The organism is Streptomyces sp. NPDC044719, from assembly GCF_056433405.1.
In genome coordinates this window covers 280,372-338,042 of record NZ_JBWKHE010000006.1, presented here as the reverse complement: position 1 = coordinate 338,042, position 57,671 = coordinate 280,372, and the positions used below count along the sequence as shown (strand labels likewise).

Below are 57,671 nucleotides of genomic sequence, written 5' to 3'. Positions count from 1 at the left end.
TGCGGGAGCACGCCGTCCCGCAGTTCACGGTGGACAGCCACCGGCCGGTCAAGGCTTTCGACGTGTTCGGCCTGTCCTTCTCCACGGAGCTGGGCTACACGAACATGCTGGCCGCCCTGGACCTGTCCGGCATCCCGCTGGAGTCCAAGGACCGCGGCCTGGACGACCCGATCGTCATGGCCGGCGGGCACGCCGCGTTCAACCCCGAGCCGATCGCGGACTTCATCGACTGCGCGGTGATCGGCGACGGCGAGCAGGCCGTCCTCGAGGTCACCGCGATCATCCGCGCCTGGAAGGCGGAGGGCCGCCCCGGCGGCCGCGAGGAGCTCCTCTTCCGCCTCGCCCGGACGGGCGGGGTGTACGTCCCCGGCTTCTACGACGTCGAGTACCTCCCGGACGGCCGGATCGCCCGTGTCGTACCCAAGCGCAGCGGTGTCCCGTGGCGGGTCTCCAAGCACACCGTCATGGACCTCGACGAGTGGCCGTACCCCAAGCAGCCCCTGGTCCCGCTGGCCGAGACGGTCCATGAGCGCATGTCGGTGGAGATCTTCCGCGGCTGCACCCGCGGCTGCCGCTTCTGCCAGGCCGGCATGATCACCCGCCCGGTCCGCGAGCGCTCCATCACGGGCATCGGCGACATGGTCGACAAGGGCCTGAAGGCGACGGGCTTCGAGGAGGTGGGCCTGCTGTCCCTGTCCTCGGCGGACCACACGGAGATCGCCGACGTCGCCAAGGGCCTGGCGGACCGCTACGAGGAGGACAAGATCGGTCTGTCCCTCCCCTCCACCCGCGTGGACGCCTTCAACATCGACCTGGCGAACGAACTGACGAGGAACGGCCGCCGCTCCGGCCTCACCTTCGCCCCCGAGGGCGGCTCGGAACGCATCCGCAAGGTCATCAACAAGATGGTCTCCGAGGACGACCTGATCCGCACGGTCTCCACCGCGTACGGCAACGGCTGGCGCCAGGTGAAGCTGTACTTCATGTGCGGCCTGCCCACGGAGACCGACGACGACGTCCTCCAGATCGCCGACATGGCGACCAAGGTCATCGCCAAGGGCCGCGAGGTCTCCCGCTCCAACGACATCCGCTGCACGGTCTCGATCGGCGGCTTCGTCCCCAAGCCGCACACGCCCTTCCAGTGGGCCCCGCAGCTCTCCGCCGAGGAGACGGACGCCCGGCTGCAGAAGCTGCGGGACAAGATCCGCGGCGACAAGAAGTACGGCCGCTCCATCGGCTTCCGCTACCACGACGGCAAGCCCGGCATCGTCGAAGGCCTCCTCTCCCGCGGCGACCGCCGCATCGGCGCGGTCATCCGCGCGGTCTATGACGACGGCGGCCGCTTCGACGGCTGGCGCGAGCACTTCTCGTACGACCGCTGGATGGCGTGCGCCGACAAGGCCCTGGAGCCGTTCGGCGTCGACGTCGACTGGTACACCACCCGCGAGCGCACCTACGAGGAGGTCCTCCCCTGGGACCACCTCGACTCCGGCCTGGACAAGGACTGGCTCTGGGAGGACTGGCAGGACTCCCTCGACGAGACGGAGGTCGAGGACTGCCGGTGGACGCCGTGCTTCGACTGCGGGGTGTGTCCGCAGATGGACACGGAGATCCAGATCGGCCCGACCGGGAAGAAGCTGCTGCCGTTGACGGTCAAGAACGCCGGTCCGGCGCCTGCGTCGAGCGGGCACGCGCACTGAGTGTGTCGTCGGCGGCTGCCTCCGCGAGGAGGAGGTAGCCGGCGGCGGTCCAGGTGTAGGCGCGGTCCCGTAGGCCCGTGCCGGTCAAGGCGTCGAAGTTCTCGGCGAAGCCGTGGGTTTCGCACAGGGTGCGGAAGCGGGTGCTGATGTCGGCTGCCAGCCGGTGGTGGCCGGCGCGGCGCAGGCCGTCTTCGATGAGGACCGTGGCGGGGGCCCAGATCGGGCCGCGCCAGTAGCCGTCGGCGAGGTAGTGCGGTGAGGTCGGCAGCTCCGTGGCCAGGCCGTGCGGGGTCAGGTGGGCCGCGATGCGGTCGGCCAGGACGGTGCTGATCTCGGCGGGGAGGTGCTCGCCGAGCACGATGGGCATCAGGTCGAGGAGGCCGGCGCCGGTCCAGGTGTTCCCGCTGTGGACGCCCCGGGTCGTGAAGCGGTCGCCGGTCCAGAGTTCGTCCAGGAGGGCCGCCTGGGTCGCCTCGGCGGTCCGTGTCCAGCGGTGGGCGTCGTCGGGTCTGTCCAAGTGGTTCGCCAGGGCGGCCAGTTCGTGCAGCTGGAGGACGAGGAAGGCGGCCAGGTCCGCGGTGACGACCACGCGTTCGGGGTCGAACGTGGTGGCGTTGTCCCAGCCGCTGTCGTTGCCGTGGTGGTAGTGGGGGAGTGCCGCGCCGGGGGTGCGCCGGGCGGTGAGCCAGAAGGTCGTCCAGCGCTCCAGCCGGTCGTAGGTGCCTGCCAGTTCCGTGCGGTCGGGGGGTGTGGGCAGGCGGCGGCGCAGGTGGCCGAGGGTCCAGCCGTGGATGGGCGGTTTGACGAAGTTGCGCAGGACCTCGGAGTGGGTGACCGAATCGGGGAGCGCCCCGGTCTCGTCCTGGTGGTCGAAGGGAAGCTGGTACTGGTCCCAGGCGAGTTCGGGGCAGCCGGGGGCCAGGGCCAGGGCGTTGAAGCAGTGGTCCCAGCTCCAGACCTTGTCCATCCAGTGCTTGGACATGAGGACGGCGGGCCGGGGGACCAGTCCGGCCGGGCGTACGGTCGCGGACCACAGGACGTAGGCGGCGAGTTCGGCGGCCGGGGCGGCCGGGGTACGCCAGGGGGCCACCGCGTCGACGAAGTCCGCGAAGGCGTTCCGAGCGGCTTCGAGGATCTTGCCGAAGGGTGATGCCGGTACGTACGGCGGGCGGGCCGTGTCGAGTTCCTCGACCGCGATCTCCCAGGAGCCGTCCGGGCCGGCGGTGACCGTGAGGCCGCGGTCGGCGGTGCCCAGGGTCTGGTCGCCGTGGGTGTGGGTCACCGTGCCGGACAGGACGGTGACGCGGTAGCGGCGGCCGGTCTCGTACGACGTGAAGACGTAGGCCTCGGTGGCCGCGTCGCGGAAGAAGTACGTGCCGCTGAAGGGGGTCAGGGTGCGGGCCGAGGCGGAGACGCGCAGCGGCAGTGCCGTGCCGCGCAGGCGGACGGTGTCCGGCGACTCGTAGGTGAGGTCGATGCGACCGGCCCTGCTGACGCCGATCCAGCTCAGCAGGGCCGGGCTGGCCTCCACCCGGGTCTCGGCCCGCTCGCCCGTCACCCGGTCGAGGGGCGTCAGGCTCAGGACGGCGTGCATGCCGTTCTGGTGCGAGACGAGGTGGAGGTCGTCGGCGTACGTCTTCTCCGCCACCACGGGGGAGATGTCGAACCAGGACCCGTACGTGCTGAACGGGATGTCCTGGACGGAGAAGGCCGGGCCGGAGCGGTCGGCGGTCATGAAGGGGCACTCGTTTCTCGAGCAGGGATCGTGCGGGAGGCCGGTCCTCGACCGCACCGGGTCAGTCCTTGACCGCGCCGGCCGTCACACCGGCAGCGACATAGCGCTGGGCCAGGACGAGGATGACGGCGGCCGGCAGCGAGGCCACGACGGCGGTGGCCATGATGGCGTTCCACTCCTGGTTGTTGTTGCCGATGTAGTGGTAGATGCCGAGGGTGATCGGCTCGCGCGCGCCGCCGTTGACGAGGGTGCTCGCGAAGACGAAGTCGGACCAGGACCACAGGAACGCGAACAGCGACACGGTGACGACGGCGTTGCGGCTCATCGGCAGGACGATCGACCGGAAGGTGCGCCAGGGACCGGCGCCGTCCGTCAGCGCCGCCTGGAGCAGTTCGTCGGGGATGCCGGACATGAAGGCGGTGAAGATGAGTACCGCGAAGGGGACGGCCAGGGTGGAGTCGGCGACGATCAGGCCGGGGACGGACTGGAGCAGGCCGAGCTGGAGGTAGATGGCGTAGAAGCCCATCGCCATGATGATGCCGGGGATCATCTGGGCGGTCAGGAGGAGGAAACTCAGTGCTCCGCCGCCGCGTGGGCGCAGTTTGGCCAGCGCGTAGCCGGCGGGGGCGGACAGGGCCACGGTCAGGGCGACGGTGCCCAGGCCGATGACGAGGCTCGTGCCGAGGTAGGGCAACTGCTCGTCGAGGACGGCGCGGTAGCCGGCCAGGGTGCCGTGGGCGGGGAACAGGTCCGGCGGACTCTTGCGCAGGTCCTGGTCGCGGGTGAGGGACACGTTCAGCATCCAGTAGACCGGGAAGAGCATGATCGCGGTCAGCAGGACGCCGATGGCCGTCCTTGCCCAGGTGCGCGCCCAGGCGCGTGTGCCGTTCCGGCTCATGACAGCGCCTGCTTTCTCTGCACCCGGACGTAGACCAGGCCGAACACCAGGGCGGCCACCACCAGCAGGTTGCCCACGGCCGCGCCCGGTCCGAAGGCGGGCAGCAGGTTGCCGAAGCCGAGTTGGTAGGACCAGGTGGCGAAGGTCGTGGAGGCTCCCGCCGGGCCGCCCCTGGTCATGATCCAGATGATGTCGAAGACCTTGAGCGTGTAGACCAGCCCGAGCAGCAGGGTGATCGCGGACACCGGCCGCAGCAGCGGGAAGGTGATGCTCCAGAACCGCCGCCAGGGACCTGCCCCGTCGAGGGCGGCGGCCTCGTACAGCCCGGCCGGGATGGACTGCAGGCCGCTGTGGAGCACGACCAGGTTGAACGGGATGCCGATCCAGATGTTGGCGATGATCACGGAGGTGAGTGACCAGGACGGCGAGGTCAGCCAGTTCACCGGGCCGATGCCGACGGTGCTCAGCAGGGCGTTGACCAGCCCGGAGTCGCTGTTGAGCAGCCATGACCAGGTGGAGGCCGACACGATCAGCGGCAGCAGCCAGGGCACCAGGAACAGCGCCCGCAGGGTGGCGGAGAGCCGGAAGTGCTGGTTGAAGAAGACGGCGAGCGCCAGGCCGATGACGTACTGGAAGACCAGGCACACGGCGGTGAACACGATGGTGTGGAGCAGAGCCGGGGCGAAGGTCGGGTCGTCGAGGACGGTCCGGTAGTTCGCGATGCCGGTGAAGGGCGCGTCGCCCTGGACGAAGGAGCGGACGGTGTAGTCGCGCAGGCTCAGGTCGAGGTTGCGGTAGAGCGGATAGGCGTAGAAGAGGACGAGGTACAGCGTCACCGGGGTGAGGAAGGCCCAGGCGGCCCACTGTCTCGTGTGGATCGTCGGAAGGCCCCGGCCCATGGTCACTTGGCCGCGGACTGGGCGGTGGTGAGCGCGTCCTTCGGCGACTTGGAGCCGCTGAGGGCGGACTGCACGGCCTTCCACAACTGCTCGGAGATCTTCGGGTACTTCGTGCCGAGGTCGTCACTGGTGCGGCCCTTGGCCGACTTGACCGCGTCCACCCATGGCTCGAGGTCGGGGTCGGTCGCCACCTGCTTCTTCTGGACCTCGGCGGTGGGTGCGACGTAGGAGAGGGTGGTGTCGGTGTCGTACAGGTTCTTGGTGCTGGTCAGGCAGGTCGCGAGCTTGCGTGTGGTGGCGTAGCGGCCGGTGTCGCCCTGCACCGGGACGGTGACGAACTCGCCGCCGGTCGGGGCCGCGGCGCTGCCTCCCCGGGCGGCGGGGATGGGCAGGACACCGAAGTCGAAGCCGGCCTTCTTGGCGGCCGCGAGCTGCCAGGTGCCGTTCTCCGCGAAGGCGTAGTCGCCGGTCGCGAACTCCTGCCAGCTGGTGGTCTGGGTGTTGTTGAGCACCGAGTTGGGGGCGTAGCCCTTGTCCAGCCAGTCCTTCCAGAGGGAGAGCGCGGAGACGGCCGCGGGCGAGTCGATGTCGGTCAGCTCCGCGCCGGAGCCCCAGAACCACGGCAGGAACTGGAAGCTGCCCTCCTCGGTGCCGATCGCGGAGAAGGTGATGCCCTTCTTGCCGGCCTCCTTGACCTTCCGCAGCGCCGCCGTCAGCGACGGCCAGTCCTTGACGGTGGCCATGTCCACCCCGGCTGCCTTCAGGACCTTCTTGTTGTAGTAGAGGGCGAGGGTGTTGGCGCCGATCGGGGTGCCGTAGGTCTTGCCGCCCGACTGGCCGGCCGCGAGCAGGTTGGGGTCCACGCCCGAGGTGTCGAGCTGGCTGTCGTCGGTGGTGGTGAGCACGCCCGCCTCGGCGAGGGTCGAAACCACCGGGTTGTCGACGATGAGGACGTCGGGGGAGTTGCCCTGCTGGGCGGCGAGCAGCGTCTTGTTGGCCAGGTCGCTGGTGTCGAAGCCGGTCCGTTTGACCTTCACTCCGGCCTCGCTGCCGCAGGCGTCCAGCAGCTTCACCCACGCGGAGCCCTTGGCGAACTGCGGGTACGGGTCCCAGATCGTGTACGTGCCGTCGTTCGCCGCCTTCGACCCGGTGCCTGCCGAGCCGGAGCCGCAGGCGGTGGCGCTCGTGGCGACGGCCAGGGCGGTCAGGGCCGCGGCGGTCAGGCGGCGCCGTCTGGAGAAGCTGTTCATCGCGGGGTCCTTTGTGTCGGGCATGCGGGTGCCGAGGCGGGGGCGCTGCTGGAAGTGGGCACGCCGAACAGCACTGATGAGCGTCCGGGCGTGTGACGGGGTGAAGGAGGAGGCCAGGGGGCCTTGGTCAGGGCGTCGTATCGGCCCCGGTGCCCGCGGCGGGCGTGGCTCCCGCGGGTCCGGTGCTGGCCCGCAGGGAGATGGGCGGGGTGAGGAGGTGGTGCCGGGGCGGGGCGTCGGGGTGGTCGAGCCGCTCCACCAGCAGGTCTACGGCGAGCCGGCCCAGGTCGGCCGCGGGCACGTCCGCCGCGGTGAGCCGCGGGGTCACCGTCTCCGCCCAGCGGGCGGCCACGACCCCGGTGACGGAGAAGTCGCGCGGGACATGGCGGCCGGCCTGGGCCAGCCCCCGGTACAGGCCGCCCAGCGCGGCCTCGTTCAGTGTGACCAGGCCGGTGGTGGCCGGGTCGTCGTGCAGGATGCGTTCCACACAGGCCTGGCCGGAGGCGGCGTCGTCACCGCAGCAGTAGGTCCGGACGGTCAGTCCGCGCTCGGCCGCGGCCTTGGTGAAGCCGTCCAGGCCGCGGTGCGCGGACTCGTACCCGGCCCGCAGCAGCTGCTCCGGACGGTTGACGAAGGCGATCCGGCGGTGGCCGAGATCGGCCAGGTGATGGACGCAGGCCTCCACGAGCGCGACATGGTCCAGGCCCACCCACCAGCTGCCCTCGGGATGAGCGGTGCGGCCGATGGCGACGGAGGGGAAGTCCAGGGCGGCCAGATGGTCGGCCCGGTCGTCCTCCAGCCTGATCTCCATCAGGATCGCGCCGTCGACCCGCCGCTCACCCAGCAGCCGCTGGAAGGAGCGGTCGCTGTCCACGCCGCTGGGGGACAGCAGCACGTCGTAGTCGTAGACCGCGGCGGCCTCGACGACGCTGCCGATGAAGTCCAGCTGCATTCCCGTGTAGTGGTTCCCGGCCGGCGGGAAGACCAGGCCGAGGGTGCTGGTCCGTCCGTTGGCCAGGGCGCGGGCACTGGCGCTGGGCCGGTACCCGAGTTCGTCGACGACCTGCTGGATCTTCCGGCGGGTGTCGTCCGACACCGGGCGCTTGCCGCTCAGCGCGTAGGACACGGTGCTCCGCGAGACACCGGCCCGGCGGGCGATCTCACCGATGTTCACGGCAACTCCTTGCTCGAAGACCGAACCGGTTCGACATCGATCCGGCCGTTGTCGAACCGGTTCGCATGGAGGGAACGTAGGAACTGCCCGGACGCCTGTCAACACCCCGACCGAACTTCGCAGGCCGGGTGTCGCAGCCGACAAGATCCCGGTGTCGAAGGGATTGCTGGCCCGAGGCGCCGGTGCTAGCTTCCCGAACCGGTTCGACACAGCGATCCCGTTCCCCCGACCTGCCTTCCGCTCTCCGAGCCCGCCACCGTCACCACATCGCGTCTCTGCGCGCAGCCCCAATCGAACCGGTTCGACGACCCCCGACGTTTTGACGACCCCGAACGTTTTGACGACCCCGACGATGAGGACGCCCTCCATGCCATCCGCTGACAGATCCACGCGGCGCCGCGCCCCGGCCGCCGTGGCGCTGACCCTCGGTGCGGGCCTGCTGGCCGCACCGGCAGCCCCCGCGCACGCGGCGGAGCCACCCCGGCCCGCCGCCCGGTACACCTTCGACCAGGACGACATGGCGTCTGGGAAGATCACCGACAGTTCCGGCAACGGCCTGACGGCAGACCTGGTGAACGCCTCCACCGCCCGGTCCGTCGAGGGCACGGCCGGGGGCAGGGCCCTCGCCCTGCCCGGCGGCGCGGCCGGTTCCAGCGGTGCCTACGTCCGCCTGCCCCGCGAAGTGGTCGGGGACACGGCCGACCTGACGGTCTCCGCACGCGTGAAGTGGAGCGGCGACAAGTCGCCCTGGCAGCGGATCTTCGACCTGGGCACCAACACCACCAAGTACCTCTTCAGCACCCCGTACAACGGCAGCGGACTGCTCCAGACCTCCGTGACCACCGGCGGAGGGGGCGCGGAGGCACAGGTGCGCGGCTACGCGCCGCTCCCCGCGGACGAGTGGCGGACCGTCACCGTCACCCTCGACACCTCCGCGGGCCGGCTCACCACCTACCTCGACGGCGTGGCGGTCTCCTCCGCCGAGACCGGCATCAAGGCCAAGGACCTGCTGGAGAGTTCGGCCACCGCCGCCGGCTACATCGGCAAGTCCCTCTACCCGGACCCGCTGCTCAAGGGCGCGATCGACGACTTCACCGTGTGGCACGCGGCGCTGAGCGCCGAGCAGGTGGCCGGTACGGTCGGTGCCGTGCCGACCGTCCAGGAGCTCTCGAAGACGTCCTTCGAGGTCCGTACCACCACCGGAACCGCCCCGTCCCTCCCGGCCGCCGCCCGCGCCTCCTTCTCCGACGGCTACGACCGTGACGTACCGGTCACCTGGGACGCCGTACCGTCCGGGAAGTACGCGAAGCCGGGCACCTTCACCGTGGCCGGAACCGCGGCCGGACGCGCGGTGAAGGCCACCGTCACCGTGGTCCGCGAGGGGCAGCTCACCGTCGACCTCGGCTCGGACACCGGCGCGTTCCACGGGGGCGCCTCCGGCACCCTCTACGGCGTGTACGGACCGGACGTCCCCACCAACAACCTCATGGAGGGCATGGGCCTGCGCACGGTCTCCACCAAGGCCCAGGACGGCCCGCAGCACCCCGGTGCCGACGCGCTGGAGGTGGTCAGGCCGCTGGCCGACTCCACCGACGGCGATGTGTACATCTACATGACCGACATCCACCGCGGCTTCCCGTACCAGTGGCCGGGCGACACCCCGGCGGAGAAGCTCGAGCTCTACCGGGAGAAGGTCGCCCAGCAGGTCGACCAGGTCCTGAAGCTGCCGAAGCAGTACCAGGACAACATCGTCTTCGTGCCGTTCAACGAGCCCGAGGGCAACATGTTCGGCACCGGCGAGTGGAGCTACGACAAGGTCAGCTGGCTCGACAAGCCCGAGCACTACTTCGCCGCCTGGGACGACTTCTACAAGCTCATCAAGGGCAAGATGCCCGACGCCCGTATCGCCGGCCCCAACACCAGCGTCCTGTACGACCAGGTGAAGGGCTTCCTCACCCACACACTGGCCGCCGGCACCCTCCCGGACGTCATCACCTGGCACGAGCTGAGCCACCCGGAGGCGGTGCGCGCGAGCGTCGCCAAGTACCGGGCGTGGGAGAAGGACCTGTTCAAGGGCACCGACAAGGCCGGCACCGAACTCCCCGTCAACATCAACGAGTACGCCTTCAACTACCACACCTCGGTGCCCGGCCAGATGATCCAGTGGGTGTCGGCGATCGAGGAGTCCAAGGTCGACGCCGACATCGCGTACTGGAACATCGACGGCAACCTCTCCGACTCCGCGGTGCAGTCGAACCGCGGCAACGGCCAGTGGTGGCTGCTGAACTCCTACGCGTCGATGAGCGGTCACACCGTCGAGGTGACGCCGCCCTTCCCGGGCGAGAACTACACCATGCAGGGCGTCGCCACGCTCGACGAGCGGCGGAAGCAGGCCCGGCTGCTCTTCGGCGGCTCCACGGGCAAGGGCCACATCACCTTCGCGGGCGTCCCGAGGAAGCTGTTCGGCGACCGTGTGCACGCCTGGGTGAGGGAGATCGAGTGGAGCGGCCAGGTCGGCGACAACTCCGGCCCGAAGCTGCTCACCGAGCGGAACCTGAAGGTCGGTGACGACGGCACGGTGGTCGTCGACTTCGGCGACGGCGGCGCCCTGCCGAAGCTGAAGGAGTCCTCGGCGTACGAGATCGTCCTCAGCCCGGCCGGGAAGGCGAAGAGCACCCAGTCCCCGCCCGTGCGCTGGCAGGGTTCGTACGAGGCGGAGGACGCCGCCCACACCGGGTCCGGCTGGTCGAAGAACGGCCCGGAGGGCTCGCCCAAGGACGTGTCGAAGTTCTACACCTCCGGCGGCTACGACGTGGGCGGTCTGCGCACCGGCTCGGACGTCACGCTGGACTTCACCGTGGACGTGCCCGAGGACGGCGTCTACGACCTGAGCGTCTTCGCCAACTCCCTCAACACCTTCGACAAGGTGAAGGAGCAGGGCCCGGCCAATGTCTTCCTGCGCGTGGACGGCAAGGCGGACAGCGAGCGTGAGCTGCACCTGCCGCTCGGCTACAAGTGGGTGGTCTGGGACCACACCGACACCGAGGTGAAGCTCACCAAGGGCAGGCACACCCTGACGCTCGCCGCCAAGAGCCTCGACGGCAAGCGCGCCACCAAGGGTGACGCCATCGTCGACCGACTCACCCTGTCCCTGCCGGACGCCTCGGCGGGCACCCGGGTGTACGAGGGCGAGCTGGCCTGGCCGGCCGGCGGGGCCCGGCCCGTCTACGACCTGCCGACGCGCTCGGGTGCGGGCGCGGTCCGGCTCGCCAAGGGCCAGACGGCCACGTTCTGGGTCTACTCACCCGCCGACCGCGAGGCCACCCTCAGGGTCGACACCCTCGGCGGCACCGGCGCCCGGCTCTCCGTCAACGGGCACGACGTTCTGCGCCTGGCCAAGAACCGGAACAGCGTGGCCGTGTCCCTCTCGGGCGGCGTCAACAAGGTGACCGTGAACGGCGGCCCGGCCACGACCCTCGTCGACCGTCTGACGGTCACACCTACCGAGGGCAGACTGCCGACGCGTACCTACGAGGCAGGCCAGGCCGACCTCGCGGGCTCGGCGACGCTCGCCCCGCTCTCGCTGGCCACCGACGGCACGGCGATCACGGGCATCGGTGGCGCCCCCGGCAACGGCAACACCGCGACGTTCACCGTCACGGCCGACAGGCCCGGCCTGTACGCGCTGCGCGTCCGTTACTCCAACCCGGAGCAGTCCGAGGCCACGCACTACAACCCGGACCCGCTCGCCCGCCACGCCGACATCAGCGTCAACGGCGGCGAGCCGCGGCGCGTCGGCTTTCCGCACAGCTTCCACCAGAACAACTTCTGGGAGCTGACCGTCCCGGTCCAGCTCGGGAAGGGAAAGAACACGATCGGCTTCCGCTCCGAGGAACTGCCGAACTACGACGGCACCACCTACGCCTCGGACACCTTCCCCGGGGTGCTGCTCCGCTCCCGCTACGCGCCGCTGATCGACCGGATCACCGTCGTGCCGTACGCGCGGGAAGACTGAGAAGACCGAGGGGTGAGGTCGGTCCTCAGGGGGACCCGCTGAGGAGGGCGGGGTCGGTGGCGCTCCCCCGGGGGACCGGCCCGGCCCAGGTTCCCCCGGTTCAGCCACGAGCTGGGGGAGCCGTCAGCTCAGGCGGCCCTGTTCGCAGACGCGCCGGGCGACCTCGCGGAGCTTGATGTTCCGCTCCTGGGAGAAGCGGCGCAGCACGTCGAAGGCCTCCTTCTCGGTGAGGCGGTGGCTGCCCATGAGGATGCCCATGGCCTCGCCGATGAGATGACGAGTGGCGACGGCCTGCTCCATCTGGGCATGGCTGCGGGCACTGGCGAAGGCGATGGCCGCGTGCGAGGCCAGCAGCCAGCCGGCGGTCTCGCTGTCCTCCGTGAAGGCTCCCGGGTGGCCGGAGTAGAGATTGAGCGCGCCGAGCTCCTCGTCCTCGGTGTACAGCAGGAAGCCCATCATGCTGCCCACCCCCAGGTCGCGGGCCTGCTCGGCGTACGCGGGCCAGCGCGGCTGATCGTCGGTGAAGTCGGTGATGCGGAACACCCGCTCCCCTGTGCCGCTGCGGGCCGCGTCGAAGCAGGGGCCCTCCGCCAGGCGCTCCTGCAGCTGGTCGCTCTTGACGACCAGGTCGGACGTCGGAGCGAGCGACTCCGCCCGTTTGCCGTGCAGCAGGAGGATGCCGGCCGCGTCACATCCCGCCACGAGCCTCGTGGCCGAGTCGGTGATGTGCTCGAGGGTGGCCTCGACCGACTCCTGGGCGAGCAGGTCCCGTGCCATGGAGGCCATCTGCTGCGCGAACACGCGCCATTCCACTGTGATTCTCCCTAGGTCGTCGCCTCGGCATCCTCTCCACCCACGTTGTCACGTTTACCCAGAGCGGGCCCACCACTGCGTCATCTATCGAGTTTCGATAGATTTCCATCCGGGCTCGATCGAAGGAGCTGGTCTTCTCCCTCGCGGTCGTTCTCGCGCCCGGCGAGGCCGTCGCACGCGACGTCGAGGCGGCCCGGATGCGGGCCGAGTGGGAAGAGGTCATCTGATGGCGATCGCCGTCGACATCGACGTGATGCTGGCCAGGCGGAAGATGTCCGTGGGCGAGCTCGCGGAACGCGTCGGCATCACCCCCGCCAACCTGGCGGTCCTCAAGAACGGCCGCGCCAAGGCGGTCCGCTTCTCGACACTCGCCGCACTCTGCGAGGTACTGGAGTGCCAGCCGGGGGACCTGCTGCGCTGGGAATCCGACGGTGTGGAGGGCTGAGGCCGTGGGTTCGGGGAGACGCGGGATGGTGCCGGTCCGCATCCGGAGGGCGCGTTGAGGCGTCTTCGACGGTATGGATCTGGAGAAGGCGGCCCACGAGGGCTCCGAGGCGCGGGTCGAGCCGCGCGAGACAGCGGCTGAAGCGTACGCGCCGCCCGTGCGTGAGGGCGCCGCGCCCGAAGGGTGTCTCGCCGTCGCGATCCGGATTCCCGTGCGGATCGTCGTGCTCGTGCTGGTCGTCCCCGTGCGGCTGGTGTGGGACGCCCTCGTCGTGGCCGGGCGGTTCCTGAACGACACGGTGTTCCGGCCGGTGGGGCGGGCGCTGCTGTGGCTCGGGCGGGCGGTGTTCGTCTGGCCGTTCGTGGGGCTGTGGCGCTATGTCGTCGTGCCGGTGGGCAGGGCCCTCGGGTGGCTCGGGCACGTACTCGTGATCGTGCCCCTGGTGTGGCTGTACCGGCACGTGCTGACGCCGGCCGGGCACGCGATCGCGTGGGCCGCCAAGGGGGCCGGGGCCGCGCTCGGCTGGGTGTACAGGCACCTGCTCACGCCCGTCGGGCATGCCGTGACCTGGCTGGTCAGAGGACTCGTCGTCGTACCCGCCCGGTGGCTGTACACCTGGGTTCTCGCCCCAGTCGGGAGGGCGATCGCCTGGTGCGCCAAGGGGCTGGTGTGGCTGGTGAGCACGATCGTCACCGGCATCGGAACCGCCCTCCACTGGATCACCCGGATCCTGCTCGTCCTGCCCGCACTCGCCCTCTGGCGCTGGGTTCTCGCCCCCGTCGGACGGGTCCTCGCCGTCATCGGACGGGAAACATGGGATGCCCTCGGGCACGCGTGGCGCGTCGCCGGGCACATCTCGCTCGCCGTCGGGCGATTCCTCGGCACCCTCTTCCGGTGGATCTTCGTCGAGCCGGCGCGGTGGGTGTACCGCAGCGTGCTGACACCGGTCGGACACGTCGTGCGGGACGCCGTCCTGCGGCCCGTCGCCGAGGCCGCCCGCAGCGTGGGGCGTGCCACCCGGCAGGCCCTGGCCTCCGCCCGGGATTCCGTACGGCAGGCGCGCGCCGACTTCCGGCGGATGCTCTTCGGCGAGCCGCGGCGGCCGCTGCGGGTCGACCGCGGGGAACCTTCGGCGCGCGAGACACGTACTCTTGGTAGCAGTACGACCGCTCTCACGAAGGACTGAACGACACTGGGCAAGCGACAGCCCGAAGGCCCGCCGCCCGCACCCGCGGTGCAGCGCATCCGACTGCGCTACACCAAGCGCGGCCGCCTCCGGTTCACCAGCCACCGTGACTTCCAGCGCGCCTTCGAGCGTGCGTTGCGCCGTGCCGAGGTGCCGATGGCCTACTCGGCGGGCTTCACACCGCACCCGAAGGTGTCGTACGCCAATGCCGCACCCACCGGCACGGGCAGTGAGGCGGAATACCTGGAGATCGCGCTCACCGCACCGCGCGATCCGGAGCGGCTCAGGGCCCTTCTCGACGCGTCGATGCCCACCGGGCTCGACATCGTCGAGGCGGTCGAGGCCCGCACCTCGGGACTCGCCGACCGGCTCACGGCTTCCGTGTGGGAGCTGCGGCTGGACGGTGTGCCGCAGGAGGAGGCCCGCCGCGCGGCGGACACCTTCACCGCGGCCGAGGCCGTCGAGGTCCAGCGCCAAGCCAAGAACGGCGTCCGCACCTTCGACGCCCGCGCCGCCGTAGTGAGCCTGGAGATCCCAGACCTCGCTGAAACGCACAGTTCGCAGGCTGATAGGCCGACCGACCAGCCCTGTGCGATACTGCGGCTGGTTGTTCGGCACGTGACGCCTGCCGTACGACCCGACGACGTCCTGTCCGGTCTCCGCGCCGTGGCCGACCTGGCGCCGCCGGTCCCCGCAGCGGTGACCAGGCTGGCGCAGGGGCTGTTCGATGAAGAGACCGGCACGGTGACCGACCCGCTCGCGCCCGACCGCGAGGCAGCGGAGGCCCACTCAACGGCCGAACCGACTGCCGCCGCGACGGCGCCGGCGTAAGGAAGGTTCCGCGAAGGGACGGACGTCGTAGCGCCGCCCTCGGACTCGGGAGCCACCTGGGTCGGGCAGCGTACCGACCAGCAGACTTTCGCCAGGCCGTACGCATTGGGCATACGGAACCGGCGAGACAGGACACGGAGAGCTCCCGTGCGGCGCCCGCGCCCCGGACGGCGGCGAACGCGCAGAGCGCGCGCCGCGGACGTCACCGGCATCGCCGGACCAGGCGCGGCGCCCGGGAGCCTGACGGGAGAAAAGCCCGCATGCTCGAACCGACCGAACCCACAGAGTCCTCAACGGGCTCCGAACAGAACACCCCCAGCGACACGCTGCCGCCTCGCCGGCGGCGCCGTGCCGCGTCCCGCCCGGCGGGTCCCCCCGTCGGCGGCTCCTCCGACGTCCCGGTGGAGACCGTCGCGCCGGCCATACCGGCCGCCGAACCCGACGAACTCGCGACCGAGGTCGTAGAGGCCGGCGAGGAAGCCGCCGCCGAGGCGGACGAGACCTCCGAGGCCGCGCAGACCGCTGAGGCGGCCGAAGCCGCCGAGAGCGCCGTGGAGGCAGCGCCCGCCGCTCCTCGCAAGCGGCGCCGCGCCGTCCGCCGTGCGTCCGCACCTGCCGGGACCCCGGCGGCCACGGAGGCCGCCGAGACCGTCGTCCCGGTGACCGCCGCCGCTCCGGCCGACTCCGAGGCGTCGGAGCAGGCCGAGGTCTCCGCCGCCGTCGAGTCCGCCGCGGTGTCCGAGGACGCCGCTCCCCGGCGTACCCGGCGTCGTGCGACGCGCACGGTGACCTCGCCTGCTGCGGCTCCGGCGGAGACGCCCGAGACGGCGCAGGCCGCGTCCGGTGCCCCGGAGCCGGCGGCCGCGACCGGTGGGCCTGCCGAGGAGACCGAGGCCGTCGCGTCCACCGAGGCCGTCGCGTCCGCCCCCGCCGCGGAACCCACCGAGGTCGCCGAGGACGCCGCTCCCCGGCGTACCCGTCGCCGTGCCTCGCGGCGGGTGTCCGCGCCTGCCGGAGCGCCGGAAGGCAACGCCGAGGAGGCGAAGGCACCTGTGACCGAGAACCCCGCCGCCGAGGCCGCCCGCGACTCCGAGGCTCCCGCCTCCGAGGCCGCGCCCGCGCCCGAGGCCCCCGTCGCCGAAGCCGCCCCTGCCGCGGAACCCGCCGAGACCGCCGAGGCCGCCGAGGACGTCGCTCCGCGGCGTCGTCGTCGGGTCGCCCGCAAGGCCGCCGGCGGTTTCGCCGAGCCCGCCCAGTCCGCGAGGGCGTCGAAGTCCTCGAAGTCCGCCGCCGCGGCCACCGACACCGCTGCCGGTGACGGCGAACCGGCCGTGCGCCCCGCGCGTCCGGCCGTCGCCGTGTTCCAGGCGCCCGTGTTCACCGAGCCCCAGTTCCAGACGCCGGAGCGGGCCGCCGCCGCTGCCGCCGCCGAGGCGGCCGTGGCCGAGGAGCCCGAGGAGACCGAAGAGCCGGCGTCCGCCGAGGCTCCCCGCGAGGAGCAGTCCGCCGGGTCGCGCCGCAGGCGTCGCCGCCGGGGTGCCGGCGACGAGTCCGAGGCCCCGGCCGCCGAGGCCGCCGCCGCTCAGAGCGCCGACGAGGAACCGGAGGACGCCGAGGACTCCGCCGACGGCGAGGAGCAGGAGGAGTCCGAGGGGAGCGGCTCGCGCCGCCGCCGTCGCCGGGGCGGTCGCCGCCGTCGGCGTGGCGACTCCGCCGACTCCGACGAGAGCGCGGACGACGAGTCCGAGCAGGGCGCGGCCCAGGACGCCGAGGACACGGCCGAGGAGGACGAGGAGTCCGACGAGGCCGCCGACCGTGACGAGTCGTCCGGCGGGAGCTCCAGCAGCCGCCGTCGCCGTCGCCGCCGTCGCCGTGCCGGTGACAGCGGCACCGAGTCCGAGCCCTCCGAGGACGACCCGGAGCGCACGGTCGTCAAGGTCCGCGAGCCCCGACCCGCGCGGGAAAAGGGTGGCGAACCGTCCGACGAGGTGCAGTCCATCAAGGGCTCGACCCGTCTGGAGGCCAAGAAGCAGCGCCGCCGCGAAGGCCGTGAGCAGGGCCGCCGGCGCGTCCCGATCATCACCGAGGCCGAGTTCCTGGCCCGGCGCGAGGCCGTCGAGCGCGTGATGGTCGTCCGCCAGCACGGCGACCGCACGCAGATCGGCGTCCTCGAGGACAACGTGCTCGTCGAGCACTACGTCAACAAGGAGCAGTCGACCTCGTACGTCGGCAACGTGTACCTGGGCAAGGTCCAGAACGTGCTGCCGTCGATGGAGGCCGCCTTCATCGACATCGGCAAGGGCCGCAACGCGGTGCTGTACGCCGGTGAGGTCAACTTCGAGGCCCTGGGCATGGCCAACGGGCCGCGGCGCATCGAGTCCGCCCTGAAGTCCGGGCAGTCCGTGCTCGTCCAGGTGACGAAGGACCCCATCGGGCACAAGGGCGCGCGGCTGACCAGCCAGGTCTCCCTCCCGGGCCGCTACCTCGTGTACGTCCCCGAGGGCTCCATGACCGGCATCAGCCGCAAGCTGCCCGACACCGAGCGGTCGCGGCTGAAGACCATCCTCAAGAAGATCGTCCCCGAGGACGCGGGCGTCATCGTGCGCACCGCCGCCGAGGGCGCGAGCGAGGACGAGCTGCGCCGGGACGTCGAGCGGCTGCAGGCGCAGTGGGAGGACATCCAGAAGAAGGCGAAGAGCGGCAACGCGCCGACGCTGCTGTACGGCGAGCCGGACATGACCGTCCGGGTCGTGCGCGACATCTTCAACGAGGACTTCTCCAAGGTCGTCGTCAGCGGTGACGACGCCTGGTCGACCATCCACGGGTACGTCTCGCACGTCGCCCCCGACCTGGCCGAGCGGCTGTCGAAGTGGACCTCCGAGGTCGACGTCTTCGCCACGTACCGGATCGACGAGCAGCTCGCCAAGGCCCTCGACCGCAAGGTCTGGCTGCCCAGCGGCGGCTCGCTGGTGATCGACCGGACCGAGGCGATGGTCGTCGTCGACGTCAACACCGGCAAGTTCACCGGTCAGGGCGGCAACCTCGAGGAGACCGTCACCAGGAACAACCTGGAGGCGGCCGAGGAGATCGTGCGCCAGCTGCGGCTGCGCGACCTCGGCGGCATCATCGTCATCGACTTCATCGACATGGTGCTGGAGTCCAACCGGGACCTGGTGCTCCGGCGCCTGCTGGAGTGCCTGGGCCGGGACCGGACCAAGCACCAGGTGGCGGAGGTGACCTCGCTCGGCCTCGTCCAGATGACCCGTAAGCGGGTCGGGCAGGGGCTGCTGGAGTCCTTCTCCGAGACCTGCGTCCACTGCAACGGCCGCGGTGTCATCGTGCACATGGAGCAGCCGGCCGGCACGGGCGGCGGAGGCGGTAAGCGCAAGAAGCGCGCGCGTGCCGGTGCCGCCGAGCAGCCGCACGTCCACGAGGAGGCCGCCGTCGAGACGGCCGAGGAAGAGGCGGAGACCGAGGCGGAGGTCGGTGCGGAGATCGCCGAGCCGATCGCCCTGCCCGAGCCGTCCTTCGTGCCCGACGAGGAGCTGTACAGCAGCGCCGCCGAGGCGGAGGCCGCGGCCTCGCGCGGGCGTACCCGGCGCCGGGCGAGCCGGCGGGCGTCCGCTCCGGCGGGTTCGCCGCGCGGTGAGACGGCAGAGCCGAAGGCCAGGAGGGGCAGGGGCAGGGCCGAGCAGGCCGAGGCCGAGGTGCCGACGGCTCAGGACGTGACCGCCGCCGAGGAGGTCGCCCGTCCGGTGCAGCCGGAGCCGGCCGCCGAGGCGCAGGCCGAGCCGATGGCCGTCGAGGACCCGGTCGTCGAGGTTCCGGCCGCCGAGGTCCCGGCCGCCGAGGAGGCCGCGCCCAAGGGCCGTGGCCGTCGGCGGGCGACGCGCAAGGTGTCGGCCCCGGCCGGTTCTCCGGCGGGGGCGGAGGCGACCGTGGTGACGGTCTCCGAGGCCGCTCCCGCGGCGTCCGAGGTCGCTGAGGCGCCCGACCAGGCCGAACAGCCCGAGCCGGCCGCCGAGGCGCCCGCCGAGAGCGCCGCCCCGGCCCGTCCGCGGCGCCGTGCCGTGCGCAAGCCCACCGCGTCCACCGCGTCGGAGGAGGCGGCCGTCGTGGTCGTGTCGTCGGCCGCGGAGGAGACGGCTCAGGAGGCACCGGCCGACGGGGCCCCGTCGGCCGAGGGCGCCACCGAGGCGACCGCGGAGGCCGCCGGGACCGCCGAGGAGGCGGCTCCGGCCAAGAAGACGGCCCGCAAGACGGCCAAGAAGGCCACGGCGAAGAAGGCCGCCACCAAGAAGACCGCGGCGAAGAAGACCGCGGCCAAGAAGACGACGGCCAAGAAGGCGGCGACCACCAAGACCGCCGCGAAGAAGACCGCGTCGAAGAAGACCGTGGCGGCGGAGCAGACGGTGTCCTCCGCGGCCTCCGTCTCCGCCTCCACCGACGAGGGCTGACATCCCGCCCCTGTGCGACCGGCGTGACCGGTCGCACAGGCGGCGGACCGGCCTCGGTTTGACCCCCTCGGCCGGGGCCCCGTAACCTTGACCGTCGGCGTGTCGACTGACACGTCACATCCCCGTAAACCTCACCCTCCGGGCGCCGGGCGCCCAGGAGAGGCTGCTCGCTGAGTCGGGCGGCTGGCCTGCGGGGGTGCCGTTTCCCGAGCGAGAGAGAGTTCCGCGTGTACGCCATCGTGCGCAGCGGTGGTCGCCAGCACAAGGTTGCTGTCGGCGACATCGTTGAGGTTGACAAGATTTCCACTGCCAAGGTTGGCGACACGGTCGAGCTCTCGACCCTGCTCGTGGTCGACGGCGACTCCGTGACCAGCGACCCGTGGGTGCTGGCCGGTATCAAGGTCCAGGCCGAGATCGTGGACCACCACAAGGGCCAGAAGATCGACATTCTGCGCTACAAGAACAAGACCGGTTACCGCCGTCGCCAGGGCCACCGCCAGCAGTACACGGCGATCAAGGTCACTGAGATCCCCGCGGCTGCGAAGTAAGGGACTGAGGAGAAATGGCACACAAGAAGGGCGCATCGTCCACTCGGAACGGTCGCGACTCCAATGCCCAGCGGCTCGGCGTGAAGCGCTTCGGCGGTCAGGTCGTCAACGCTGGTGAGATCCTGGTCCGTCAGCGTGGCACCCACTTCCACCCGGGCTCCGGCGTCGGCCGTGGCGGCGACGACACGCTGTTCGCCCTGGCCGCCGGTTCGGTGCAGTTCGGCACCCACCGTGGCCGCAAGGTCGTGAACATCGTTCCGGTCGCCTGACCGGAAGCTTTCGCGAGGCGGACCTCACTTCCCTCACGGGAAGCGGGTCCGCCTTTCGCGTGTTACCCCAAGACATTCCCGCAGTAACTGGAGGCACATCCCATGACCACCTTCGTGGACCGCGTCGAGCTGCATGTCGCCGCGGGTAACGGAGGCCACGGCTGTGCCTCCGTCCACCGCGAGAAGTTCAAGCCCCTGGGCGGGCCGGACGGCGGCAACGGCGGTCGCGGCGGGGACGTGATCCTCACCGTCGACCAGTCGATCACCACGCTTCTCGACTACCACCACTCCCCGCACCGCAAGGCCACCAACGGCAAGCCCGGCGAGGGCGGCAACCGCTCCGGCAAGGACGGGCAGGACCTGGTGCTCGCGGTGCCGGACGGCACGGTGGTCCTGGACAAGGCGGGCAACGTCCTCGCCGACCTGGTCGGGCACGGCACGTCCTTCGTCGCCGCGCAGGGCGGCCGGGGCGGGCTCGGCAACGCGGCGCTGGCCTCCGCACGGCGCAAGGCGCCCGGCTTTGCGCTGCTCGGCGAGCCGGGGGACCTCCAGGACGTCGTCCTGGAGCTGAAGACGGTCGCCGACGTGGCGCTCGTCGGGTATCCGAGCGCCGGCAAGTCGTCCCTGATCTCGGTGCTGAGCGCCGCCAGGCCGAAGATCGCCGACTACCCCTTCACCACGCTCGTCCCGAACCTCGGTGTCGTCACGGCCGGTTCGACCGTGTACACGATCGCCGACGTGCCCGGGCTGATCCCCGGGGCCAGCCAGGGCAAGGGCCTGGGCCTGGAGTTCCTGCGGCACGTGGAGCGGTGCAGTGTGCTCGTGCACGTCCTGGACACCGCCACGCTGGAGTCGGACCGCGACCCGGCCTCCGACCTCGACATCATCGAGGAGGAGCTGCGGCAGTACGGCGGGCTGGACAATCGCCCGCGGATCGTCGTCCTGAACAAGACCGACGTACCGGACGGCAAGGACCTGGCCGAAATGGTGCGGCCCGACCTGGAGGCGCGCGGGTACCGCGTGTTCGAGGTGTCGGCCGTGGCGCATCTGGGGCTGAAGGAGCTGTCCTTCGCACTCGCCGAGCTCGTGGCCAAGTCCCGGGCGGCGAAGCCGAAGGAAGAGGCCACCCGGATCGTGATCCGGCCCAAGGCCGTGGACGACACGGGCTTCACCGTGACGCGCGAGGCCGACGGCCTGTTCCGGGTGCGCGGCGAGAAGCCCGAGCGGTGGGTGCGGCAGACCGACTTCAACAACGACGAGGCGGTCGGGTACCTGGCGGACCGGCTCAACCGGCTCGGTGTCGAAGAGTCGCTGGTGAAGGCGGGTGCCCGGGGTGGCGACGGCGTCGCCATCGGACCCGAGGACAACGCGGTCGTCTTCGACTGGGAGCCGTCCCTGACGGCCGGGGCGGAGATGCTGGGCCGACGGGGTGAGGACCACCGGTTCGAGGGGGAGCGCCCGGCCGCGCAGCGCCGTAGGGACCGGCAGGCCGAGAGGGACGAGGCGCAGCAGGAGTTCGACGACTTCGAGCCGTTCTGAGTTAACAGAAAGCAAATTTGCGACTGATTCTGGTGCAACCAAGTCGTTCTCCGGGGTGTCGTACTGGGCAGAGCGGATGAGGATCTTGTTCCTCGCCGTGTAGCAACTGCCCATGCGATCAACGGAGTTGACGTACGTGCCCCAGTCCACGAGCAAGCGCAGGACCGGCCGAGGCATCGGAGTCGCGGCGGCGATCGCCGTCGCCGCCGCCGTCACCGCCCCGGTGGCCGCCCAGGCCGCCCCGGCGGCCGACGCCGTCCCGGCCGCCGCCTCGAAGCTCCACGACGACTTCAACGGCGACGGCTACCAGGACCTGGCAGTCGCCGCCCCGTACGGCAAGGTCGACGGGAAGGCCCAGGCCGGGTACGTGGCCGTCGTGTACGGCTCGGCCAAGGGCCTCGACCTCGGCCACAAGCAGGTCATCAGCCAGAACACCCCGGGCATACCGGGTGCGGCGGAGACCGGCGACTACTACGGCGAGGGCATCGCCGCCGGCGACCTCGACGGCGACGGCTACGCCGACCTGGTCGTGGGCGCGCCGGGCGAGGACGTCGGTGAGGTCACCGCCGCCGGCACGCTCGCCGTCCTGTGGGGCGGGAAGCAGGGCCTGTCCGGCGGCACGGCCGTCGCCACCGGCACCGAAGAGGACCGGGTCGACCCAAAGACCCCGGCGCTCGGCGACTTCGACGGCGACGGGAACCTGGACCTGGCCACCGGCAACCGCCTGCTGTCCGGGCCGTTCGACCGCGCCACCGGCGCGGCGAAGAGCCAGACCCTCGCCCTCGAGGACGAGTCCGTCACGGACGACGTGGCCGCCGGCGATGTCGACCACGACGGCATCACGGACCTGGTCGCCCTCATCCACGACAACAGCGACGACGACTCGCACGACCCGGACGCCAAGCACCGCCGCGCCGTCTACCTGAAGGGCACCCCGGACGGCCTGAGCGCCCCGGCCCCGCTGAAGAACGCCGACGGCACGCGCATGCGCGGCGGCGAGAGCCTCGGCATCGGCGATGTGAACAAGGACGGGTACGGCGACCTCGTCATCGGCCGGGCCGTCGACGGCTCCGGTGAGGTCGAGGTCGACCCGCAGCTGAAGGGCGGTCAGATCGGCGTCGTGCACGGCTCGGCCGACGGCCCCGACACCTCCCGTACGACGATCGTCACGCAGGACACCACGTACGTGCCCGGCGCTTCGGAGTGGGGCGACGGCTTCGGCCGGGGCATCTCGGTCGCCGACGTCAACAACGACGGTTACGCGGACGTCTCCACCGGCAGCCCGAGCGAGAGCATCGGCGAGGTGTACGCGGCCGGCCAGATCACCGTTCTGAAGGGCGGCAGGTCCGGCCTGACCGGTGACGGCTCCTACAGCATGAGCCAGAACACCAAGAACGTCCCGGGCGACGCGGAGCAGAACGACTTCTTCGGCGCCGACACCAAGCTGCTCGACGTCAACGGCGACGGCCGGGCCGACCTGTTCGCCGGTGCGACCGGCGAGAACCGGGACGGGGGAGTCTGGGCGTTCCAGAACCCCGTCAACGCGCCCACCGCCACGGGCTCGGTCAGCTTCGGCGCGGGCACCCTCGGCACCGTCGCGGACGGCTCCGCCCTCGGCTCGGGCTTCGCCCGATGACCGCCCGGTACCGGTCCCACCGCGGACGACTCGTGCTCGCCACCGGCGTTGCCCTCCTGGCGGGCGCCCTGGCCGTCCCCGCCGCTCCCGCGAGCGCCGCACCCGCTGCCGCCGAGCGTCCGCGCGACGACTTCAACGGTGACGGCTACGCCGATCTCGCCGTGGCCGCCCCGACCGCGACCGTCGGAGGCAAGAAGGGCGCCGGCTACGTCGCCGTGCTCTACGGCACGGCGAACGGGCTGAACACGACGAAGCGGCAGGTGTTCAGCCAGAACACCGCCGGGGTGCCCGGCAGCGCCGAGACGGACGACGCGTTCGGCAGCACCCTCGCCACCGCCGACGTCGACCGCGACGGGTACGCGGACCTGGTCGTCGGCGCGGGCCGCGAGGACACGGCCGACGGCGGTGTCGACTCCGGTCTTGCCGAGGTGCTGTGGGGCGGCCCGCAGGGTCTGTCCGGCGGTGCCGTACTGGCCACCGGGAAGGAGCACGACGGGCTCGGCGCCCAGGGGCGTCTGGCCCTCGGTGACGTCGACGGCGACGGTGCCGAGGACCTGGTGACCGTGGAGAACCAGTTCAACCTGCGCGTGCTGGGCGGCCCGTTCGCCCGGGACGGCTCCACGTCCCGCGACGAGCAGATCCTGCGGGACGAGTTCGACACCCGCGTCCTCGACCTGGCCACCGGCGACGTCAACGGCGACGGTGTCAAGGACGTCGCCGCCACCCAGAACGACGGCGACGAGTTCGACGCCCGGCGGGTCGTGTACTGGCCGGGCTCCCGGCAGGGACTGAAGCCGTACCTCACGGTGGAGGGCGCCGACGGCTACCGGATCCAGGGCGGCGAGAACCTCGACATCGGGGACCTCGACCAGGACGGCGTCGACGACATCGTGGTCGGCCGGGCCGTCACCGGATACGACAGCGACCTCGACACCCCCGCCGCCAAGGGCGGCAGGGTCACCTGGATCCCGGGCACCTCGAACGGGCCGGACGGCACCAGGGTCACCCACCTCAACCAGGACAGCCCCGGCGTGCCCGGCAGCGCGGAGGCGGGCGACGGCTTCGGTACCGATGTCCGGGTCGGCGACGTCAACGGCGACGGATACCCGGACGTGGCGACCGGGCTGCCCGGTGAAAACCTGGGCAGTGTGGCCGACGCGGGCTCGGTCGTCGTGCTGCGCGGTACCGCGAAGGGGCTCACCGGCACCGGCGCCCAGGTGGTCACGCAGGACACGCCCAACGTGCCGGGCGCCGCCGAGAAGGGCGACAGCTTCGGCAGGGCCGTCCACCTCGCCGACGCGAACGGCGACGGCCTGGCCGACCTGGCCGCCGGCGCGCCGGGGGAGAACGGCAACGCCGGGTCCGTCTGGTACTTCCGGTCCGGTCCGACGAGCGTCGTGAGCCCGAACGGCACCACGACCTTCGGAAACACCCTCCTCGGCACGACCGCCACGGACGCCCGGCTCGGCACGGGCTTCGCCGGCTGATCACCTGTCAGACTCGCCCCAGCAACGGCTTGTTCCGGTGCTGGCGGCGAGTCTCTTTTTGTCTGCTTAGTTGTCATGTACGTGAACCCCGGCGTTCAGCGGGCGGACCGCCCGCGAGCGTGAACCTTCTCAGTGTCCAAGTGGCCAGCGAGGTAAGGGAGTCAGCCGATGACAGCAGGATCGCCCGACCGACGCCGCTTTCTGACCGCCGGCGCCGCGGTGCTCGGCGCCGCCGCCTCCGCCCAGCTGTGGCTGCCGGCCGCCGCCCGCGCGGCCGAGACGCCGCTGCCCGACGGTGTGTTCAGCCTCGGCGTCTCCTCAGGTGACCCGCTGCCTGACGGCATCGTGCTGTGGACCAGGCTCGCCCCCGACCCGCTGAACGGCGGCGGTATGCCCGACCGGGTGGTGCCGGTGGAGTGGCAGCTCGCGGAGGACCCCCGGTTCAGAAAGCTCGTCCGCCGGGGCACCGCCCAGGCCCGGCCCGAGTACGGGCACAGCGTTCACGTGGACGTACGTGGGCTCCGCTCGGACCGTGTGTACTACTACCGCTTCCGCACCAGCGGGCAGCTCTCGCCCGTCGGCCGCACCCGCACCGCGCCCCACCCCTACAGCTCCGGTGGCTCCCTGCGCATGGCCCTCGCCTCCTGCCAGAACTGGCAGCACGGCTATTTCACGCCATACGCGGACATGCTTGATCAGGATCCCGACGTCGTGGTGTTCGTCGGCGACTACATCTACGAGTCCACGCCGTCCGCGACGGGCGTGCGACGGCACGAGGGCACCGGTGAGCCGTTCAGCCTCGCCCAGTACCGCAACCGGTACGCCCAGTACCGCACCGACCCGGACCTCGCGGCGATGCACGCGAACGCGCCCTTCGTGGTGAGCTTCGACGACCACGAGGTGGACAACGACTTCGCGAGCGAGATCCCGCAGGACCCCGACAAGCAGCCGCACGACGCGTTCGTGGCCCGGCTGACCGCGGCCTACCAGGCGTTCTACGAGCACATGCCGGTCCGTGCCACCGCCGTCCCGAACGGACCGCACATCCGGATGCACCGCCGCCTGGAGTTCGGCCGCCTGGCCCGGCTCAACGTCCTGGACACCCGGCAGTACCGCAGCGACCAGGCCACCAGCCAGGCCGGGGCCCAGGACCCGTCGCTGACCATGCTGGGCGCGCAGCAGAAGCGGTGGCTGCTGGACGGGCTCAAGAACTCGCCCGCCCGCTGGAACCTGATCGCCTCCCAGATCATGATGGCCGAGACGGACCTCAAGGTCGGCGAGGGCAAGCTCTGGTTCTACGACGCCTGGGACGGCTACCAGGCCGAACGCAACGGGTTCCTCCAGGAGTTCAAGCAGGTCCGCAACCCGGTGGTGCTCTCCGGCGACCGGCACCTGACGATGATCAGCGACCTCAAGGAGGACTACGCCGACCCGGACTCCAGGGTCGTCGGCGCCGAGTTCGTGGGCACCTCCATCTCCAGCAACGGCGACCAGGACCAGGAGGCGTTCCGCAAGGAGTGGGACCCGCGGCGCCCGGACAACCCGCACTGGAAGCTGCTCGACGCGCACCGCGGCTACCACCTCTTCGACGTCCGCCGGGACGGCATCGACGCGCAGGTGAGGGTGGTCGACACCGTGCGGCAGCCGACCTCGACACCGAGGACGCAGGCGAGGCTGCGGGTCGAGGCGGGCCGGCCGGGCGTCGAGGTGGTCTGACGGCCCTTCCACCACGGAGTGAACGGGAGCCCGGGACTCATCGGAGTCCCGGGCTCTTCCGGTTCTTGCCTTACCCCGACCGAGATCGAAATGCTGCGGAATCTTTACCGGGAATTGCGCGGCAATGGGCGGCTGGGCAAGCGGTATTCGGGGCTTGCCCGCGACGGCGCGGCGACGCTTATGGAGAACGCGTGCCGTCCCGTGCCCTGGAAGGTGAAGGCAGTCCCCGCGGCCCCCGGTCCGTGACGACTGCCACGGCGCTCGGATGCCGTACGACACCGCCACGGCGCGTACCGTGCACCAGACACCGTCCAAGGAACTCGTGAAGGCATCACGGAGTCGTCTCACCAATCACCGGCACCCCCAGGTGAATGGCAGGTTGCGCGCACATATGTGGCGAAGGTCGCTCACCTTGCACTGCGGTAACCACAAGTGGGACCATTTCCGAGTTCCCTGTCGCCCCGAGGTAGGTCACCTGTGTCCCAGCACATAGCCAAGCCCCGTACCACCGCAGTGATCCTGGCTGGTGGTACCGGTCAGCGCGTTGGTCTGTCGATCCCCAAGCAGCTGCTGAAGATCGCCGGCAAGGCCGTCATCGAGCACACGCTGACCACCTTCGAGAACGCCGACTCGATCGACGACGTCATCGTGCTGATGGCGCAGGGCTACGTGCCCGACGTCGAGAAGATCGTGGCGAAGGCCGGGTTCAAGAAGGTCTCGAAGATCATCGAGGGCGGCTCCACGCGGAACGAGACCACCGAGCGCGCCATCGCCGCGCTGGGCGAGGGCCTGGCCGAGGGCGAGGACGCCAACGTCCTCTTCCACGACGCCGTGCGCCCCCTGCTGTCCCAGCGCGTCATCGACGACTGCGTCGTCGCGCTGGAGCGCTACCAGGCGGTCGACGTGGCCATCCCCTCCGCCGACACCATCATCGTCACGCGCACGCACGGCGAGGACGGCGAGTTCATCACCGAGATCCCGGACCGCTCCCGGCTGCGCCGCGGCCAGACCCCGCAGGCCTTCAAGCTGTCCACGATCAAGCGGGCCTACGAGGTCGCCTCCAGCGACCCCAACTTCCAGGCCACCGACGACTGCTCCGTCGTGCTCAAGTACCTGCCGGACGTGCCGATCCACGTCGTCGCGGGTGACGAGTACAACATGAAGGTCACGCAGCCCGTCGACGTCTTCATCGCCGACAAGCTCTTCCAGCTCGCCTCGACCGCCGCGCCGGAGCAGGTCTCCGAGGAGGCCTACCGCGAGCTCCTCACCGGCAAGACGATGGTCGTCTTCGGCGGCTCCTACGGCATCGGCAAGGACATCGGCGAGCTCGCCGAGTCCTACGGCGCCAAGGTCTACGCGCTGGGCCGCTCCACCACCGGCACCCACGTGGAGAACCCGGAGGAGGTCGACGACGCCCTGTCCAAGGCGTACGCCGAGACCGGCCGCATCGACTACGTGGTCAACACCGCGGGCGTGCTGCGCATAGGCAAGCTCGCCGAGACCGACAACGCCACCATCGAGGAGGCGCTGAAGGTCAACTACCTGGCCCCGGTGCAGATCGCCCGGTCGTCGTACAAGTACCTGTCCGAGACCAAGGGCCAGCTGCTGCTGTACACCTCCAGCAGCTACACCCGCGGTCGCGCCGAGTACAGCCTGTACTCCTCGACCAAGGCCGCCATGGTGAACCTCACCCAGGCCCTGTCCGACGAGTGGGCCGGCGACGGCGTCCGCGTCAACTGCATCAACCCGGAGCGCACCGCCACCCCCATGCGCACCAAGGCCTTCGGCCAGGAGCCCGCGGGTTCCCTGCTGTCCTCCGAGGCCGTGGCCCGCACCTCGCTCGACGTGCTGCTGTCCGAGCTGACCGGCCACGTCATCGACGTCCGCCAGCAGGACCCGACGGCCGACGCGGCCCGGGCGTCCGGCTTCGAGGGGGCGCTCGCCTCGGTGCTGGACCGGCAGGACGGCGTGTAATAATTGGCGCCAAATAGACTCCGGTAATTCAGGCCTCTGCGCTCTCCTGTTAACGAAGTTCGTCGACAGGAGTGTTCGCAGGGGCCTGAATCCATACCGTCCCGCGAATATTCACAGACCAGCCGCATTTCCGAACCAGACCGGCACACCCCTCCCAAGAGCAGGTTTCTCCGTGATATCCACCGCTATTCGCGTCGCCCGGGTGGGCAGTGCGGCCCAGCTGGCCGCGGCGGTCCTCATGATGGCGGGCTACCCCGCCCTCATGCTGGCCGCGCTCGTCCCGAGCGTCCCCGCCTTCGCGGCAGCGGCCGCCGTGACGTACCTGGCGGACCACTATCTGCACCGCAAGGGCAGCTATCTGATCAACCGCCTCAGCAAGGTGCGGGCCGGCCTGTCGATCCGCTTCCTGATCCGGCAGCTGCTCCTCGTCCTGCTGCTGGCCCGGCTGTCCCTCGCGGACAACCTGATCTACTACGGGGCGATCGCCTGCTTCATCGCCTTCTACGGTCTCCAGGCCCCGCACGGCGCACTGGTGCAGCTGATCCGCAACCGCCGCCGTATGCCGGTCGCCACCCGCAACGTCGACCTCAAGTCCCGCATCCGCATCCCGGACGCCCCGCCGCGCAAGCTGCTGCACCGCTCCGCCGAGAAGATGCTCCACCTCGACCTCTTCGCGGTCGCCGGCATCCTGCTCGCCTCGCAGGTGAAGTCCGCCCTCGTCGGCTTCGTCGGCATCGGCATCACGGTGGCCCTCGGCACGCTGTACGTGCTGGCGCTCGTGCCGTACGTGCGCGGCCGGAAGATCCCGCCGAACGCGGAGCGGGTCCTGGCCGCCGTCGACGACTGGCTCGGCGAGTACAAGCCGGAGACGGTCCTGTACTTCTCCGGTTCGAAGGACTCCGCCTACCAGGTCAACATGTGGCTGGACACCATGGAGAACCTGGACTCCAAGCCGCTGATCATCCTGCGTGAGCGGGCCATCCTGAACAATCTGGCGCCCACCACGGTCCCCGTCATCTGCGTGCCCGGAGGGGTGCACCTGATGAACCTGGACCTGTCCACGGTGCGTGTCGCGCTCTACGCGGCCAACGTCGGCAAGAACATCCACATGCTGCGCGTGCCCACCATCAAGCACGTCTTCATCGGCCACGGCGACAGCGACAAGCTCGCCAGCGTCAACCCGTACAGCAAGGTCTACGACGAGGTGTGGACGGCCGGCCGCGCGGGCCGCGACCGCTACGCCATCGCCGACGTCGGTGTCCGCGACGACGACATCGTCGAGGTCGGCCGCCCGCAGCTCGCCCCGATCCAGACCTGGCAGGGCGTGCCCGACGACCGAATCCCGACCGTCCTGTACGCCCCCACCTGGGAGGGCTGGGACGGCAACCCGGGCAACACCTCGGTCGTGCTGGCCGGCGAGAACATCGTGAAGCAGCTGGTGCAGGCCGACCCGCCGGTCCGCGTCCTGTACAAGCCGCACCCGTTCACCGGCAACGTCAGCAAGGAGGCCGGCGCCGCCCACCAGCGCATCACCGCCCTGGTGCGCAAGGCCGCCGCCGAGCGCGCCATCGACACGCGCTTCGTCGCCGACACGGCCGTACAGGCCGACGCCAAGGCCGAGCTGGCTCGTATCGAGGCCCGGCTCGCGCAGCTGTCCGGCTCCGGCGGCGAGCGGCGCGACGAGGCGGAGGCCACCCGTGACGGGCTGGTCGACGTCGCCCGGCACGAGGAGGTCGCCCGGCTGCGCGCCGAGTGGAACGACGCCTACTGGCGTTCCTTCCCCGCCTGGGAGCACCGCGTCATCACCGGCGCCGACCCGCGGCTGTACGACTGCTTCAACGTCTCCGACGCGATGGTCTCCGACATCTCCAGCGTGGTCTCCGACTTCATCGCGAGCGGCAAGCCGTACGCGGTCACGGACTCCGCCGAGGTGGGCGTCGAGGAGTTCAAGCGGAACAACACGGCGGTGCGCGCCGCGGTGATCCTGTCCAACAGCGCGGCCGAGTTGGGCGAGCTGCTCGGCGCCGTCCGCGACCCGGCCGCCGATCCGCTGGCCGAGGACCGCAAGGAGCTCAAGCAGTACCTGCTGGGCCCGGACGAGCCGACCTCCCTCGCCCAGTTCAACGCCGCGGTCGCGGACCTCGCGCTCAAGGCCGAGACGCGCAACGTCGGTCAGGAGTCGCGGGTGGCGGCCGCCCTGGCGGAGGCCGAGGTCGACGCGGACGCCGAGCTGGCGAACGCCGTGCCCGGGCAGCGGCTGTCCGCGGCCGATGACACGGACGGTGTCGGCACGGGCTGAACTGCCCCTGACCGTAGAAGGGTTCGGCCCCGAGGAGTTCTCCTCGGGGCCGAACCCTTTCTGTTTCCCGTTCCCTGTCCGTTCACCATGTGACGTGTCCCACTAACACGTGCGTGCGAGGCAACCGCTTGCCTCGATCACCCGTCTACCAAGTAGCGAATGAGGCGATACGGGGGGAATATCCCATTGACTAGGGGGAAACGTGACCGTTGCGCAGCCTGATGTGAGTGTGATCATCGGGGCGTACGAAGCGATGCCGTATCTGATCGAGTGCCTCTCGTCCGTCGAGGCACAGACCATCGATCCAGAGCGCGTCGAGGTCATCGCGGTGGACGACGGATCGACGGACGGTACGGGGGAGTATCTGGAGGAGTTCGCCGAGCGCGCTCCCATGAACGTGCTGGTGATCCGGCAGGAGAACTCCGGAGGCCCCAGCGGCCCGCGCAACGTCGGCCTGGCCAAGGCGACCGGACGGTACGTCTTCTTCCTCGACGCCGACGACCGGCTGGGCCCCGAGGCCCTGGAGCGGATGGTCGGCATGGCCGACCGCGCCGGCACGGACGTCGTCCTCGGCAAGGTCGAGGGCGTCAACCGCTCCGCGCCGAAGTCCATGTGGGGCAGGACGGTGGAGCGGACCGACGTCTTCTCCTCCAACATCAAGTTCACGCTCAGCGCGCAGAAGCTGTTCCGCCGCGAGTTGCTGGACCGGCACGGCATGCGGTTCGACGAGTCGCTGTACACCGGCGAGGACGCGCTGTTCACGATGGAGGCGTATCTGCGGGCGGACGGCGTCTCCGTGGTCGCCGACCACACCTGCTACTACCTGGTCGGCCGCGACGACGGCAAGCACGTGACGAAGAGCGGCGGCTACAAACTGCGGTTCGACTCCGCGCGGGCCCTGATGGACCTCATCGCTGCACTCGTCCCCGCGGGCGGCCGGCGCGACCAGCTGATGGTCCGGCCCTTCACCGTGACCCTGCTGCCGCAGTTCGGGCCCAAGTACCTCACGGACAGCGAGGAGATCCGCCGGCACAAGTTCGAGCTGGCCAAGCCCCTGATGGACACCTACTGGACCGAGGGCCTGTCCCAGCGCCTCAAGGTCCACGAGCGGCTGCGGCTGCACCTGGTCGCCGAGCAGCGGCCCGAGCTGCTCATCGAGGTCGTGAAGTTCGTCAAGGCCAAGAAGCAGGCCGCGGCGCTTCTGGAGCGCAAGGGCCGCCGCGTCTACCTGGCCTACCCGCACTTCCGCGACCGCGCCGCCGGCATCCCCGACTCGGTGTACCTCGCCGAGCCGCGCGAGGCCCGCGCCTTCCCGGGCTACCGCGAGGGCGGAGCCCACACGTTCGTACGCCGGGCGGTACGCAAGGCGCGGCGGGTGCTGACGTCGCGTGAGGTGCGGCCGGCGGCGTGAACACGGCTGCGGGGGCCGGCTTTCGCACGGCCCCCGCGTTCACCTCTCGTTCGCTGCTGTCGCCGCTCAGCGGGGCGCGGTCGGGACCGCTGTCCCGGTGCGCTGGCTGGGTAGCGCCGTCAGCCGTTCCGCCACCCGGGCCCGGTGTTCCCCGGCCGACCGGCACAGCTCTCGTACGGCCGCGTTGAAGCGCTCCTGTGACGGCGGCTCGGCCGGGCCCAGCAGACGCAGCTTCAACGCGGCCCGCGCCTCGGCCAGTTCGTCCTTCTCCGGGTGCCGGACCGCCTCCAGCAGGGCCGGCACGCCGCCCGCGTCCGGCGACAGCACCGTCGCCGCCACGACCGTCGGGAACGCCGTACGGAACGCCTCCTCGCTCAGCCCGCTGGTGTTCGCCACCGCGTACGGCTTCTCGCTCGCCAGGAAGTCGCTGATCACGCTGGACACATCACTGACCAGCAGGTCGGCCACATCGAAGCAGGAGAACAACGCGGGCCGGACGTCCGTGATGATCTGGTGCTCGCCCTCCGGCAGCGAGGCCCAGTACGCCTCCTCCCAGGCCGCCGTCGCCCGGGCCACCGCCTCGGCCCGGCCCGGCTCCGGCGCCGACTGCACCCGCATGCGCTCCACGGTGTCGGCCCCGGCGCGGAAGTCGGTCGTGGTGAGGCGGTCCAGCTCCCTGGTGAGACGGTCGAGTTCCGCATCCCCCGGGGGACGTGTCCCCGTTCGCTCCCGGTTCGCCACCCGGATCAGCTCCCGGATCCGCAGATCGGCCGCGCCCGCGCGCGGGTCCACCGACCCCGTCAGCGGATGCGGCTTGTACAGCAGCCGCACGCCCGGGTCGGCGAGCAGCGCCCGCACCAGGTTCTCGCCGGCCGCGATCACCGAGGTGTTGCCGGGGTTGCCGTCCCAGCCCTCCCAGGTCGGCGCGTACAGGACCGTCGTCCACGCACCGGCCGGCGGGCCCGCGTACGGCCGTACGGCGTCCAGCTGCGGGCGGCCGGTCTCCACCACGTCCTTGTCCTCGACGCCCACCTCGGCCAGGGCGTACCGCTCGCGCGCCGCGGGCCCGGCCACCCACACCTCGTCGTAGGCCTTCGCGTACGGGTTGCACGAGGACAGCTTGTCGCTCTCGCCGTGGTTGACGAAGGTGTGCTTGATCGTGGGGATGCGCAGCACCTGGGAGGTCTTGCCGGAGTTCGACGGGTGGATGAGGACCTGGAGCGTGGAGTGCTCAAGACGCATCAGCGTCGACACCTTCGGCAGGCAGACGACCGGGATGTCCGTCGCCGCGAGCTTCTGCACCATGAACCGCTCACGCAGCACGATGACCGGCCTGCCCTCCACCCGCGCGAGCGGCTCCAGCCACATGTTCGCCTGGTAGGCCGAGGCGGCACCGCCGGAGAAGTACAGGCCGACGGTCGGCCGGTACGCGGCCAGCCACGCGTCGAACCACTCGAGCACCTCCTGCTCACCGGCCGGGCGGCGGCCCGGCAGCAGCCGGAGCAGCAGCGCGCCGAGGCCGGTCAGCGCGAGGAGGAGGGAGAGCCCGATGCCTGCCGCCGCGTACTCCGGCTCGTCACCCGGCGCGGCGGCCAGCAGCCCGGCCGTCGCGGGCAGGCCGAACACCAGCAGCCGGTGGCCGGGGCGGCGCAGCAGCAGGGCCGGGGCCGGGGACAGCCGCAGCGCCGAGGCGTCGATGTTCCGCGTCACCACCGGCAGGGTGCGGGTACGGCGGACCAGTACGGAGAACGCCTGGATCGCGCAGTGCAGCACGTAGAAGGCGAGCAGTCCGGCCACCAGCGGCGCGTACGCGCTCTCCCGGTCCTGCTCGCCGAGCCGCAGCAGGCCCACGACCAGCAGCAGGTCGCGCAGGACGTGCCGCACGGTGATGTCCGCGTGCGACTTGGCGAACAGCGACAGCACCCCCCGCTGCCACCGGTACAGGACGCCCTCCGTCACCAGGGAGACGGCGGTCGCGGCGAGCAGCAGCGGTACGTGGGGCAGCAGCGCCGCGACCGCCTGAGCGGCGAACGCGGCGGCCAGGACGACGGTGACCAGCCCCTTCAGCAGGGCCGGTGGACGGGGAAGAGGTAGGGGCACTGCGGTCACTCCAGGAGCGTCGGGTGTCGGCGCAGGTCGGCCGTCCGGGTTAACGCGCGGCGACCTCCTGACGACACGCGCGTGTCGCCGGAGCGTAGAGGGCCTGTCGGCCCGCTGTGTCGTCGGACCGTAGCGGAAGATCGCATTCCTGTCTTCGGGTGGGACGGAACTGCCCCCGACCGTCGTCCGTGACACGGGCGGCACCGTCCGTAGCGTGGACCGGCACCGCGTCATGCCTCACCGTCCCGTAGATTTCCTGGTGAGGGACCGAATCGACGCGAGGGGCGGACGGGGACGTGGCAGGGGCAAGGCAGGCCGTGGGCGAGGCCCGCAGAATCGTCGTCAAGGTCGGTTCCTCCTCGCTGACCACCGCCTCGGGCGGCCTGGACGCGGACCGTGTGGACGCGCTGGTCGACGTGCTGGCCAAGGTGCGCAGCGGAGGGGAGCGCGAGATCGTCCTCGTCTCCTCCGGCGCCATCGCCGCCGGTCTCGCCCCGCTGGGCCTGCGCCGCCGCCCCAAGGACCTGGCCCGGCAGCAGGCCGCCGCCAGCGTCGGCCAGGGCCTGCTGGTCGCCCGCTACACCGCCTCCTTCGCCCGCTACGGCGTCCGTGTCGGCCAGGTGCTGCTGACCTCCGACGACATGAGCCGCCGCGCCCACCACCGCAACGCCTCGCGCACCCTCGACAAGCTGCTCGCGATGGGCGCCTTCCCGATCGTCAACGAGAACGACACCGTCGCCACGGACGAGATCCGCTTCGGCGACAACGACCGCCTCGCCGCCCTGGTCGCCCACCTCGTCCACGCCGACCTGCTGGTCCTGCTGTCCGACGTGGACGGCGTCTACGACGGCGACCCGGCGAGGCCCGGCACCTCCCGCATCGCCGAGGTGCGCGAGCCGTCCGACCTCGCGCACGTCGAGATCGGCAGCGCGGGCAAGGCCGGCGTCGGCACCGGCGGCATGGTCACCAAGGTCGAGGCCGCCCGGATCGCGACCGGCGCCGGTGTCCCCGTCGTGCTCACCAGCGCCATCCACGCGGCCGACGCCCTGACCGGCCAGGACACCGGCACCTTCTTCCACCCCACGGGCAAGCGCTCCGCCGACCGGCTGCTGTGGCTCCAGCACGCCTCCACCCCGCAGGGCGCGCTGACCCTGGACGACGGCGCCGTCCAGGCCGTCGTGGACCGCCGCAAGTCGCTGCTGCCGGCCGGGATCGCCGCCGTCGAGGGCGAGTTCAGCGCAGGCGACCCGGTCGAGCTGCGGGACGGCGCGGGACGGGCGGTGGCCCGCGGGCTCGTCAATTTCGACGCCAAGGAGATCCCCCGGCTGATCGGCCGCTCGACCCGGGAACTGGCCCGCGAACTCGGGGCCGCGTACGAACGCGAGGTCGTACACAGGGACGACCTGGTGGTCCTCCACCCGTAATGGGCCGAAACATCCGCCCCCGGTGGTGGACGTTCCGCAAAATCGCCACGCGATCCCTTGCGGCCTGCTGAACTTTGTCCCAGGGCAATATTCCGCAGGAGCACCACTGTGCAAAGGAGGCCGTCGTGAGACGAGTGCGCCCTGGGGCCACGGCGTCCCGTGGTGGTGCCGGCTCCCGCGCGGCCGGTGACGAGCGCGCCCTCACCAGTGTGGCGGCGGGGGACCGGTTCCAGGGCGAGGACCCCGGGGACGTCCCGCGCCTGTGGCACGTCACCCTCAGCGTCTCCGGCCGGGAGGCCCCGCTCACCGAGGTCCGGCGCGCCCTGGAACAACTCGCCCACGACCACCCCTTCCTCCTGACCAGCCGCTACGCGGTCGACCACGCGGAGATCCGCTACTGGGAGGAGGCCCGTGACCTGCACGACGCGGCCGCCGTCGCCCTGCGCCTGTGGGGCGAGCACCGGCAGACCGCCGGGCTGCCGCCCTGGGAGATCGTCGGCCTGGAGGTCATCGACCGCGCGACCTACCACCAGCGCATCGCCGAGGGGTACGGACCGCCACCGGCGTCCCCGGTCGGAGTTCACCCGTTCTGACCCGGTCCGGTGGACGTCTCGGCGGTGTCTCAGCGGTGTCTCGGGGTGTGAAACGAACGATGAACGGATCCGCCCGGCGCACTACGCTTCCCTCATGACCACGCTTTCGCCGTACGACTCGATGTCCCCGGTCACCGAGGCCGCCTACCGCGCCAAGGCCGCAGCCGCGAGCCTCGCGCCGCTGCCACGGGCCGACAAGGACGACGCGCTCCTCGCCATCGCGGACGCGCTGGAGGTCCGTACGAGCGAGATCGTCGAGGCCAACGCCAAGGACGTCGCCAAGGCCCGCGAGGCCGGCATCAGCGAGGGCATGATCGACCGGCTCACGCTCACCCCCGAGCGGGTCCGCGCCATCGCCTCCGACGTGCGCGACGTCGCCGCGCTGCCCGACCCGGTCGGCGAGGTCGTCCGCGGCTCCACGCTGCCCAACGGCATCGACCTGCGCCAGGTCCGCGTGCCGCTCGGCGTCGTCGGGATCATCTACGAGGGCCGGCCGAACGTCACCGTCGACGCCGCCGCCCTCTGCCTGAAGTCCGGCAACGCGGTCCTGCTGCGCGGCTCCTCCTCGGCCTACCAGTCGAACACCGCCCTCGTGCGCGTCCTGCGCGACGCCGTGGGCGGGGCCGGGCTGCCCGCCGACGCCATCCAGCTCGTCCCCGGCGAGAGCCGCGACAGCGTGCGCGAGCTGATGCGCGCCCGCGGCCTGGTCGACGTGCTCATCCCGCGTGGCGGCGCCTCCCTGATCAACACGGTCGTGCAGGAGTCGACCGTCCCGGTCATCGAGACCGGCACCGGCAACTGCCACGTCTACGTCGACGCCGCCGCCGACCTCGGCATGGCCGTCGACATCCTGATCAACTCCAAGGCCCAGCGGGTCGGCGTCTGCAACGCCGCCGAGACCCTCCTGGTCCACCAGGACATCGCCGCAGAGTTCCTGCCCCGCGCCCTGGAGGCCCTGGCCGGCGCCGGGGTGACCGTGCACGCCGACGAGCGTGTGCAGGCCTACGCCAAGGACTCCAAGGCGACCGTCGTCGAGGCCACGGCCGAGGACTGGGAGACGGAGTACCTGTCGTACGACATCGCCGCGGCCGTCGTGGACTCCCTGGACAAGGCCGTCGAGCACATCCGGCTGTGGACCTCCGGCCACACCGAGGCCATCGTCACGACCTCCCAGCAGGCCGCCCGCCGCTTCACCCAGCTGGTCGACTCGACCACCGTCGCCGTGAACACCTCCACCCGCTTCACCGACGGCGGCCAGTTCGGCTTCGGCGCGGAGATCGGCATCTCCACGCAGAAGCTGCACGCCCGCGGCCCGATGGGCCTGCCGGAGCTGACCAGCACCAAGTACATCGTGACCGGGGACGGGCACGTGCGCCGCTGAGCGCCCGCCGCGTGAGTATGTGAAGCGGCGCATATGCGTGTGGCAGGGGCGGACCGGCCGGGCGTGCGCCGTGCGGCGCCCCGTGAACGCCGTCTCAACCGGCGGATGAATTTCCATACCGTCTGCCCAAATTGACCCCCCAGGTCTACTCTGGATCCGTGCCGGAGGACGTGGGGGGCACGCCGTTTCCGGACGGCTGGGAGCCCGACGACGACCACGACCGCGGGGTGTCGGACGAAGAGTTCGCCTCCGTGGTCTTCGACGAGGCCTTCGTACGCGCGGCCGTGGTGCACGAGCCGACCGCCGTGGAGCGCCTCCTTGCCGCCGCACAAGCGAGAGCCGAGGCCTCCGAAGCGGAGGCGCGCCGCACCCACACCAGAGGCGAGCGCTACGACGACCAGTACGGCCCCGAGGGGCACGGCGATTTCGGCCATGATCCCGACCTCGACGAGCTGGACGACCCCGACATCCTCGAGGACCAGTACGGCGGCACGGGCCCGTACGGCAAGCAGGTCCGCTGGCACCGCCCCGTCGCCTGGCTGCTCGCCCTCGTGATGGGCATCGGCATGGTCGCGCTGGCCTTCACGGCGGTCTACCGGGGCGCGTCCTCGAACCGCCAGGAGCCCCTGCCGGCACCCACGTCGACCGGTCTTGAACAGAGCGGTGGCGCGACCCCCTCGGCGTCCGCCGACTACACCGGTCCGGCCGTCTCGGTGATCCCCCGCACCCCCTGACCGGAACCCGCCTGTCCTGGTGAGAACCTGTCAGAACTTGTCATGGAGCGGGGCGTTTACCTGACCTTCCGGAGACCTACCCTGAAGATATGGGCGGGCCTGGAGACCCACCTGAGGGGGCGCCCGAAGGGGCTCCCGGAGGTGGCGAGGACGAGTATCGATCCGTCGTTTTCGACGAATCGTTCATTCGTGCTGCCCGGCTCCAGGAATTCTCCGCCCAGGAGCGCATCGCCGACCACGCCCCCGCGGTGCGCCGCCGCCCGCCCCTGCGCCGGGGCCTGTCCCGGCAGGCGCTGGTCCTGGTCCTGCTGATCGCCATCGCCTTCGGCACCGCGATCTACATGGGCGTGCGCCACCCCTACCAGACACCCGCAGCCCAGGAGCCCGCCGAGCCCCTGCGGATGACCGTCATCCCGCTCGCCCCCGAGGGCAAGGTGCCCGGCACGGCCGACCCGGCCTACCTGTACGAGCACAGCCCCGCCGCACAGTTCAAGAGCGGCGCTGAGGGCGTGCCGCTGCCCGCCTCGCGGCGCACCGCGCACTTCTCGGACAGTCAGGTCGTCTCCGCCCTGTCCACCGCCAAGGACTACATCGTCCGGTCGGCCCTCGACCCGGACGTGCTCACGGGCGGCGAGGTCCGCGCGGTCCGCGTTCTGCTCGACCCCGATCAACTGGGCCAGTTCGACCAGAGCTTCTCCCGCCCCACCGCGGACGGACGCCACGCGCCCACCGGCTGGCTCGTCCGCTTCGACCCCACCCGCGCGGAGCTGGCCGACCGCAAGGTGCGGGTCCAGGGCACGCTGCAGGCCGCCGAGGCCGACTCCTCCACGCTCGAGGTCACCGCCGATCACACGTTCGTGTACGCGCTGCGCCCGGCCGGGGCCGACGACAAGGCCGAGGTGTCCCTGTTCACCGTCCGGCGCGAGCTGCACTTCCGCTTCGACCGCGACGATCTGCGCATGCACCAGGGCCGGCTCGTCGTCTCCTACGTCCAGGCCGGACCGCTCTCCTGCGCCGAGGACTCCACGAACCACCTCCGCCCCCTCCTGGCCGGCCAGACGGCCAAGGAGGGCGGCCCCGCCGGCACGGACCCCTATGCCACGGGCAGCGCGACGGCCCTGTGCGGGTCCTTGGCGACGAGCGCGCAACCGAAGGTGTGAGAAGGGCCTCAGGCCCTCAGCCGTTGCCGCGCGGCGGCCCGTCGTCCCCCGGAGAGTCGGTACCCGGAGCGTCCGTACCCGGTGCGTCCGGGTCCTGGGGCGGCTTCGGGGCCGAGTTCGTGAATCCGCCGAAGCCGCGGCGGACGCGGTCGCCCAGGTCGCCGGCGCCGCCCGCGAGGTCCGTGACCAGCTTCATCAGCGGGTCCTTGGAGCTCTTCACATGGGTCGAGTAGTGGTTCGCCGAGTCCCGCCAGGAGTCCCGGACCGAGGTGTCCTTGTCCTCGTCGCGCCGCGGGTAGTGGCCGTCCATGATCCGCTGGTAGTCCCGCGACTCGGCCCACTTCTTCAGCTCGGCCGCCCGCACGGTGGTGAAGGGGTGGGAGCGGGGCAGCACGTTCAGGATCTTCAGCACGGAGTCCCGCAGGTCGCCCCCGGCCTCGTACTCCTCGGCCTGTGCGAGGAACGCGTCCACGTTCATCTCGTGCAGGTGGTTACCGCCCGCGATCTTCATCAGACCCCGCATGGACGCCGTCAGATCCTGCCCGACCAGCAGCCCCGCCCGGTCCGCCGACAGCTCCGACTTGCGGAACCACTCCCGCAGCCCGGTCACGATCGCCATGATCGCGAGGTTGCCCAGCGGGATCCAGGCGACCCGGACGGCGAGGCTGGTCAGGAACAGCAGGATCGTCCGGTAGACCGAGTGGCCCGAGAGCGCGTGCCCCACCTCGTGCCCGACGACCGCCCGCATCTCCTCCTCGTCGAGCAGCTCGACCAGCCCCGTCGTGACGACGATGATCGGCTCGTCGAGGCCGATGCACATCGCGTTCGGCACCGGGTCCTGGTTCACGTACATCGGCGGGACCTTCTCCAGGTCCAGGATGTAGCAGGCGTCCCGCAGCATCACGTTCAGATGGGCGAACTGCTGGTCCGAGACGCGCACCGAGTCGGACAGGAACAGCAGCCTCAGACTGCGCTCGGGCAGCAGACCGCTGAGCGCCTTGAACACCGTGTCGAAACCGCTCAGCTTGCGCAGCGCCACCAGGGCGGAGCGGTCGGCCGGGTGCTCGTACGTACGCGAGGAGATTCCGGGGAAGCGCCTGCGCTGCCTGCTGGGCACGTGCTCGTGCCCGCTGTGCTCGTGGCCGTCGGACATCTCTTCCCCCATGCGTCTGTGTGACCTTTGCGGCCCCTTGTGCGGCCTTTTGCTTCCCCGAGGCAGAGCCCAGCCTAGGCGGAGTTACGGTGGTCGGGCAGTACAGCGAAGGGAACCACCGTCATGGAGCACCACCCCGCGTCCGCCTGGCTCACCGAGGCCGCGAGCGCCGCCGAGCGGCAGGGGCCGGGGATGCTCCGGGTCGTCCTCATCGTGATGATCCTGGGCTGTGTGCTGACCGCGTGGTTCCTGCTGCGTGGCTACAGACGGAAGGACGACTGAGGCACGGGGAAGGTTCCCCGCCGGGCCCTGGGACCGGGTCCGGCGACGGCACGCGTCGCCTCCGAGTCGCGAACATGCGGAGTCGGGGTGATCGCGCCCGGGGCGCCCGCTTACGATGAGCCGACGTCTTTATACCGCCCACACGCGATAGGTCCTGCCGAAGATGAGCTTCCACAGCACCGCTGCCCAGTTGGTCACCCTCGCCGCAGAGGGCGAAGAGCACGGCGGAAACCACGAGAGCCTCAGCCCGTACATCACCGGCGGCGCCGCCCTCTTCATCCTGCTGCTCCTGCTGTGGATCACCACCCGCTTCAACCGCGACCGCTGAGCCCGGCTGAGAGCCCCGCGCGGGGCGTCCCGGGGATCACGGGGGCGGCCGGAGCCCTCAGGGGTCCTTGCCCTGTGAGCGCCCGGGTCGCGCGGCCTGGCACCGCACCTCGCCGCGTTGCCGAAAAGCCCTAGTAGCTCCGCTACGAGGGCTTTCCGGCGCCTTGCGATGCACGGCACCAGACCACGCGACCTGATCGGACGCTCACAGGGCAAGGACCCCTCAGGCAGGGCCGGTAGGGTCTGCACGCATGGGAGAGCAGGACATGCCTACCGGTCCGGCGAACGAGACGCCGCACGACCCGGCACAGGACACGGCGAGCGGCACCGAGCGACACTCGGAGTCCCGCCGTGCCGCCACGGAGCCCACGGAGTCCCGCCAGGCCGCCTCGGAGCCACGCGGCGCCGAGGGGCCGGGAAACGGCCCGTCGCGGCCGGGCAAGCGCCGCCTCGGCGTCATGGGCGGCACCTTCGACCCGATCCACCACGGGCACCTGGTCGCGGCCAGCGAGGTCGCCGCCGCGTTCCACCTCGACGAGGTGGTCTTCGTCCCGACCGGCCAGCCCTGGCAGAAGAGCCACCGCAGCGTCTCCCCGGCCGAGGACCGCTATCTGATGACGGTCATCGCGACCGCCGAGAACCCGCAGTTCTCCGTGAGCCGTATCGACATCGACCGCGGCGGTGCCACCTACACCGTGGACACCCTGCGTGACCTGCGCGCGCTCAACCCGGACACGGACCTCTTCTTCATCACCGGCGCCGACGCGCTCTCCCAGATCCTCACCTGGCGGGACAGCGAGGAGCTGATCTCCCTCGCGCACTTCATCGGGGTCACCCGGCCGGGCCACCATCTGAACGACCCCGGACTCCCGGAGGGCGGCGTCTCCCTCGTCGAGGTCCCCGCCCTCGCCATCTCCTCCACCGACTGCCGTGCGAGAGTCGCCAAGGGCGACCCGATCTGGTATCTGGTGCCGGACGGAGTCGTGCGCTATATCGACAAGCGCGAGCTGTACCGCGGCGAGTGAGCCGAGAGGGGCACCGGTGAACGACCGATACGACGCGGGGGCCGCAGGCTACGGCGCCGACCCGTACGAACTCGTCGGCTACGACGAGTACGGCCAACCTGTCTACCGCCAGGTCCCGGCGCGACCGACCCAGACCTACGACCCGTATGCCCAGCAAGGGCAGCAGGGACAGCAGCAGGGCTACGGCTACGACCCGTACGCGACCGCAGGGCAGCAGCCTCCGTCGTACGACTACGGGACCGGCCCGCAGCAGCCGGACCCCTCCTACGGGTCCTACGACCCGTATGCCACCGGCACCCACCAGGGCGGCCCCGCGCCCCACGATCCCTACGGCCGGCACGCGGCCGGCGCCGGCACGGACCGGCAGCCCCGCGTCGCCGAACAGACCCCGCACATCCCCCAGCAGGCGGGCCCGGCCGACGAGGAAGCCCCCGGCCGGCCGGAACCGGACTACCACACCGAGCAGTTCGCCTTCGTCGAGGAGCCCGACGCCAACTCCGAAGACGTCATCGACTGGCTGAAGTTCACCGAGAACCGCACCGAGCGCCGCGAGGAGGCCCGGCGCCGCGCCCGCAGCCGGATCGTCGCCCTGGTCGTCGTCCTCGCGCTCGCCGCGGCCGGCGGCGTGGGCTACCTGGCGTACGCGGGGAAGCTGCCCGGCCTGTCGTCCGACGACCCCACGACGGGAAGCGCGACGACGGCCGGCGCCCAGAAGCGCGACGTGATCGTCGTCCACCTGCACGACACCAAGGGCGGCGGCACCTCCACGGCCCTCCTCGTCGACAACACCACCACCAAGCGGGGCACCTCCGTCCTCGTGCCCAACTCCCTGGCTCTGACCAGCGACGACGGCACCACGACGACGCTCGCCAAGTCGGTCGAGGACGACGGCTCCGACGGCACCCGCGACGCGCTCGACTCGGCCCTCGGCACCGACATCCAGGGCACCTGGCGCCTGGACACCCCCTATCTGCAGAACCTCGTCGACCTCGTCGGCAACATCGACGTCGACACCGACACCGACGTCCCCGACCCCGCCGCCAAGAAGAAGGGCACGGCCCCCCTGGTCAACAAGGGCCGGGACCAGACCCTCAGCGGCAAGATGGCCGTCGCCTACGCCACCTACCGAGCCCCCGGCGAGGCCCAGAACGCCCAGCTGGAGCGCTTCGGGCAGGTCATGCAGGGCGTCCTGCGCAAGGTGTCCTCCGACCCGCAGGCCGCGACGACCACGATCCAGACCCTGGCCCAGATCCTGGACCCCTCCCTGACCGACAAGGACCTCGGCTCCTTCCTCGCCGGGCTCTCCGACCTCGCCAAGGGCGGCGACTTCAAGACGGACCTGCTGCCCGTCCAGACCGACGGCACGCTCAGCGCCCAGGCGAGCGCGGGCGTCGTGAGGAACGTCCTCGGCGGCACCGCCAAGAGCCCCGACAAGGACGCCGCCGTCAGCGTCTCCGTCCGGAACGCCACCGGCGTGAAGGACAACACGGAAAAGGCCCGCGTCGTGCTCCTCAACGGCGGCTTCACCTTCCTGGAGGGCGGCACGGCCGGTGCCCGGGCCACGTCCGAGGTCGTCTACGCCGACGCCGGCGACAAGGCGAACGCCGCCGAGGTCGCCAAGACGCTGGGCCTGCCCGCGAGCTCCGTCGGCAAGGGCAAGATCTCCGCGAACGCCGACGTCGCCGTGGTCCTCGGCCAGGACTACAAGCCCTAGCCCGGCCGGGAGGCGGTGTCCGCTCCCCACGTGATGCCGGTCATCACGTGGGGGGCCCACGGCGGTCCGTGAGACCCTTGGTGGCAAGTGTCCGCCGATCGAAAGCCTTGTAGTGACCGCGACCGACCGCTCTCACGAGCTCATCATCACCGCCGCCCAGGCGGCCGCCGACAAGCTGGCGCACGACATCGTCGCCTACGACGTCAGTGACGTGCTGTCCATCACGGACGCCTTCCTGCTGGCCTCGGCTCCCAACGACCGCCAGGTCAAGTCGATCGTCGACGAGATCGAGGAGCGGCTCCAGAAGGAACTCGGCGCCAAGCCGGTGCGCCGCGAGGGCGACCGCGAGGCCCGCTGGGTCCTGCTCGACTACGTCGACATCGTCGTCCACGTCCAGCACAGCGAGGAGCGCGTCTTCTACGCCCTGGAGCGGCTGTGGAAGGACTGCCCCGAGCTCGAACTGCCCGAGGACGCCAAGGCCACCCGGGGCAAGGCCGAGGAGCACGCCAAGCTGCAGGCGGCGGAGGAGGCGGCGGAGCTGGACGGAGACTGGCGGTGAGCTTCAGCGAGGCCGGCAGGCCGGGCCGGGGACGCCGCGTCATCCTCTGGCGGCACGGCCAGACCTCGTGGAACGTGGAGCGCCGCTTCCAGGGCACCACGGACGTCGAGCTCACCGAGACGGGCCTCGCCCAGGCCCGCCGCGCCGCCCGGCTGCTGGTCGCCCTGAAGCCGGACACGATCGTCGCCTCCGACCTGAAGCGGGCCGCGTACACGGCCGCCGAGCTCGCCGCGCTCACCGGCCTCGACGTGACCCACGACGAGGCCCTGCGCGAGACCTACGCGGGCGTCTGGCAGGGCCTGACGCACGAGGAGATCATCAGCCGCTACGGCGACGAGTACGCCGCGTGGAAGCGCGGCGAGCCGGTGCGCCGCGGCGGAGGCGAACTGGAGACCGAGGTCGCCGACCGCGCGGCTCCCGTGGTGCTCCGGAACGCCGAGAAGCTCCCCGAGGGCGGCACGCTCGTCGTGGTCAGCCACGGCGGCACGATCCGCACCACCATCGGCCGTCTCCTCGGCCTGGATCCCCGCGACTGGGAGAGCCTCGGCGGGCTCTCCAACTGCTCCTGGTCCGTCCTCGGCGAAGGCGCCCGCGGCTGGCGCCTGCTGGAGCACAACGCCGGCACCCTGCCCGAACCGGTGCTCGGTGACGACGACTGACCTCGGATTTCACTTTCTGGCAGGTCGCAGGCTAAAGTTCTTCTTGTTCGCCCCGCCAGCGGGGAAGGAACATGAGGGGCTATAGCTCAGTTGGTAGAGCGCCTGCATGGCATGCAGGAGGTCAGGAGTTCAATTCTCCTTAGCTCCACGTCAAGATCCCGTTCCCGTCCTGGGGGCGGGATTTTTCGTGCCCCGGGTTGAGTCACTCGGGCCTGCTGAGGCGTATACCTCTACGGTCACGACGCGTGCCGTGTCCGGACTGGTGCTGAGGCGTCGCTGACCGTATTGGTCCGGCCGTGGCAGAATCAAACGGCCGGAAGGGAGCGCGGCCCGACGGGAGGAGTAGCGATGCCTGCGAGCATCCTCGAGGAGGTCGACCACCTCCTCGGAGCAGCGTTGACACGTCAGATGTCCACCCGCCTCAGCTGCCCTTCCTGCGGTTCCGGGCATGTGGCCCAGATGCTCGGCGACAACGGCGGGATCTCCTACGTGTGCACGGCCTGCGGCCACAGCTGGAGCTGATCGATGGGTGCACACAGGCGGAAATGCGACTGGTGCGGCAGCGGGACTCCGATCGTCCGTGACATGGAACCGATCAATCCCGACTACCAGTACTGGTGCGAGGAGTGCGCGCGGGCGCTGATCATAAAAGGCGACCCGATCGAGACGTACCGCGAGTTGGAGGGCGAGCCGATCTACGGCCGGCTTCTGGAGGAGCACTGCACGCTCAAGCGGTTCTATTCGTTCGTCACGGCCTGAGGATCGACAAAACGGTCATTTCAGGCAAGGCGAAACCGATTTGGTGTTGGGCCCGATGGCCCAGTAATGTTGGCGTCGCCGCCAGGGAAACCCGGCGGAAACGTCACACGGGGCTATAGCTCAGTTGGTAGAGCGCCTGCATGGCATGCAGGAGGTCAGGAGTTCAATTCTCCTTAGCTCCACAGAAGTTGAGAAGGCGGGTCATCCGATCGGATGGCCCGCCTTCTTGTTGTGCGTATGCGTGCGGCGGGCTCCCCCGAAGGGAAGCCCGCCGTACGTCTGCTCAGCGGCCGAGAGCGCGCCGTCCGCGGCCCTGGGAGAGGACCGGGAGGTTGCGGGACGACGGCGCGCCCTGGGAGCGCGTGTCCTCCTCCAGGCGCAGGGCCAGCGCCGGGCAGCGGCGCACCGCGCGTAGAGCCTTGGCCTCGGCGTACCGCGGCACCTGGGCCTGCGCCACGGTGGGGAAGCCGTCGGCGCCGAGCTGGAACACTTCGGGGAGGATGTCCGCGCACAGGCCGTGGCCCCGGCACAGCGTCCAGTCGACGTAGATCTTCTGGCGGCTGGGGCCGTTCTCCTCGGACTCGCCGCCGCCCGGGATGCCCGTCGGGGCCCTGCCGCCCTCGAAGAGCGGCAGAACGCCCTCCACGGGCCTGCCGCAACCGTTGCCGAGGACATGGGCGGCCAGGTCGTCCGTGAACGCCTTGATGGTCGACTCGAGGAACATCGCGGAGCCGTCCGGGTGCGAGCACGCCCCGCGCCGCTTCACGTTCTTGGCGACCTGCTTGACCGCCTCCAGTGCGGCCGGTCCGCCGCCGTTGAGGATGTCCTCCAGGCCGCGTGCGGCGGCCGGCAGGCCGAGGTAGCAGGGGCCGCACTGGCCCGCGCTCTCCTCGGCCAGCCACTGGGCGACCCGCAGCGACTCGCCCAGCGGGCAGGTGTCCTGAGTGATCGGCAGGATCGCTCCGGCGCCGAGCGCGCCGCCCACCGCGTCCAGCGAGTTGCGGGAGACGATCGCCTCGTTGACCGTCGCCGCGTCGATCCACTTGCCGTGGTAGCCGCCGGTGAGCACACCCTGCGGCACCGGCGGCGCGCCGGCGAGCTGCAGGACGTAGCGCAGCGGCACGCCCGTCGGGACCTCGATCACCATCGGGCGGGCCACCGCACCGGAGACCGTGAGCATGACGGTGCCCGGCTCGTCGTACAGGCCGGTGTTGCCGTAGCGCTCCGGGCCGATGCGGGCGGCGATGGCCAGCTGGGCGAAGGTCTCGGCGTTGGACAGCAGCGTGGGGGCGCCGCCCACGCCGTTCTGCGAGGCGCTCACCTTGCGGCCCGGAGGGACGGCGGGGCCGCCGTCGATCGAACGGATCAGCGACGCGGCGGCGCCGGTGACCATACGGACCGGATTGCGCTGCACACGCGCGCGCAGTGCCGACCGGCGGCCGTTGTTGAGGCCGCGTTCGGCGAGCGCCGCCTCCATGGAGCGCTGTGTCGACTCACGGGTGACCCCCACCACGAGCGTGCGGGCACCCAGAGCCTCGGCGCACAGCAGCGCGCCGTCCAGGATCAGGTGCGGGGCACGGTTGATCAGCACCGTGTCCTTGCGGCAGGCAGGCTCGTCCTCGCTTCCGTTCACCACGACGACCGGCCGGATGCCGCGCTTGATCGCCGATTCGGCGACCGAGCGCAGCTTCTTGTGGAAGGGGAAGCCCGCGCCGCCGCGGCCCTTCAGGTTGATGCGTTCGGCGAGTTGCGCGAGCTGCTCGCCGCCCATCGGCTCGAGCGGCCCGTGCACCTTCAGATGCATGGGCAGATCGAGCCGATCGACAAGGTCGAAGCCCGACGTGAGCTGAGGAAGCCCGACCACGCGGACTTCGGGTACGTCGGGCAGGGCCTCGTTCACTTAAAGCCTCCGGAAGGCGTGTTCCAAGGTTCGCCCGATCCCGGTGCGTCGAAGTCGTAGGACGCACCGGGCAGTGTTTCAGTGGCGGGACCGCTGTTGTACGTGTCGTTCGGGTAGTACGTGTCGAAGGCGGCGTTCGACTCACCCGTGTCGTACACGTCACTCGATCCATAGCCGGCGGCGCCTGGATTGCCATAGGCCGGGATGTTTTGTCCGGTGTCTTGCAGGGGGTCGTAGGGCGGGATGTTGAAGCCCGTGTCCTGGAGCGGGTCGTAGGCCGACGGCGGGGCCTCGCCGACCGGGGGCGGGGACGGGATCGGCCAGTTGCCCGAGGTGCTGGAGGGGCCGTCGACGAGCGGCATGTTCTGGGTGGGCTGCATGTCCAGCGGCAGCTCCGTGCGGGTGCTCGGTCCCGGGGCGAAGGCCTGCTGGCCCGGGGGAGGGCCCGAGACGGCCCGGTAGGCGGCCGCGAATCCGCCCGCGGGCTCCTTGGCCGCGGGGCGTTCCGCCTTCTCGTACAGCGGGCCCGACGGGGACGCGGTGGCCCCCCGGGGCGCGTCGCGGCTCTCGTAGCCGGGCAGCGTGGAGCCGCCGGTCGCCCGGGCCCGGCTCTCCTCCAGATCCCTGCGGGCCGCGGGCTCCCCGGGGCCTATGAGGGAGACGAACTTGTCGGCGATCTTGCGCTTGACCGGGCGCGGGGCGGCGCGCAGGGCGAGGGCGGCGGCCACTCCGAGCAGGGACAGGCCGTACAGGATGACGAAGATCGGCTTGGCCGCGCGACCCGCGTAGAGCCCGTGGACCAGGGCGGCGCACCAGGCCGGGTAGGCCAGCATGTGCATGGCCCGCCAGCGGGCGGCGACGGGTGCGGGGGAGGCGAAGCGGTTGCGCAGTACGCCGGTGACGCCCACGAAGATCATGAGCATGCTGGCCAGGGTGCCGAGGCCGATGAGGAACGCCCTGCCCGTGACGGCCTCCTCGCCGGTCAGGAACAGCCCGAAGGGGATCACGGCGGCGACCCACGAGGTGTGCTCCAGCGCCAGCTTCACCCCGATGTGGACCAGGAGGAAGGCGATCGAGGCGACCGCAGTGGTCCGGTGCACGGCCTGCGCCAGGATGCGCCTGCGCGTGTCCAGCAGGATCCGGTCCTGTGCGACGAGTCCCCAGATCACCGAGCAGGAGAGGCATACGAGGGACAGCACGCCGGCGCCGAAGTTGAGGAACTCGGCGAACGAGTCGTCCGCCGTGGAGTCGTAGGGGTTCACGGCCTGCCTCCCCACATCCCGGCGACCGGGGGTAGCGAGGGGTTACTGCGATGAGGGTTCATGGGGGCAACTCCGAGCGGTTCGGGAAAGCGGTCCCGCTGCCGCACTCTAAGCGGAGCCATACCGATGGGTACGAGGTTTGAGTTATTGCGTTGTTATCAAAGGACAATATGGATGTTCTGATGTCCCTTAGTGACTATTACGCGAAGTAACCTTTGACCCTGGTTCAGCTTTTTGGGCACCGAGCGGCCCTCCGGAAGCGCGTCGCGGCGCGCTGGGGGCCTGCGGTACCCTAACGCCATGCGTGCCGTACGCCTTCTGCTTAGCGGGCCGCGCTGATCAGTCCCGGCCACCGGACGAGTCGAGTGGCCGGAATCGGCGCGGCGTCCCCTCCTGTGCGAGGGGATTTTTCGTTTCTCGAACCCACAGCCGCAGGCAGAGACGATCGATGGAGCTTTGAGGATCATGAGCGAGACGAACCCCGCTGCCGCCGCCGAGGTGGCGGCGCCGCACCGCTACACGGCCGCCATGGCAGCCGACATCGAGGCACGCTGGCAGGACTTCTGGGACGCCGACAACACCTACGGCGCGCCCAACCCGAAGGGTGACCTGGCGGGCGATCCCGAGGCCGTCGCCAAGCCCAAGAAGTTCATCATGGACATGTTCCCGTACCCCTCCGGCGCGGGCCTGCATGTCGGCCACCCCCTGGGCTACATCGCCACGGACGTGTTCGCCCGCTTCCAGCGGATGACCGGCCACAACGTCCTGCACACCCTGGGCTTCGACGCCTTCGGCCTGCCCGCCGAGCAGTACGCCGTGCAGACCGGCACGCACCCGCGCGTGTCCACCGAAGCCAACATGGAGAACATGAAGTCCCAGCTGCGCCGGCTGGGCCTGGGCCACGACAAGCGCCGGTCGTTCGCCACGATCGACCCGGACTACTACAAGTGGACCCAGTGGATCTTCCTGCAGATCTTCAACTCCTGGTACGACCACGACGCCAGGCGGGCCCGTCCGATCGCCGAGCTGATCGAGCTGTTCGCCTCCGGTGAGCGGCCCGTTCCGGGCCACACGCGCGCGTGGAGCGAGCTGAGCGCCGCCGAGCAGGCCGACGTCCTGGGCGAGTTCCGGCTGGCCTACGCCTCCGACGCGCCGGTCAACTGGTGCCCCGGACTGGGCACCGTGCTGGCCAACGAGGAGGTCACCGCCGAGGGCCGCTCCGAGCGCGGCAACTTCCCGGTCTTCAAGGCCAAGCTGCGCCAGTGGAACATGCGCATCACCGCCTACGCCGACCGGCTGCTGGAGGACCTGGAGGAGCTGGACTGGCCCGAGGCCATCAAGCTGCAGCAGCGCAACTGGATCGGCCGCTCCGAGGGCGCCCGCGTCGACTTCCCGATCGACGGCGAGCGCATCACCGTCTTCACCACCCGCCCGGACACCCTGTTCGGCGCCACCTACATGGTGCTGGCGCCCGAGCACCCGCTGGTGGAGAAGTTCACCCCGGCCGCCTGGCCCGAGGGCACGCACGAGGTCTGGACCGGCGGCCACGCGACCCCCGGCGAGGCCGTCGCCGCCTACCGCGCCCAGGCCGCCTCGAAGTCCGACGTGGAGCGCCAGGCCGAGGCCAAGGACAAGACCGGCGTCTTCATCGGCGCGTACGCCACGAACCCGGTCAACGGCGAGCAGGTCCCGGTCTTCATCGCCGACTACGTGCTGATGGGCTACGGCACCGGCGCGATCATGGCCGTCCCGGCCGGCGACCAGCGCGACTTCGAGTTCGCGCGCGCCTTCGAGCTGCCGATCCACTGCATCGTCGAGCCGACGGACGGGCGAGGTACGGACACCTCGACGTGGGAGGACGCCTTCTCGTCCTACGACGCGAAGATCATCAACTCCTCTGGTGAGGGTGTCTCCCTGGACGGCCTGGGCGTCGCCGAGGCCAAGGCGCGCATCACCGAGTGGCTGGAGCGGTCCGGCGTCGGCGAGGGCACCGTCAACTTCCGGCTGCGCGACTGGCTGTTCAGCCGCCAGCGCTACTGGGGCGAGCCCTTCCCGATCGCCTACGACGAGGACGGCATCGCCCACGCGCTGCCCGAGTCGATGCTGCCCCTGGAACTGCCCGAGGTCGAGGACTACTCGCCCCGCACGTTCGACCCGGACGACGCCGACACCCAGCCCGAGACGCCGCTGTCCCGCAACGAGGACTGGGTCAACGTCACGCTGGACCTGGGCGACGGCCGCGGCCCGCGCAAGTTCCGGCGCGAGACCAACACCATGCCCAACTGGGCCGGTTCCTGCTGGTACGAGCTGCGCTACCTGGACCCGCACAACAACGAGAAGCTGGTCGACCCGGAGATCGAGCAGTACTGGATGGGCCCGCGTGAGGGGCAGCCGCACGGCGGTGTCGACCTGTACGTCGGCGGCGCCGAGCACGCCGTGCTGCACCTGCTGTACGCCCGCTTCTGGTCCAAGGTGCTGTACGACCTGGGGCACGTCTCCTCGGCCGAGCCGTTCCACAAGCTGTTCAACCAGGGCATGATCCAGGCCTACGTCTACCGCGACAGCCGGGGCATCGCGGTACCGGCCGCCGAGGTGGAGGAGCGCGACGGCGCCTACTACCACCAGGGCGAGAAGGTCTCCCGGCTGCTGGGCAAGATGGGCAAGTCCCTGAAGAACGCCGTCACTCCGGACGAGATCTGCGCCGAGTACGGAGCCGACACGCTGCGCCTGTACGAGATGGCGATGGGCCCGCTGGACGTCTCCCGGCCGTGGGACACGCGCGCGGTGGTCGGCCAGTTCCGGCTGCTGCAGCGGCTGTGGCGCAACATCGTCGACGAGGCGACCGGCGAGGTGACCGTCGTCGACACCGAGCCGGATGTCGAGACGCTGCGCGCCCTGCACAAGGCGATCGACGGGGTGCGCGGTGACCTGGAGGGCATGCGGTTCAACACCGCCATCGCCAAGGTCACCGAGCTGAACAACCACCTGACCAAGGCGGGCGGTGCGGTCTCGCGTCCGGTCGCCGAGGCCCTGGTGCTGATGATCGCCCCGCTGGCCCCGCACGTCGCCGAGGAGCTGTGGCGCAGGCTGGGGCACACGGACTCGGTGGTGCACCACGACTTCCCGGTGGCCGACCCGGAGTACGTGGTCGACGAGACCGTGACCTGCGTCGTGCAGATCAAGGGCAAGGTCAAGGCCCGGCTGGAGGTCTCGCCGGCCATCTCCGACGACGAGCTGGAGAAGGTCGCGCTGGCGGACGAGAAGGTCGTCGCCGCACTGGGCGGGGCCGGGATCCGGAAGGTGATCGTGCGGGCACCGAAGCTGGTGAACATCGTCCCGGCGTAGAGGCGGGAGCCGAGAGGCCTTCATCGGGGTGCTCCCCTACGGGCAGGTTCGGGGTTCTTCCGGAACTCCGGACCTGCCTGTTGCGTTTACCGTTGAAGAGCGGCCTGAGGTGAGCCGCGACGTCTGGAGGAGGAGCCGGTGGAAGCAGTGATCGCAGTGTTCGCCCTGCTCTTCGTGCTCTTTCTGGGGCTGGGCGTCTACGCGACCGTGAAGGTCGTCGGTGCCGCCAAGCGCGGTGTGGACCGCGGCCTCACCCAGGCCCGCCGCACCGTCGAGGACCACACCCTGCGGGCCAAGTCCTTCGCCCAGCCCGGCGCCGCCGGTGAACTCGCCCAGCTTCGGCTGAGACTGCGCACCTCGATGCGTGCCACCCAGGACGCGCTGCACGCGGCCGTCGCCGAGGACGTCTCCCTGAAGGAGTCCATCGGCCTCTTCGAACGGCTCAGCGCACACGGCCATGAGCTGGACGACGAGCTGAAGCGCCTGGAGGCCGAGCCGGACCGCGGCGCGCTGACCCAGCGGCTGCCCGAGCTGCGCGAGCGCACCGAGCGCGTCACGCAGTCCGCGGACGCCCTGCGCTGGGCGGCACGCGACCGGGCCCGCCGCTTCGCCGAGGACGACCTGGACACGCTCAGTGCCCAGATCGACGTGGAGGCCGGGGCGCTGCGGCACTGGACGGCGCCGGAGTCCGAGCCCACCTCGCGGCCCTGGCCCGAAGCGCCCGCCGCCGACGCCACCGAGGCCGGGCAGACCTGGCCGGAAGCCCCGCAGCCGAGCCCTGAGCAGGAGCCGGCACGGCCCGCCATCACCCCGCCGGGACCGCGTCCCACCTACCCCTGGCAGAAGAAGGCCCGCCCCGAGAGCACCACTTGATCCGGCCACTCGCGCCACGGGGCACCGGGGCCGGGCTGCCGCACGGGCACTACGGCAGGTAACCTCCAGCTCATGTCCCGCCATGTCGCGATCGTCACCGATTCAACGGCCTACCTGCCGGCCCGGACGATGGAGCGCCACGGCATCACAGCGGTGCCCCTGACGGTGGTCCTCGGTGACCGGGCGCTCGAAGAGGGCACCGAGATCTCGACCCGTGCTCTCGCCCAGGCTTTGCAGAAGCGGCGTCCCGTGACGACCTCGCGGCCCAGCCCCGCCGTCTTCGAGGAGACGTACCGCAAGGTCGCCGAGTCCGGCGCCACCGGCATCGTCTCCCTCCACCTCTCCGCCGAACTCTCCGGCACCTACGACGCGGCCGTCGTGGCCGCCCGGCAGGCGCCGGTGCCCGTGCGGGTGGTGGACACCGGCATGATCGCGATGGCGCTCGGGTTCTGCGCTCTCTCCGCCGCGGAGACGGCGGAGTCGGGCGGCACGGTGGACGAGGCCGTCACGGCCGCGGAGAAGAGGGCCGCCGGCACCTCCGCCTATTTCTACGTCGACACCCTCGACTACCTGCGCCGCGGCGGCCGTATCGGGGCCGCGCAGGCCCTGCTGGGGTCGGCGCTCGCGGTGAAGCCGCTGCTGCAACTGGCCGACGGCCGTATCGAACCGCTGGAGAAGGTGCGGACCGCGTCCAAGGCGATCGCCCGCCTCGAGGAGATCGCGGCCGACCGGGCGGGCGGCGCGCAGGTCGATGCCGCCGTCCACCATCTCGCCGCCCCGGACCGGGCGTCGGCCCTCGCCGACCGGCTGCGGACGCGGCTGACCGGGCTGGCCGATCTGCATGTCAGCGAGGTCGGGGCGGTGATCGGGGCGCATACGGGGCCCGGGCTGCTGGGAGTTGTGGTTTCGCCCCGGTGAACGTTGCTGTGGGGCATCGAGCACCGGCTCCGATCACCCGTGTGAGTGGCGGAGTTGTCCACAGCCGGGCGGTTGTCCCCGGGAATTGACCAAGATCATCGCGGGTGGGCCGAGGTGGCCGATCCTCGTCGCATGGCACTTCGATCACGTTCACGTACAACGACTGCGACCAGCGGCCCGGGCCGTGGACCCGCGTCCGACGGCCGCGTCCGCCACAGTCGACGCCCGCCCGTTGTGCGCGGCCGGGCCCGGCAGCGGCACGCTTCGGCGGAGGAACTGCGGCGGCGGGCGGAGGTGCTGTTCGCCGAGCATGGCGAATGGGCCGGGCCCGCTGAACGGGTCGGGGAGCGGCGGGAGTCGGGGCAGGGGCCGCCGGTTCGGGGGCGGCCTTCCTGGGCTGTCGCGGAGACGCCTGACGGGGACCGCGCTCCGCGAGGACGGGATCGGCACGAAGCCGATGGGGAGCCAGGCTGGGAGCCAGGTCTGGAACCCGGCACCGCCCCCGTCGAGTCGGACAGCGGGGACGGCCGCGTCGCGGAGGGAGCCTGGCGGGAGCGGGCCGGGCTCGCCCTGCGGGAGCGCATGCCGCTGTGGTTGCAGGCCAGGTGCGGGCTGGAGCGGCGGAGCGTGCTCGCCCTGAGCCTGGTGCTCGTCGTGGCCGCGGCGTTCGCCGTGCAGCACTTCTGGACCGGCCGCACCCAGTCCGTGCGGCCGCCCGAGGTGGTGCGGGCGGCGGCGCCGTACGGGGAGCAGGGGCAGGGCGGGCAGACCGAGCGGGAGCGAGGACCGGGCGTGCCCGCGGGGGCGGCGAAGGCAACAGGCGCCGCGGGGCCGCCCGAGATCGTCGTGGACGTCGGCGGCAAGGTCCGTGAACCCGGTATCCATCGGCTGCCGAGCGGTTCACGCGTCGCGGACGCACTGCGCGCGGCGGGCGGCGTGAAGCCCGGGACGAACACCGACGGTCTCAACCGTGCCCGCTTCCTCGTGGACGGCGAACAGGTGGTCGTCGGAGGACTGGCCCCCGCCACGGGAGCCGGGGCGGGCGGTACGGCCGCCGGAGGCCCGGCCGGTGCGGCGGCGGGCGGCGCGATGCCGACGGCCCCGGTCTCCCTCAACACGGCCACCGCCGACCAGCTCGACACCTTGCCTGGTGTGGGCCCGGTGCTGGCGCAGCACATCATCGACTATCGCACGCAGCACGGTGGTTTCCGTTCCGTCGACGAACTGCGCGAGGTGAACGGCATCGGCGACCGCCGCTTCGCCGACCTGCGGAATCTCGTACGGCCATGAGGACGGCCCCTGACTCGCCGGTGCGGCGGGACGAGGCCGCTCCTGGGGGCACTCCCGGGGCCGCTCTCGGGGCCGCGCCCGAGCCCGCCCGGTCGTCCGTGCACGCCTCGTCCGGGCGGCGGCTCGGCACCGCCCGCCCGCGCCAGGAAGGGCCCACCGACCTACGGCTCGTGCCACCCGCCCTCGCGGCCTGGGGCACGGCGGCGCTGGTGCTGAGCGCATCGCCGGGGTGGGCCGCGGGCATCGTGGCCGGCTGTCTGCTCGCCGTCGGGCTGCTGCCGCTGGCCCGGAGATCCGCGACGGCGTCATGGCCGCGCGCGTCGGCGGCCGCCGTGCTGCTCTGCGTCGCCGCTGCCGCCGCCTCGGCCGGGCTGCACGGGGCGGATCTGCGCCGGGGACCCGTGCCCGGCCTGGCGCGGGAGTACGCGACGGTGACCGCCGAGGTGGAGCTCACCTCCGACACCCGTCTGACTCGTCCCAAGGTCCGGGGCGATCACGTGGCTCCGACCGCCGTGCTGGTGGATGCCGAGGTGCGGCGGGTCCACGAGGCGGGTGGCACGACGGCAGTGACGCGGACACCGGTGCTGATGATCGTCGATGTGAGGTCGGCCGACCGAGGTGCCGGGGGCCGGCAGCCGCAGCCGCAGCCGCAGCCGCAGCCGCAGTCGGCGGCCGGTGAGCGGGTGCGGTCGCCGTGGCTCGGGCTGCTGCCGTCGACGCGGCTGCGGGTCAGCGGGCGGCTGGCGCCTGCGATGACGGGCGGTGACCGGGTCGCGGCCGTGCTGCGGGTGCGGGACCGGGGCGTACCGCAGGTGGTGGGAGAGCCCTCGGGGGCTCAGCGGCTCGCGGGGCGGTTGCGTGCCGGGCTGCGGGAGGCGACCAGCGGGCTGCCGACGGATGCCCGGGCCCTGTTGCCCGGGCTGGTGGTGGGCGACACCTCGCGCATCACCCCGGAGCTGGAGGAGGCCTTCAAGGAGACCGACCTCACGCATACCTTGGCTGTTTCTGGTGCAAACTTCACCATTCTGCTCGCCCTGCTGCTCGGGCCGCCGGGCCTGGCGCAACATGTCGAGCGGCGGGGCATCGCGCCTCGCCTCGGTATCTCCCTGCGCGGGACGGCGGTGCTCGGGGGCGCGCTCTCCCTCGGGTTCGTCGTGGTGTGCAGACCCGACCCGAGCGTCGTGCGGGCCGCGGCCTGCGGAGCCGTCGCCCTGCTCGCCCTCGCGACCGGCCGCCGGAGGTCACTGATCCCGGCGCTGGCGACCGCGGTTCTGCTGCTGGTGCTGTACGACCCGTGGCTGGCGCGGAGTTACGGGTTCCTGCTGTCCGTCGTGGCCACCGGGGCGCTGCTCACGCTCGCGCCGCGGTGGAGCGCCGGGCTGCGGCGGCGCGGGGTGCCGCCCAGGCTCGCCGAGGCGCTGGCCGCCGCAGCCGCCGCGCAGGCTCTGTGCGCACCCGTGGTCACCGTGCTCTCGGCGCGGGTGAGCCTGGTCGCGGTGCCGTGCAATCTGCTGGCCGAGTTCGCGATCGCGCCCGCCACCGTAATGGGCTTCGCGGCCCTGGCAACGGCACCGGTGGCGATGCCCGTGGCCAAGGCCCTGGCGTGGTGCGCGCATTGGCCCGCCGAGTGGATCGCCGAAATCGCCCGGACCGGGGCGGCACTGCCCGGCGCGGGCGTGGACTGGCCGGGCAGCTGGGCGGGCGCGGCGCTGCTCGCGGCCGTGACCCTGGTGGTGCTGCTCGTGGGGCGGCGGCTGCTCGGGCATCCGTGGTGGTGCGGGGTCTGCGGGCTGCTGCTGGCACTGGCGGTGGTGCAGCCACCGCCGCTGACCCGGGTGATCACGGGGTGGCCCCCGCCGGGCTGGCGGCTGGTCATGTGTGACGTGGGACAGGGCGACGCCATGGTGCTCGCGGCGGGCGAGGGCGCCGGA

The 57,671-nt window shown here is 71.3% G+C and carries 43 protein-coding genes and 2 tRNA genes (2 of these 45 only partly in view); 35 read left to right on the top strand and 10 right to left on the bottom strand.

Going from position 1 to position 57,671, the window contains the following annotated elements:
• On the top strand, positions 1-1,700 hold the 3' portion of the coding sequence (locus AC07DF_RS25090; RefSeq protein ID WP_478975450.1) for a TIGR03960 family B12-binding radical SAM protein. 271 nt of this gene lie to the left of the window's left edge; only the last 1,700 of its 1,971 coding nucleotides appear in the window; its start codon lies beyond the left edge, outside the window; its stop codon occupies positions 1,698-1,700.
• On the opposite strand, the gene AC07DF_RS25085 is transcribed toward AC07DF_RS25090, so the two are convergent.
• The 5 genes from AC07DF_RS25085 to AC07DF_RS25065 form a co-directional block, all read right to left on the bottom strand.
• Positions 1,654-3,435: an amylo-alpha-1,6-glucosidase gene (locus AC07DF_RS25085; RefSeq protein WP_478975447.1), complete on the bottom strand. Its 1,782-nt coding sequence runs from the start codon at positions 3,433-3,435 to the stop codon at positions 1,654-1,656. The genes AC07DF_RS25090 and AC07DF_RS25085 overlap by 47 nt on opposite strands.
• A gap of 61 nt (positions 3,436-3,496) precedes the next feature.
• Positions 3,497-4,333 carry a carbohydrate ABC transporter permease gene (locus AC07DF_RS25080; RefSeq protein WP_478975444.1) on the bottom strand — a complete coding sequence of 279 codons (837 nt, stop codon included), beginning with the start codon at positions 4,331-4,333 and terminating at the stop codon, positions 3,497-3,499.
• Complete coding sequence (locus tag AC07DF_RS25075; RefSeq protein ID WP_478976231.1) at positions 4,330-5,232, bottom strand: carbohydrate ABC transporter permease; 903 nt, start codon at positions 5,230-5,232, stop codon at positions 4,330-4,332. The genes AC07DF_RS25080 and AC07DF_RS25075 overlap by 4 nt, the downstream gene beginning before the upstream one ends.
• Before the next feature lie 2 nt (positions 5,233-5,234).
• Complete coding sequence (locus AC07DF_RS25070; protein WP_478975441.1) at positions 5,235-6,482, bottom strand: sugar ABC transporter substrate-binding protein; 1,248 nt, start codon at positions 6,480-6,482, stop codon at positions 5,235-5,237.
• A gap of 127 nt (positions 6,483-6,609) precedes the next feature.
• Positions 6,610-7,656: a LacI family DNA-binding transcriptional regulator gene (locus AC07DF_RS25065; protein ID WP_478975438.1), complete on the bottom strand. Its 1,047-nt coding sequence runs from the start codon at positions 7,654-7,656 to the stop codon at positions 6,610-6,612.
• 367 nt (positions 7,657-8,023) lie between these two features.
• On the opposite strand from AC07DF_RS25065, the gene AC07DF_RS25060 reads away from it, so the two are divergent.
• On the top strand, positions 8,024-11,671 hold the full coding sequence (locus AC07DF_RS25060) for a LamG-like jellyroll fold domain-containing protein (protein ID WP_478975435.1): 3,648 nt from the start codon (positions 8,024-8,026) through the stop codon (positions 11,669-11,671).
• Positions 11,672-11,794: 123 nt separating this feature from the next.
• Here the strand turns inward: AC07DF_RS25060 and AC07DF_RS25055 are convergent, their stop codons facing one another.
• The gene (locus AC07DF_RS25055; protein ID WP_478975432.1) at positions 11,795-12,484 is read right to left on the bottom strand and encodes a GAF and ANTAR domain-containing protein; all 690 of its coding nucleotides are present in this window, start codon (positions 12,482-12,484) and stop codon (positions 11,795-11,797) included.
• A gap of 226 nt (positions 12,485-12,710) precedes the next feature.
• Between AC07DF_RS25055 and AC07DF_RS25050 the strand changes: the two genes are divergently transcribed.
• From AC07DF_RS25050 to AC07DF_RS24990, 13 genes are all read left to right on the top strand, one after another.
• Positions 12,711-12,929 carry a helix-turn-helix domain-containing protein gene (locus AC07DF_RS25050; protein ID WP_478975429.1) on the top strand — a complete coding sequence of 73 codons (219 nt, stop codon included), beginning with the start codon at positions 12,711-12,713 and terminating at the stop codon, positions 12,927-12,929.
• A 73-nt stretch (positions 12,930-13,002) separates the two neighbouring features.
• Positions 13,003-14,115, top strand: coding sequence for a hypothetical protein (locus AC07DF_RS25045; RefSeq protein WP_478975426.1), 1,113 nt, complete (start codon positions 13,003-13,005; stop codon positions 14,113-14,115).
• 48 nt (positions 14,116-14,163) lie between these two features.
• Positions 14,164-14,946 carry a TIGR03936 family radical SAM-associated protein gene (locus AC07DF_RS25040; RefSeq protein WP_478975423.1) on the top strand — a complete coding sequence of 261 codons (783 nt, stop codon included), beginning with the start codon at positions 14,164-14,166 and terminating at the stop codon, positions 14,944-14,946.
• A 260-nt stretch (positions 14,947-15,206) separates the two neighbouring features.
• Positions 15,207-19,403, top strand: coding sequence for an Rne/Rng family ribonuclease (locus AC07DF_RS25035; protein ID WP_478975420.1), 4,197 nt, complete (start codon positions 15,207-15,209; stop codon positions 19,401-19,403).
• A gap of 227 nt (positions 19,404-19,630) precedes the next feature.
• Complete coding sequence (gene rplU / locus AC07DF_RS25030; protein ID WP_382493651.1) at positions 19,631-19,951, top strand: 50S ribosomal protein L21; 321 nt, start codon at positions 19,631-19,633, stop codon at positions 19,949-19,951.
• Between the two features lie 14 nt (positions 19,952-19,965).
• On the top strand, positions 19,966-20,220 hold the full coding sequence (gene rpmA / locus AC07DF_RS25025) for a 50S ribosomal protein L27 (RefSeq protein ID WP_031130899.1): 255 nt from the start codon (positions 19,966-19,968) through the stop codon (positions 20,218-20,220).
• A 102-nt stretch (positions 20,221-20,322) separates the two neighbouring features.
• Entirely contained in the window at positions 20,323-21,759 is a 1,437-nt protein-coding gene (gene obgE, locus AC07DF_RS25020; RefSeq protein ID WP_454365570.1) for a GTPase ObgE, read from the top strand.
• A 112-nt stretch (positions 21,760-21,871) separates the two neighbouring features.
• Entirely contained in the window at positions 21,872-23,395 is a 1,524-nt protein-coding gene (locus AC07DF_RS25015) for an FG-GAP-like repeat-containing protein (RefSeq protein ID WP_478975415.1), read from the top strand.
• Complete coding sequence (locus AC07DF_RS25010) at positions 23,392-24,882, top strand: FG-GAP-like repeat-containing protein (RefSeq protein ID WP_478975412.1); 1,491 nt, start codon at positions 23,392-23,394, stop codon at positions 24,880-24,882. Before AC07DF_RS25015 ends, AC07DF_RS25010 begins: the two co-directional genes overlap by 4 nt.
• A 168-nt stretch (positions 24,883-25,050) precedes the next feature.
• Positions 25,051-26,598: an alkaline phosphatase D family protein gene (locus tag AC07DF_RS25005; protein WP_478975409.1), complete on the top strand. Its 1,548-nt coding sequence runs from the start codon at positions 25,051-25,053 to the stop codon at positions 26,596-26,598.
• Between the two features lie 477 nt (positions 26,599-27,075).
• Positions 27,076-28,572: a D-ribitol-5-phosphate cytidylyltransferase gene (locus AC07DF_RS25000; RefSeq protein ID WP_478975406.1), complete on the top strand. Its 1,497-nt coding sequence runs from the start codon at positions 27,076-27,078 to the stop codon at positions 28,570-28,572.
• Between the two features lie 202 nt (positions 28,573-28,774).
• Entirely contained in the window at positions 28,775-30,871 is a 2,097-nt protein-coding gene (locus tag AC07DF_RS24995) for a hypothetical protein (RefSeq protein WP_478976228.1), read from the top strand.
• 202 nt (positions 30,872-31,073) lie between these two features.
• On the top strand, positions 31,074-32,282 hold the full coding sequence (locus AC07DF_RS24990; RefSeq protein ID WP_478975403.1) for a glycosyltransferase family 2 protein: 1,209 nt from the start codon (positions 31,074-31,076) through the stop codon (positions 32,280-32,282).
• Between the two features lie 66 nt (positions 32,283-32,348).
• On the opposite strand, the gene AC07DF_RS24985 is transcribed toward AC07DF_RS24990, so the two are convergent.
• Positions 32,349-34,382 carry a hypothetical protein gene (locus AC07DF_RS24985; RefSeq protein ID WP_478976225.1) on the bottom strand — a complete coding sequence of 678 codons (2,034 nt, stop codon included), beginning with the start codon at positions 34,380-34,382 and terminating at the stop codon, positions 32,349-32,351.
• Positions 34,383-34,678: 296 nt separating this feature from the next.
• Here AC07DF_RS24985 and proB point away from each other — a divergent pair, with 296 nt between their 5' ends.
• From proB to AC07DF_RS24960, 5 genes are all read left to right on the top strand, one after another.
• The gene (gene proB, locus AC07DF_RS24980) at positions 34,679-35,806 is read left to right on the top strand and encodes a glutamate 5-kinase (protein WP_478975400.1); all 1,128 of its coding nucleotides are present in this window, start codon (positions 34,679-34,681) and stop codon (positions 35,804-35,806) included.
• Between the two features lie 134 nt (positions 35,807-35,940).
• Entirely contained in the window at positions 35,941-36,399 is a 459-nt protein-coding gene (locus tag AC07DF_RS24975) for a hypothetical protein (protein WP_478976223.1), read from the top strand.
• Between the two features lie 94 nt (positions 36,400-36,493).
• On the top strand, positions 36,494-37,780 hold the full coding sequence (locus AC07DF_RS24970; protein WP_478975397.1) for a glutamate-5-semialdehyde dehydrogenase: 1,287 nt from the start codon (positions 36,494-36,496) through the stop codon (positions 37,778-37,780).
• 158 nt (positions 37,781-37,938) lie between these two features.
• The gene (locus AC07DF_RS24965; protein ID WP_478975394.1) at positions 37,939-38,514 is read left to right on the top strand and encodes an SCO2584 family spore wall biosynthesis protein; all 576 of its coding nucleotides are present in this window, start codon (positions 37,939-37,941) and stop codon (positions 38,512-38,514) included.
• 89 nt (positions 38,515-38,603) lie between these two features.
• Entirely contained in the window at positions 38,604-39,674 is a 1,071-nt protein-coding gene (locus AC07DF_RS24960; RefSeq protein ID WP_478975391.1) for an SCO2583 family membrane protein, read from the top strand.
• Between the two features lie 16 nt (positions 39,675-39,690).
• On the opposite strand, the gene AC07DF_RS24955 is transcribed toward AC07DF_RS24960, so the two are convergent.
• Positions 39,691-40,827, bottom strand: coding sequence for a M48 family metallopeptidase (locus AC07DF_RS24955; protein ID WP_478976220.1), 1,137 nt, complete (start codon positions 40,825-40,827; stop codon positions 39,691-39,693).
• Between the two features lie 123 nt (positions 40,828-40,950).
• On the opposite strand from AC07DF_RS24955, the gene AC07DF_RS24950 reads away from it, so the two are divergent.
• The 10 genes from AC07DF_RS24950 (at position 40,951) to AC07DF_RS24905 (ending at position 46,334) form a co-directional block, all read left to right on the top strand.
• Positions 40,951-41,109 (top strand): hypothetical protein, encoded by a 159-nt coding sequence (locus AC07DF_RS24950; protein ID WP_399023871.1) that lies wholly within the window; start codon positions 40,951-40,953, stop codon positions 41,107-41,109.
• A 163-nt stretch (positions 41,110-41,272) separates the two neighbouring features.
• Complete coding sequence (locus tag AC07DF_RS24945) at positions 41,273-41,437, top strand: hypothetical protein (protein ID WP_184592582.1); 165 nt, start codon at positions 41,273-41,275, stop codon at positions 41,435-41,437.
• Positions 41,438-41,687: 250 nt separating this feature from the next.
• A complete protein-coding gene (gene nadD, locus AC07DF_RS24940; protein WP_478975386.1) occupies positions 41,688-42,461 on the top strand; it encodes a nicotinate-nucleotide adenylyltransferase in 774 nt (257 codons plus the stop codon).
• 16 nt (positions 42,462-42,477) lie between these two features.
• Positions 42,478-44,175, top strand: a complete 1,698-nt coding sequence (locus AC07DF_RS24935; RefSeq protein ID WP_478975383.1) for an LCP family protein — start codon at positions 42,478-42,480, stop codon at positions 44,173-44,175.
• Positions 44,176-44,287: 112 nt separating this feature from the next.
• Positions 44,288-44,734, top strand: a complete 447-nt coding sequence (rsfS, locus tag AC07DF_RS24930; protein WP_391097486.1) for a ribosome silencing factor — start codon at positions 44,288-44,290, stop codon at positions 44,732-44,734.
• Positions 44,725-45,393: a histidine phosphatase family protein gene (locus tag AC07DF_RS24925; RefSeq protein WP_478976217.1), complete on the top strand. Its 669-nt coding sequence runs from the start codon at positions 44,725-44,727 to the stop codon at positions 45,391-45,393. The genes rsfS and AC07DF_RS24925 overlap by 10 nt, the downstream gene beginning before the upstream one ends.
• A 75-nt stretch (positions 45,394-45,468) precedes the next feature.
• Positions 45,469-45,541 (top strand) — tRNA-Ala (locus tag AC07DF_RS24920).
• Positions 45,542-45,741: 200 nt separating this feature from the next.
• Complete coding sequence (locus AC07DF_RS24915; protein WP_382493611.1) at positions 45,742-45,915, top strand: hypothetical protein; 174 nt, start codon at positions 45,742-45,744, stop codon at positions 45,913-45,915.
• A gap of 3 nt (positions 45,916-45,918) precedes the next feature.
• The gene (locus AC07DF_RS24910) at positions 45,919-46,152 is read left to right on the top strand and encodes a hypothetical protein (protein WP_006136074.1); all 234 of its coding nucleotides are present in this window, start codon (positions 45,919-45,921) and stop codon (positions 46,150-46,152) included.
• Between the two features lie 109 nt (positions 46,153-46,261).
• Positions 46,262-46,334, top strand: a tRNA-Ala gene (locus AC07DF_RS24905).
• A gap of 101 nt (positions 46,335-46,435) precedes the next feature.
• On the opposite strand, the gene AC07DF_RS24900 is transcribed toward AC07DF_RS24905, so the two are convergent.
• Both AC07DF_RS24900 and AC07DF_RS24895 read right to left on the bottom strand, forming a co-directional pair.
• Positions 46,436-48,052 (bottom strand): NADH-quinone oxidoreductase subunit NuoF family protein, encoded by a 1,617-nt coding sequence (locus tag AC07DF_RS24900; RefSeq protein ID WP_189723533.1) that lies wholly within the window; start codon positions 48,050-48,052, stop codon positions 46,436-46,438.
• Positions 48,049-49,314: a ferric reductase-like transmembrane domain-containing protein gene (locus AC07DF_RS24895; RefSeq protein ID WP_478975377.1), complete on the bottom strand. Its 1,266-nt coding sequence runs from the start codon at positions 49,312-49,314 to the stop codon at positions 48,049-48,051. The genes AC07DF_RS24900 and AC07DF_RS24895 overlap by 4 nt, the downstream gene beginning before the upstream one ends.
• Positions 49,315-49,779: 465 nt before the next feature.
• Here AC07DF_RS24895 and leuS point away from each other — a divergent pair, with 465 nt between their 5' ends.
• The 5 genes from leuS to AC07DF_RS24870 all read left to right on the top strand — a co-directional run.
• Positions 49,780-52,659, top strand: a complete 2,880-nt coding sequence (gene leuS / locus AC07DF_RS24890; RefSeq protein ID WP_478975374.1) for a leucine--tRNA ligase — start codon at positions 49,780-49,782, stop codon at positions 52,657-52,659.
• Between the two features lie 138 nt (positions 52,660-52,797).
• The gene (locus AC07DF_RS24885; RefSeq protein ID WP_478975369.1) at positions 52,798-53,532 is read left to right on the top strand and encodes a hypothetical protein; all 735 of its coding nucleotides are present in this window, start codon (positions 52,798-52,800) and stop codon (positions 53,530-53,532) included.
• Positions 53,533-53,604: 72 nt separating this feature from the next.
• A complete protein-coding gene (locus AC07DF_RS24880) occupies positions 53,605-54,450 on the top strand; it encodes a DegV family protein (RefSeq protein ID WP_478975366.1) in 846 nt (281 codons plus the stop codon).
• Between the two features lie 132 nt (positions 54,451-54,582).
• Complete coding sequence (locus AC07DF_RS24875; protein ID WP_478975363.1) at positions 54,583-55,740, top strand: ComEA family DNA-binding protein; 1,158 nt, start codon at positions 54,583-54,585, stop codon at positions 55,738-55,740.
• Positions 55,737-57,671: the 5' portion of a ComEC/Rec2 family competence protein gene (locus AC07DF_RS24870; protein WP_478975360.1), read on the top strand. It continues 744 nt past the right edge of the window; only the first 1,935 of its 2,679 coding nucleotides appear in the window; it begins with the start codon at positions 55,737-55,739; its stop codon lies beyond the right edge, outside the window. Before AC07DF_RS24875 ends, AC07DF_RS24870 begins: the two co-directional genes overlap by 4 nt.

Bases quoted from the DNA above. Each gene is read 5' to 3' on its own strand.
- rpmA (WP_031130899.1), top strand. From the start codon at position 19,966: ATGGCACACAAGAAGGGCGCATCGTCCACTCGGAACGGTCGCGACTCC.
- AC07DF_RS24945 (WP_184592582.1), top strand. From the start codon at position 41,273: ATGAGCTTCCACAGCACCGCTGCCCAGTTGGTCACCCTCGCCGCAGAG.
- AC07DF_RS25015 (WP_478975415.1), top strand. From the start codon at position 21,872: ATGCGATCAACGGAGTTGACGTACGTGCCCCAGTCCACGAGCAAGCGC.
- AC07DF_RS25035 (WP_478975420.1), top strand. From the start codon at position 15,207: ATGCTCGAACCGACCGAACCCACAGAGTCCTCAACGGGCTCCGAACAG.
- nadD (WP_478975386.1), top strand. From the start codon at position 41,688: ATGGGAGAGCAGGACATGCCTACCGGTCCGGCGAACGAGACGCCGCAC.
- AC07DF_RS25070 (WP_478975441.1), bottom strand. From the start codon at position 6,482: ATGAACAGCTTCTCCAGACGGCGCCGCCTGACCGCCGCGGCCCTGACC.
- AC07DF_RS24875 (WP_478975363.1), top strand. From the start codon at position 54,583: ATGGCACTTCGATCACGTTCACGTACAACGACTGCGACCAGCGGCCCG.
- AC07DF_RS25080 (WP_478975444.1), bottom strand. From the start codon at position 4,333: ATGAGCCGGAACGGCACACGCGCCTGGGCGCGCACCTGGGCAAGGACG.
- AC07DF_RS24955 (WP_478976220.1), bottom strand. From the start codon at position 40,827: ATGTCCGACGGCCACGAGCACAGCGGGCACGAGCACGTGCCCAGCAGG.
- AC07DF_RS24970 (WP_478975397.1), top strand. From the start codon at position 36,494: ATGACCACGCTTTCGCCGTACGACTCGATGTCCCCGGTCACCGAGGCC.
- AC07DF_RS25085 (WP_478975447.1), bottom strand. From the start codon at position 3,435: ATGACCGCCGACCGCTCCGGCCCGGCCTTCTCCGTCCAGGACATCCCG.
- AC07DF_RS25060 (WP_478975435.1), top strand. From the start codon at position 8,024: ATGCCATCCGCTGACAGATCCACGCGGCGCCGCGCCCCGGCCGCCGTG.
- AC07DF_RS25075 (WP_478976231.1), bottom strand. From the start codon at position 5,232: ATGGGCCGGGGCCTTCCGACGATCCACACGAGACAGTGGGCCGCCTGG.
- AC07DF_RS24950 (WP_399023871.1), top strand. From the start codon at position 40,951: ATGGAGCACCACCCCGCGTCCGCCTGGCTCACCGAGGCCGCGAGCGCC.
- leuS (WP_478975374.1), top strand. From the start codon at position 49,780: ATGAGCGAGACGAACCCCGCTGCCGCCGCCGAGGTGGCGGCGCCGCAC.
- AC07DF_RS25005 (WP_478975409.1), top strand. From the start codon at position 25,051: ATGACAGCAGGATCGCCCGACCGACGCCGCTTTCTGACCGCCGGCGCC.
- AC07DF_RS24915 (WP_382493611.1), top strand. From the start codon at position 45,742: ATGCCTGCGAGCATCCTCGAGGAGGTCGACCACCTCCTCGGAGCAGCG.
- AC07DF_RS24960 (WP_478975391.1), top strand. From the start codon at position 38,604: ATGGGCGGGCCTGGAGACCCACCTGAGGGGGCGCCCGAAGGGGCTCCC.
- AC07DF_RS25045 (WP_478975426.1), top strand. From the start codon at position 13,003: ATGGATCTGGAGAAGGCGGCCCACGAGGGCTCCGAGGCGCGGGTCGAG.
- AC07DF_RS24880 (WP_478975366.1), top strand. From the start codon at position 53,605: ATGTCCCGCCATGTCGCGATCGTCACCGATTCAACGGCCTACCTGCCG.
- obgE (WP_454365570.1), top strand. From the start codon at position 20,323: ATGACCACCTTCGTGGACCGCGTCGAGCTGCATGTCGCCGCGGGTAAC.
- AC07DF_RS24910 (WP_006136074.1), top strand. From the start codon at position 45,919: ATGGGTGCACACAGGCGGAAATGCGACTGGTGCGGCAGCGGGACTCCG.
- AC07DF_RS25050 (WP_478975429.1), top strand. From the start codon at position 12,711: ATGGCGATCGCCGTCGACATCGACGTGATGCTGGCCAGGCGGAAGATG.
- AC07DF_RS25010 (WP_478975412.1), top strand. From the start codon at position 23,392: ATGACCGCCCGGTACCGGTCCCACCGCGGACGACTCGTGCTCGCCACC.